This window comes from Miniimonas arenae (assembly GCF_006351005.1).
Taxonomy (GTDB): Bacteria; Actinomycetota; Actinomycetes; order Actinomycetales; family Beutenbergiaceae; genus Miniimonas; species Miniimonas arenae.
The window spans coordinates 1-48,414 of record NZ_VENP01000023.1; the positions used below are offsets into that span (position 1 = coordinate 1).

General features: G+C 72.8%; 55 protein-coding genes and 2 pseudogenes. 37 read left to right on the top strand and 20 right to left on the bottom strand.

Annotated elements, in window-relative coordinates; translation table 11 throughout:
* Positions 1–384: 384 nt before the first annotated feature.
* The gene (locus FH969_RS07565; RefSeq protein WP_139986728.1) at positions 385–1,011 is read right to left on the bottom strand and encodes a response regulator; all 627 of its coding nucleotides are present in this window, start codon (positions 1,009–1,011) and stop codon (positions 385–387) included.
* Entirely contained in the window at positions 1,008–2,189 is a 1,182-nt protein-coding gene (locus FH969_RS07570; protein ID WP_108717374.1) for a sensor histidine kinase, read from the bottom strand. The genes FH969_RS07565 and FH969_RS07570 overlap by 4 nt, the downstream gene beginning before the upstream one ends.
* Positions 2,190–2,352: 163 nt before the next feature.
* On the opposite strand from FH969_RS07570, the gene FH969_RS07575 reads away from it, so the two are divergent.
* Together FH969_RS07575 and FH969_RS07580 are read left to right on the top strand one after the other, a co-directional pair.
* A complete protein-coding gene (locus tag FH969_RS07575; RefSeq protein WP_108717375.1) occupies positions 2,353–3,423 on the top strand; it encodes an ABC transporter permease in 1,071 nt (356 codons plus the stop codon).
* The gene (locus FH969_RS07580) at positions 3,420–4,115 is read left to right on the top strand and encodes an ABC transporter ATP-binding protein (protein WP_108717376.1); all 696 of its coding nucleotides are present in this window, start codon (positions 3,420–3,422) and stop codon (positions 4,113–4,115) included. Before FH969_RS07575 ends, FH969_RS07580 begins: the two co-directional genes overlap by 4 nt.
* Before the next feature lie 70 nt (positions 4,116–4,185).
* Here the strand turns inward: FH969_RS07580 and FH969_RS15695 are convergent.
* A pseudogene (locus tag FH969_RS15695) lies at positions 4,186–4,365 on the bottom strand (IS3 family transposase); the annotation flags it as partial.
* Between the two features lie 554 nt (positions 4,366–4,919).
* Between FH969_RS15695 and FH969_RS07590 the strand changes: the two are divergent.
* From FH969_RS07590 to FH969_RS15705, 5 genes are all read left to right on the top strand, one after another.
* Positions 4,920–5,837 (top strand): hypothetical protein, encoded by a 918-nt coding sequence (locus FH969_RS07590; RefSeq protein WP_139986732.1) that lies wholly within the window; start codon positions 4,920–4,922, stop codon positions 5,835–5,837.
* On the top strand, positions 5,825–6,265 hold the full coding sequence (locus tag FH969_RS15700) for a hypothetical protein (protein ID WP_234417607.1): 441 nt from the start codon (positions 5,825–5,827) through the stop codon (positions 6,263–6,265). The genes FH969_RS07590 and FH969_RS15700 overlap by 13 nt, the downstream gene beginning before the upstream one ends.
* 5 nt (positions 6,266–6,270) lie before the next feature.
* Positions 6,271–7,311: a glycosyltransferase family 2 protein gene (locus tag FH969_RS07595; RefSeq protein ID WP_234417609.1), complete on the top strand. Its 1,041-nt coding sequence runs from the start codon at positions 6,271–6,273 to the stop codon at positions 7,309–7,311.
* Positions 7,312–7,610: 299 nt separating this feature from the next.
* On the top strand, positions 7,611–7,742 hold the full coding sequence (locus FH969_RS15960) for a hypothetical protein (RefSeq protein WP_281285351.1): 132 nt from the start codon (positions 7,611–7,613) through the stop codon (positions 7,740–7,742).
* Positions 7,739–7,861 (top strand): hypothetical protein, encoded by a 123-nt coding sequence (locus tag FH969_RS15705; RefSeq protein WP_246071764.1) that lies wholly within the window; start codon positions 7,739–7,741, stop codon positions 7,859–7,861. The genes FH969_RS15960 and FH969_RS15705 overlap by 4 nt, the downstream gene beginning before the upstream one ends.
* A gap of 4 nt (positions 7,862–7,865) precedes the next feature.
* On the opposite strand, the gene FH969_RS07600 is transcribed toward FH969_RS15705, so the two are convergent.
* Positions 7,866–10,217, bottom strand: coding sequence for an ATP-binding cassette domain-containing protein (locus tag FH969_RS07600; RefSeq protein WP_246071771.1), 2,352 nt, complete (start codon positions 10,215–10,217; stop codon positions 7,866–7,868).
* 143 nt (positions 10,218–10,360) lie between these two features.
* Here FH969_RS07600 and FH969_RS07605 point away from each other — a divergent pair, with 143 nt between their 5' ends.
* The 3 genes from FH969_RS07605 to FH969_RS07615 all read left to right on the top strand — a co-directional run bounded on the left by FH969_RS07605 (position 10,361) and on the right by FH969_RS07615 (position 12,619).
* Positions 10,361–11,155, top strand: a complete 795-nt coding sequence (locus FH969_RS07605) for a hypothetical protein (protein ID WP_139986735.1) — start codon at positions 10,361–10,363, stop codon at positions 11,153–11,155.
* Between the two features lie 128 nt (positions 11,156–11,283).
* The gene (locus FH969_RS07610; RefSeq protein WP_139986737.1) at positions 11,284–11,907 is read left to right on the top strand and encodes a thymidine kinase; all 624 of its coding nucleotides are present in this window, start codon (positions 11,284–11,286) and stop codon (positions 11,905–11,907) included.
* Between the two features lie 4 nt (positions 11,908–11,911).
* Complete coding sequence (locus tag FH969_RS07615; protein ID WP_139986739.1) at positions 11,912–12,619, top strand: DUF1361 domain-containing protein; 708 nt, start codon at positions 11,912–11,914, stop codon at positions 12,617–12,619.
* A 69-nt stretch (positions 12,620–12,688) separates the two neighbouring features.
* On the opposite strand, the gene FH969_RS07620 is transcribed toward FH969_RS07615, so the two are convergent.
* Complete coding sequence (locus FH969_RS07620; protein WP_180359716.1) at positions 12,689–13,993, bottom strand: glutamyl-tRNA reductase; 1,305 nt, start codon at positions 13,991–13,993, stop codon at positions 12,689–12,691.
* Between the two features lie 220 nt (positions 13,994–14,213).
* On the opposite strand from FH969_RS07620, the gene hemE reads away from it, so the two are divergent.
* From hemE to FH969_RS07660, 8 genes are all read left to right on the top strand, one after another.
* Complete coding sequence (hemE, locus tag FH969_RS07625) at positions 14,214–15,302, top strand: uroporphyrinogen decarboxylase (RefSeq protein WP_139986742.1); 1,089 nt, start codon at positions 14,214–14,216, stop codon at positions 15,300–15,302.
* Entirely contained in the window at positions 15,299–16,642 is a 1,344-nt protein-coding gene (locus FH969_RS07630; RefSeq protein WP_139986744.1) for a protoporphyrinogen/coproporphyrinogen oxidase, read from the top strand. The genes hemE and FH969_RS07630 overlap by 4 nt, the downstream gene beginning before the upstream one ends.
* Positions 16,643–16,713: 71 nt before the next feature.
* On the top strand, positions 16,714–17,400 hold the full coding sequence (gene hemQ / locus FH969_RS07635) for a hydrogen peroxide-dependent heme synthase (protein WP_139986792.1): 687 nt from the start codon (positions 16,714–16,716) through the stop codon (positions 17,398–17,400).
* Complete coding sequence (locus FH969_RS07640; RefSeq protein WP_139986746.1) at positions 17,397–18,641, top strand: ferrochelatase; 1,245 nt, start codon at positions 17,397–17,399, stop codon at positions 18,639–18,641. Before hemQ ends, FH969_RS07640 begins: the two co-directional genes overlap by 4 nt.
* Positions 18,638–19,576: a hydroxymethylbilane synthase gene (gene hemC, locus FH969_RS07645; RefSeq protein WP_139986748.1), complete on the top strand. Its 939-nt coding sequence runs from the start codon at positions 18,638–18,640 to the stop codon at positions 19,574–19,576. Before FH969_RS07640 ends, hemC begins: the two co-directional genes overlap by 4 nt.
* Entirely contained in the window at positions 19,573–20,487 is a 915-nt protein-coding gene (locus FH969_RS07650; RefSeq protein WP_139986750.1) for a uroporphyrinogen-III synthase, read from the top strand. The genes hemC and FH969_RS07650 overlap by 4 nt, the downstream gene beginning before the upstream one ends.
* Positions 20,484–21,452 carry a porphobilinogen synthase gene (gene hemB, locus FH969_RS07655; RefSeq protein ID WP_139986752.1) on the top strand — a complete coding sequence of 323 codons (969 nt, stop codon included), beginning with the start codon at positions 20,484–20,486 and terminating at the stop codon, positions 21,450–21,452. Before FH969_RS07650 ends, hemB begins: the two co-directional genes overlap by 4 nt.
* Positions 21,449–22,765, top strand: coding sequence for a glutamate-1-semialdehyde 2,1-aminomutase (locus FH969_RS07660; RefSeq protein ID WP_139986754.1), 1,317 nt, complete (start codon positions 21,449–21,451; stop codon positions 22,763–22,765). Before hemB ends, FH969_RS07660 begins: the two co-directional genes overlap by 4 nt.
* A gap of 53 nt (positions 22,766–22,818) precedes the next feature.
* Here the strand turns inward: FH969_RS07660 and FH969_RS07665 are convergent, their stop codons facing one another.
* The gene (locus FH969_RS07665; RefSeq protein WP_139986756.1) at positions 22,819–23,628 is read right to left on the bottom strand and encodes a siderophore-interacting protein; all 810 of its coding nucleotides are present in this window, start codon (positions 23,626–23,628) and stop codon (positions 22,819–22,821) included.
* A 70-nt stretch (positions 23,629–23,698) separates the two neighbouring features.
* Between FH969_RS07665 and FH969_RS07670 the strand changes: the two genes are divergently transcribed.
* The 3 genes from FH969_RS07670 to FH969_RS07680 are packed head-to-tail and all read left to right on the top strand — an operon-like array spanning position 23,699 to position 25,963.
* Positions 23,699–24,808, top strand: a complete 1,110-nt coding sequence (locus tag FH969_RS07670) for a zinc-binding metallopeptidase family protein (protein WP_139986757.1) — start codon at positions 23,699–23,701, stop codon at positions 24,806–24,808.
* The gene (locus FH969_RS07675; RefSeq protein WP_139986759.1) at positions 24,805–25,434 is read left to right on the top strand and encodes a class I SAM-dependent methyltransferase; all 630 of its coding nucleotides are present in this window, start codon (positions 24,805–24,807) and stop codon (positions 25,432–25,434) included. Before FH969_RS07670 ends, FH969_RS07675 begins: the two co-directional genes overlap by 4 nt.
* Before the next feature lie 10 nt (positions 25,435–25,444).
* On the top strand, positions 25,445–25,963 hold the full coding sequence (locus FH969_RS07680; RefSeq protein ID WP_139986761.1) for a PH domain-containing protein: 519 nt from the start codon (positions 25,445–25,447) through the stop codon (positions 25,961–25,963).
* On the opposite strand, the gene FH969_RS07685 is transcribed toward FH969_RS07680, so the two are convergent.
* The 3 genes from FH969_RS07685 to rnhA are packed head-to-tail and all read right to left on the bottom strand — an operon-like array spanning position 25,927 to position 28,822.
* Positions 25,927–27,108 (bottom strand): bifunctional glycosyltransferase family 2/GtrA family protein, encoded by a 1,182-nt coding sequence (locus FH969_RS07685; RefSeq protein ID WP_139986762.1) that lies wholly within the window; start codon positions 27,106–27,108, stop codon positions 25,927–25,929. The genes FH969_RS07680 and FH969_RS07685 overlap by 37 nt on opposite strands.
* 1 nt (position 27,109) lies before the next feature.
* On the bottom strand, positions 27,110–28,288 hold the full coding sequence (locus FH969_RS07690) for a phosphodiester glycosidase family protein (protein WP_180359717.1): 1,179 nt from the start codon (positions 28,286–28,288) through the stop codon (positions 27,110–27,112).
* Between the two features lie 36 nt (positions 28,289–28,324).
* Complete coding sequence (gene rnhA, locus FH969_RS07695; RefSeq protein WP_108717397.1) at positions 28,325–28,822, bottom strand: ribonuclease HI; 498 nt, start codon at positions 28,820–28,822, stop codon at positions 28,325–28,327.
* 44 nt (positions 28,823–28,866) lie between these two features.
* Between rnhA and FH969_RS07700 the strand changes: the two genes are divergently transcribed.
* Both FH969_RS07700 and FH969_RS07705 read left to right on the top strand, forming a co-directional pair.
* The gene (locus tag FH969_RS07700) at positions 28,867–30,258 is read left to right on the top strand and encodes a UTP--glucose-1-phosphate uridylyltransferase (RefSeq protein ID WP_139986764.1); all 1,392 of its coding nucleotides are present in this window, start codon (positions 28,867–28,869) and stop codon (positions 30,256–30,258) included.
* A 31-nt stretch (positions 30,259–30,289) separates the two neighbouring features.
* A complete protein-coding gene (locus FH969_RS07705) occupies positions 30,290–30,724 on the top strand; it encodes an NUDIX hydrolase (RefSeq protein ID WP_139986765.1) in 435 nt (144 codons plus the stop codon).
* Positions 30,725–30,773: 49 nt separating this feature from the next.
* On the opposite strand, the gene FH969_RS07710 is transcribed toward FH969_RS07705, so the two are convergent.
* Entirely contained in the window at positions 30,774–31,862 is a 1,089-nt protein-coding gene (locus FH969_RS07710; protein ID WP_139986795.1) for a TIGR03560 family F420-dependent LLM class oxidoreductase, read from the bottom strand.
* Positions 31,863–31,961: 99 nt separating this feature from the next.
* On the opposite strand from FH969_RS07710, the gene FH969_RS07715 reads away from it, so the two are divergent.
* The 7 genes from FH969_RS07715 (at position 31,962) to FH969_RS07745 (ending at position 36,779) form a co-directional block, all read left to right on the top strand.
* A complete protein-coding gene (locus FH969_RS07715) occupies positions 31,962–32,888 on the top strand; it encodes a DUF881 domain-containing protein (protein ID WP_108717400.1) in 927 nt (308 codons plus the stop codon).
* Positions 32,885–33,217: a small basic family protein gene (locus tag FH969_RS07720; RefSeq protein ID WP_108717401.1), complete on the top strand. Its 333-nt coding sequence runs from the start codon at positions 32,885–32,887 to the stop codon at positions 33,215–33,217. Before FH969_RS07715 ends, FH969_RS07720 begins: the two co-directional genes overlap by 4 nt.
* A gap of 4 nt (positions 33,218–33,221) precedes the next feature.
* Positions 33,222–34,148 carry a DUF881 domain-containing protein gene (locus tag FH969_RS07725; protein WP_139986767.1) on the top strand — a complete coding sequence of 309 codons (927 nt, stop codon included), beginning with the start codon at positions 33,222–33,224 and terminating at the stop codon, positions 34,146–34,148.
* A 40-nt stretch (positions 34,149–34,188) separates the two neighbouring features.
* Positions 34,189–34,647 (top strand): FHA domain-containing protein, encoded by a 459-nt coding sequence (locus tag FH969_RS07730; RefSeq protein ID WP_139986769.1) that lies wholly within the window; start codon positions 34,189–34,191, stop codon positions 34,645–34,647.
* Complete coding sequence (ftsR, locus tag FH969_RS07735) at positions 34,644–35,447, top strand: transcriptional regulator FtsR (RefSeq protein WP_246071766.1); 804 nt, start codon at positions 34,644–34,646, stop codon at positions 35,445–35,447. The genes FH969_RS07730 and ftsR overlap by 4 nt, the downstream gene beginning before the upstream one ends.
* Before the next feature lie 8 nt (positions 35,448–35,455).
* Positions 35,456–35,974, top strand: a complete 519-nt coding sequence (locus FH969_RS07740) for a bifunctional nuclease family protein (protein ID WP_246071767.1) — start codon at positions 35,456–35,458, stop codon at positions 35,972–35,974.
* 217 nt (positions 35,975–36,191) lie between these two features.
* Positions 36,192–36,779: a MerR family transcriptional regulator gene (locus FH969_RS07745; protein WP_108717404.1), complete on the top strand. Its 588-nt coding sequence runs from the start codon at positions 36,192–36,194 to the stop codon at positions 36,777–36,779.
* Between the two features lie 30 nt (positions 36,780–36,809).
* Here the strand turns inward: FH969_RS07745 and FH969_RS07750 are convergent, their stop codons facing one another.
* The 4 genes from FH969_RS07750 to FH969_RS07765 all read right to left on the bottom strand — a co-directional run bounded on the left by FH969_RS07750 (position 36,810) and on the right by FH969_RS07765 (position 39,641).
* The gene (locus FH969_RS07750; RefSeq protein WP_139986773.1) at positions 36,810–37,361 is read right to left on the bottom strand and encodes a DUF1697 domain-containing protein; all 552 of its coding nucleotides are present in this window, start codon (positions 37,359–37,361) and stop codon (positions 36,810–36,812) included.
* 73 nt (positions 37,362–37,434) lie between these two features.
* On the bottom strand, positions 37,435–38,148 hold the full coding sequence (locus FH969_RS07755) for an alpha/beta fold hydrolase (RefSeq protein ID WP_139986775.1): 714 nt from the start codon (positions 38,146–38,148) through the stop codon (positions 37,435–37,437).
* Positions 38,149–38,364: 216 nt separating this feature from the next.
* Entirely contained in the window at positions 38,365–39,072 is a 708-nt protein-coding gene (locus tag FH969_RS07760; protein WP_139986777.1) for a histidine phosphatase family protein, read from the bottom strand.
* Between the two features lie 71 nt (positions 39,073–39,143).
* Positions 39,144–39,641 carry a P-loop nucleotide/nucleoside kinase family protein gene (locus FH969_RS07765; RefSeq protein WP_246071768.1) on the bottom strand — a complete coding sequence of 166 codons (498 nt, stop codon included), beginning with the start codon at positions 39,639–39,641 and terminating at the stop codon, positions 39,144–39,146.
* A 39-nt stretch (positions 39,642–39,680) separates the two neighbouring features.
* Here FH969_RS07765 and FH969_RS07770 point away from each other — a divergent pair, with 39 nt between their 5' ends.
* The 3 genes from FH969_RS07770 (at position 39,681) to FH969_RS07780 (ending at position 41,940) form a co-directional block, all read left to right on the top strand.
* On the top strand, positions 39,681–40,196 hold the full coding sequence (locus FH969_RS07770) for a DUF4304 domain-containing protein (protein WP_139986779.1): 516 nt from the start codon (positions 39,681–39,683) through the stop codon (positions 40,194–40,196).
* A 173-nt stretch (positions 40,197–40,369) separates the two neighbouring features.
* Entirely contained in the window at positions 40,370–40,777 is a 408-nt protein-coding gene (locus tag FH969_RS07775; RefSeq protein ID WP_139986781.1) for a YciI family protein, read from the top strand.
* A gap of 5 nt (positions 40,778–40,782) precedes the next feature.
* The gene (locus tag FH969_RS07780; protein ID WP_139986798.1) at positions 40,783–41,940 is read left to right on the top strand and encodes an RNA polymerase sigma factor; all 1,158 of its coding nucleotides are present in this window, start codon (positions 40,783–40,785) and stop codon (positions 41,938–41,940) included.
* On the opposite strand, the gene FH969_RS07785 is transcribed toward FH969_RS07780, so the two are convergent.
* Positions 41,906–42,739 carry a phosphotransferase gene (locus tag FH969_RS07785; protein ID WP_139986783.1) on the bottom strand — a complete coding sequence of 278 codons (834 nt, stop codon included), beginning with the start codon at positions 42,737–42,739 and terminating at the stop codon, positions 41,906–41,908. The two genes, FH969_RS07780 and FH969_RS07785, sit on opposite strands and share 35 nt — an antisense overlap.
* Complete coding sequence (locus FH969_RS07790; RefSeq protein WP_246071769.1) at positions 42,714–44,042, bottom strand: MFS transporter; 1,329 nt, start codon at positions 44,040–44,042, stop codon at positions 42,714–42,716. The genes FH969_RS07785 and FH969_RS07790 overlap by 26 nt, the downstream gene beginning before the upstream one ends.
* Before the next feature lie 60 nt (positions 44,043–44,102).
* Between FH969_RS07790 and FH969_RS07795 the strand changes: the two genes are divergently transcribed.
* Complete coding sequence (locus FH969_RS07795) at positions 44,103–44,771, top strand: TetR/AcrR family transcriptional regulator (protein ID WP_139986802.1); 669 nt, start codon at positions 44,103–44,105, stop codon at positions 44,769–44,771.
* 136 nt (positions 44,772–44,907) lie between these two features.
* Positions 44,908–45,744, top strand: a pseudogene (locus FH969_RS07800) (phosphotransferase).
* 67 nt (positions 45,745–45,811) lie between these two features.
* On the opposite strand, the gene FH969_RS15230 reads toward FH969_RS07800, so the two are convergent.
* Positions 45,812–45,973 carry a hypothetical protein gene (locus tag FH969_RS15230; protein WP_180359718.1) on the bottom strand — a complete coding sequence of 54 codons (162 nt, stop codon included), beginning with the start codon at positions 45,971–45,973 and terminating at the stop codon, positions 45,812–45,814.
* 4 nt (positions 45,974–45,977) lie between these two features.
* Here FH969_RS15230 and FH969_RS07805 point away from each other — a divergent pair, with 4 nt between their 5' ends.
* Entirely contained in the window at positions 45,978–46,496 is a 519-nt protein-coding gene (locus FH969_RS07805) for a hypothetical protein (protein ID WP_139986784.1), read from the top strand.
* A 25-nt stretch (positions 46,497–46,521) separates the two neighbouring features.
* Here FH969_RS07805 and FH969_RS07810 read toward each other — a convergent pair whose 3' ends face one another.
* The 3 genes from FH969_RS07810 to FH969_RS15965 form a co-directional block, all read right to left on the bottom strand.
* Positions 46,522–46,905: a hypothetical protein gene (locus FH969_RS07810; protein ID WP_139986786.1), complete on the bottom strand. Its 384-nt coding sequence runs from the start codon at positions 46,903–46,905 to the stop codon at positions 46,522–46,524.
* Between the two features lie 106 nt (positions 46,906–47,011).
* Positions 47,012–47,362: a hypothetical protein gene (locus FH969_RS07815; protein ID WP_139986788.1), complete on the bottom strand. Its 351-nt coding sequence runs from the start codon at positions 47,360–47,362 to the stop codon at positions 47,012–47,014.
* A 21-nt stretch (positions 47,363–47,383) separates the two neighbouring features.
* Positions 47,384–47,506 carry a hypothetical protein gene (locus FH969_RS15965; RefSeq protein WP_281285352.1) on the bottom strand — a complete coding sequence of 41 codons (123 nt, stop codon included), beginning with the start codon at positions 47,504–47,506 and terminating at the stop codon, positions 47,384–47,386.
* A gap of 103 nt (positions 47,507–47,609) precedes the next feature.
* Between FH969_RS15965 and FH969_RS07825 the strand changes: the two genes are divergently transcribed.
* Positions 47,610–48,167, top strand: coding sequence for a hypothetical protein (locus FH969_RS07825; protein WP_139986790.1), 558 nt, complete (start codon positions 47,610–47,612; stop codon positions 48,165–48,167).
* The last annotated feature ends 247 nt before the right edge of the window (positions 48,168–48,414 follow it).

Genomic DNA, 48,414 nt, shown 5'->3' on the forward strand with positions numbered 1-48,414 from the left:
TCGCTACCGATCATCGAGGACCTCGACCCCTACCCAGCCCCGATCACACCCCGACCCCCACTCCCCACCAGATGTCCGAAGAGCCCCATTGAGGTGTGGCCAGCGGCCAGGCGGCGCGAGGAGCGGGCGGCGCGTCGGTGGCCGGGTAGCGGTCGAGGTCTACCCAGGATGGAAGTTCTCTCGCCGCCATCCAGGAAGACCTCGACGTGCTTGACGCCACCCCCGCGACCCCTGATGTGACGACGTTCTGCCGTCTCGACGAGCTGGGCCTTGTCGTGGTCGGCCAGCTCCTGGAGCCGGACCGGGCAGTGTGAGCGCCCTGGGTCTGTTGGAGGCCTCCTGACCTCGGAAACGAGGCGCTTCAGACCTCCGGTGGGTCCATAGTCAGCGCAGGATGCCCGTGCGGCGGGCGGCGGCCACGGCTGCTGTGCGCGATGCGACTCCGAGTTTTGAGTAGATGTGGGCGAGATGCGACTTCACGGTGGTCTCGCTGACGAAGAGGCTGGTGGCGACGTCGGTGTTGGATTGCCCAGCGGCGACGCGCTCGAGCACCTCGATCTCGCGGCTGCTGAGGCTGACCCGCGGTGCCCGCATTCTGCTCATCAGCCGTGAGGCGATGACGGGTGCGAGGGCGCTCTCGCCTACTGCGGCGGCTCGAACGGCAGCGATGAGCTCGTGGGGCGGCGCGTCCTTGAGGAGGTAGCCGCTCGCGCCTGCCTCGACAGCTCCGAGGATGTCGGCGTCAGAGTCGTAGTTGGTGAGCACGAGGACGTATGGGGGCGCGTCCAGCGCTCGGATGCGACGCGTGGCATCGGCGCCAGTTGACGTTGCGGCAGCTCCGAACTGGAGGTCCATCAGCACCATGTCGGGGTTCTCCCGTTCGGCCGCCTCTGCTGCTTCGTCGGGCGTTGCCGCTTCGGCGACGACCTCGATGTCCTCCTCCAGGCTGAAGACTGCGCGCAGTCCTGCTCGCACGACGGGGTGGTCGTCGGCGATGACGATGCGGATCATGAGGCGGGTTCGCGCGCGAGGTCGACCATGAGCGTGGTGCCCCTTCCCGGTGCAGAGTCGATGGTGACGGTTCCGCCGAGCTGTTCCACGCGCTCTCTGGTCGCGCGGATGCCGAAGGAGTCAGAGCGACCAGGTGGTGTGGCGGCCTCCGACGGGTCTTCGAACCCGCGACCGTCGTCGGTGATCTCGAATGACAGCCGATCGTGATGCACGGTGAGGGTGATTGTCGCCCTGCTGGCATCGGCATGCTGGATCACGTTGGCGATCGCGCCTTGTGCGATCCGGAGCAGTGCGGTTTGCAGGTGCATGGGCAGCTCGACGGTGTCTGAGACGCGGACGTCGACCTTCAGGCCTTGCGATGGCCACTGGGAGGCTGCGAGCCGGCGCAGCGCCCCGCCGAGACCTTCGTCATCGAGGTTGGGCGGGGTGAGCTCTCGGATGAACCGGCGTGCCTCGGCGAGGTTGGCCGCGGCCGTCTCGCGCGCCAAGCGGATGTGCTCGACGCCTGGCCGCTCGGGGTCCGCTCGCTCGGCGGCGTGCAGCAGCATCTGGATGCTGGACAGCCCTTGCGCGAGGGTGTCGTGGATCTCGCGAGCGAGTCGGGACCGCTCTGCGACGACACCGGCTTCGCGCTCCGTCGCCGCGAGCTGTCCCTGGGTGGCGAGAAGCTCCTGCATGAGCTTCTCTCGTTGCGCGGCTTCGCGTGCGAGCGCTTGATAGCCGAGTCCGATGAGCAGGGCGACACCCGCGCCCACGATCGGCCCCACGACACCCGCCAAGCTCCACCCGTCATGGATGCCGAGCGCTGCCACGGCTACCGCCGTCGCCCCAGCGATCGCGACCGATCCCCACGCCCGGCCAAGCAGATGCAAGAACAGGAAGAAGAGTGGGAAGACCAGGTAGGCCGCCTCGGACGCCAGCCACAGCAGCAACACCCACTCCGTCGTGAGCGTGCCGAGCCAGAGCATCCGCAGCGTCGGCGTACCACGCGTCACGACGATGAGACCACCGAGCGCGTACGTGCCGAGCAGAAGGGCCGCCAACGCGATGATCGCGACGCTGGAGGCTGTGGGTTCGAACACGGCACGCGCCATGACCAGGACCGTCAGAGCGACGAGCAGGACGTGCAACCCCGTGCGCAGCCCGGCGAACACAGGGGTCAGCGCGGAATGGGCCACCCATCGGACCCTACGCGTCAGTAGCTAGCGGTCATCGTCCGAAAGTACGACTCCTCGACCCACCATTCCGCCGTCCAGCGCCGTTCGACCGGCCGATGACCGGGTCGCCCCTGCGCACGAGAGTGGACACGTCACCGCTCCGGAGACACGGAAGGACTTCTCCATGTTCGTCGCGCTGCGCGATCTTCGATTCGCTCGAGGCCGCTTCATCCTGATCGGCTCCGTCGTCGCCCTCATCACGATCCTCGTCGGGTTCCTCAGCGGACTCACCGGCGGGCTCGCCACCCAGAACATCTCCGGGGTCCTCGCGATCCCCGGGGACCGCATCGTCTTTTCAGCCCCCACCGACGGCACCTCGGCCGCCAGCTATACCGACTCCACCGTCACCCACCAGCAGAGCGAGACATGGTCAGCTGCGGACGGGGTCACGTCGGTCGAGCCGATCGGCATCAGCCAGACCCGCGCGGAAGCAGCCGGCAACCGGATCGCCGTCGCCGTGTTCGGCGTGCAGCCCAGCTTCGCCGCCACCGCTCCCACCCAGGACGGGTCCGTCACCCTCTCCAACCCTGCAGCGGCGGACCTGGACGTCGCGGTCGGTGAGCAGATCCAGATCGCCGGCACCACCTACACCGTCGAGAACATCGCCGGAGACGGCTGGTACAGCCACACGCCTGTCATCCAGATGACGCTGGCTGACTGGCAGAGGTACTCTGCCGCGACCGGGGCGCCCGACGCCTACGCCACCGTCCTCGCAGTCACCGGCACACCCGACTGGGACACCGCCGACGCCGAGGCGGCCACGGTGTCAGAGACCATTCTCGGGTCTCTCACCGCACTCAGCGCCTTTCGGTCCGAGATCGGCTCGCTGCTGCTGATGGTGGGCATGCTGTTCGGCATCTCCGGCCTCGTCATCGGCGCCTTCTTCACCGTCTGGACGATGCAGCGCAAGAGCGACATCGCCGTCCTCAAGGCCCTCGGCGCAAGCACCCCCTCGCTCGTGCGCGACGCACTCGGACAAGCGCTCATCGTGCTGCTGGTCGGCATCGGAGGAGGGCTGGCCATCGTCACAGGCCTCGGCGCCCTCGTCGGCAACGCCCTGCCGTTCATGCTCAGCCCCATCACGACCCTCCTGCCCGGCGCGATCATGATCGCGCTCGGGCTCGCGGGAGCCGCCTTCGCGCTCCGCTCAGTCACCTCCGCAGACCCCCTCACCGCCCTTGGGAGCAACCGATGATCCGCCTCGACGACATCACCCTCACGTTCCCTGATGGGGACAGCCGCCTCACCGCGGTCGACCACGTCGCCCTCACCGCACGACCCGGAACCGTCACCGGCATCACCGGCCCCAGCGGATCCGGCAAGTCCAGCCTGCTGGCCGTCGCAGCCACCCTCATCCACCCCGACTCGGGCCGTGTCCTTATCGACGACATCGACGCCACCCAGCTCGACCCCACCGAAGCGACCAGCCTTCGGCGGGAGAAGATCGGCATCGTCTTCCAACAGCCCAACCTCATCCCCTCCCTGACCGCCACCGAACAGCTGGCCCTCATGAACGAGCTCGGCGGCAGCCACTCCCGCCGAAACCGCCGCACCGCCACCGCACGAGCCGAAGCGCTACTCGAATCCGTCGGCCTTGCCGACAGCAAAGACAAGCGACCTCACCAGCTCTCCGGCGGACAACGCCAACGCATCAACATCGCACGAGCGCTCATGAACGACCCCAGCGTCCTGCTCGTCGACGAACCCACCAGCGCACTCGATCAGGCACGAGGCGCGAGCATCATCGACCTCATCCTCCGCCTCACCGACGAACTGAACACGTCTACGCTCCTCGTCACGCACGACCTCGTCCACCTTCCCCGTATGCACGCAGTGGTGAGAATCGTCGATGGACGCCTAGTACCGGCAGTGGCTGATGCAGCATGAATCTCAGGTGGCCATAGCCGGTCGTCTCGCGGGCCCCTTTCATGGACTCATGGGTGGCCTGGGCGGGGTGGGTGGTGCGGACCGTCTTCTCCCGCGACGTCCCCCGCAGCCCGGCGGCCCGCATGAGGCGTTGCACGCTGCAGCGCGCCACTGGCCCACCACCGCTCTTGACCCGTTCCCGGTTCACCTGCGCGTGGACCTTCCTAGCGCCGTAGACACCGAGGTTGAGGATGTGGACCGTCTCGATCTCTCCAGGACGAGCAGGGTGTGAGCCTCCTCGGCGTCGATAGCGTTGCCGGCGAGCAGTGCCGCCGTCGGCGTGATCCAAGACACGAGGTCGAGGCGCAGGCCTCACGCACGCGCTGGCTCTCGGCGTCCATCTCGAGTGTGACCACGGAGACGGGGCAGTCCAAGCGGAAGCCGCTCTCACCGACGAGGGTGACGAGGGTCTAGATCGCGATGCGGGCGGCGCCCGCCGTTCGACAGATCTTGCCAGGATATCCAAACCCTAGTGTGCCTCACCTACAGTGTGGCAGTGACTACGGCGGTGTCCCGATCCTCGTTGCGCAGCTCCCTGAAAAGCCGTCCACGTCGCCGCGAAGGGGAGAACCGGGCACGTCCCGAAGTTCCCCGCGTCCTCCTGGCAACGGTGGCTGCTTCGGGGAGCCCTCGCGCTGCCCTTCATCCTGCTCGTTCTGCTTCGCCGCCGGCGGCGGCTACCTCCAGAACTCCACGGCGAACGCCGTCCTGGTGACGACCGCCCATGAGGTCCTCACCCGACCTGTCTCGATCGAGACGGTCGGGATGCTCTACCCACCGATCGCAACGCTTCTGGCGGTCATCGTGCCGGGGGGCGCGGTCGGACTGGGGATCGTCGGCGCGCTGACGGCGGGCTTTCTGCTGCAGCGGCTCGCCGAGTGGTCGCTGCGTCAGGGTCGCTCCGGTGCCGACCCGGTCCTGCTCGCCATCGTGGTAGGAGGCACTCCTCTGTTCGCGTTCCTCGCGACGACGAACGTCGAGGTCTTCCTGGGCCTGACCCTGTTTACGATGGGGTTGATCGATCTCGTCCGGTTCGTCGTGTTCGCGAACACCCAGGCCGGGTTCCGCGCGGGTCTGCTGTTCGCCGCGGCCGCTCTGACGGCGCCTACATTCGCGTTCTCCATCCTGATCGCCGCGTGCGTCGGCCCGTTCCTGCCGCACTCGCGGCACGGCTCACGTGTCGGCACGGCGCTGACGATGGCCTTTCCGACCGTCGCCGCGTTCGCCTCGGTCGCGCTGCTCGGTGAGATCTTCCTGGCCGATCCCCTCCTCGCCGTCGATGGTCTCCACGTCGGCTTCGCGCCGGAGAGGGTCGAGCGCACACGGACGTTCTTCGCGCAGCCCTGGGCCTGGCTCTACTACGTTCCTGCGGTGGTCGGTGTGGCGCTCGCTCTCGTGCGCCGCCACCCCGTGGCCGCTGTCGCGCCGGTTCTGCTGATGGGATCGATCGTCCTCATGTTCGTCGTCGGCGTCCTGCCCGCCGAGTCGTCGGGTGCCGCGTTCCTGCTTGTGCTTCTGTGCATTGTCGTCATCGCGTCGGTGCGAGGCCGCGGCTTCCGCACCCGATGGACCCTGCGGCTTGGTGCCGTGGTCCTGCTCGTGACAGGATGGACGTCGGCGCTACTCATCTACCGGCCGGTGGATGAGTGGATGCAGGCGCTGCTGACGGGATGGCCGTTCTGATGCCGGTCCGCTCCATCGAGGTCCCGGAGCACATCGCGCATGAGGCCTCTATGGGCCTGTGGGAGCGTGACCCGCTGCTGTCTGCCCGCACCGTGCTGACCCGTCCCCAGGGGATCGGTCTCGTCGTCGCGGCGGTGCTGTACGTGATCGCGCTGGTGGCGGCGTGGCGCCCGACCGTCATCGTGACGCTGCTGGTGGTGAGTGTGCTGTTCCTCATCGCGACGGCGTTCAAGTTCCATGTGTCCCTCGCGGGAGCGCGATACGACCTGGCTGATCGCATCGATCCGGCAGAGCTCGCGGCGCTGACCGACGAGGAACTGCCCACCTACACGGTGCTGGTGCCCGTGTTCCGCGAGGCGAACATCGTCCATCAGCTCGTCACCAATCTCGGCGCCCTCGACTACCGGCCCACAAGCTCGAGATCCTGATCCTGGTGGAAGAGGAGGACGACGAGACGCGCGCCGCGATCGAGGCCTCGCCGACCCCGGACAACTTCACCGTGGTGGTGGTCCCGAAGGGGCACCCGCAGACCAAGCCGCGCGCCTGCAACGTGGGCCTAGCGATCGCGACGGGCGAGTATCTCGTGATCTACGACGCGGAGGACGCCCCGGATCCGCTGCAGCTCAAGAAGGTGATCGTCGCGTTCCGCAACGCCTCCGAGGACACCGTGGTCATGCAGGCCTCGCTCAACTACTTCAACGTGCGTGAGAACCTGCTGACCCGCATGTTCACGCTCGAGTACTCGTACTGGTTCGACTACATGCTCACGGGGCTCGACGTAAACTCGCTGCCGATCCCGCTCGGCGGCACCTCGAACCACTTCCGCACGGATGCGCTGCGCACCCTCGGCGGATGGGACCCGTTCAACGTCACCGAGGACGCCGACCTCGGCATCCGCGCAAGCGCCCAGGGCTATCAGGTGGGCATCGTCGACTCGGTCACGATGGAGGAGGCGAACACCTCGATCCCGAACTTCGTGCGTCAGCGCAGCCGCTGGATCAAGGGCTACATGCAGACGACGCTCGTTCACGCGCGCTCGCCGCTGCAGCTGATCCGGCGCATCGGGGTCAAGCGGTTCCTGGGCTTCCTGATGCTGATCGCCGGAACACCGCTGACGTTCCTCGGCGTGCTGCCCCTGGTTCTGCTGACGGTGTTCACCTGGGCGCTGCCGACGGACATCGTCGAGCCGCTGTTCCCGACACCCGTGTTGGCGCTTGTTCTGCTGAACTTCCTCGTCGGCAGCGGTCTGATTGTTTACCTGAACATGCTCGGCCCCTGGAAGCGCGGGGACTTCTCGCTCATCTGGTGGGCGATGCTGAACCCGCTCTACTGGGTGCTGCACTCGGTGGCGTCGTACAAGGCGCTGGGGCAGCTCATCGTGCGGCCGCACTACTGGGAGAAGACCGCACACGGCCTCACCACGCACGAGACGCCGGATCCGGCCGTGACCGCGACCATCACCATCATCCGGTGACGTCGTCGGCCCCGGGCGATCGCGCCCGGGGCCGGCGATGTGGCGGCCTCAGACCCACAGCCGGTTGTCGGCGGCGGCGAGGTGGTCGGGCGTGCGCAGCATCTCGAGGGGGTGTCGCCGGCGGACGCCCATATTGCCGCCGACGTGAACCGGGAAGCGGAGCACCTCGCGAAGGAGCGCCCGACCTCGATGCGCGTCTTGATGTCGGACAGCATGTATCCCGACTGCGGCGGTGACGGTCGTTCCTCGGGGCGCTGATCAGCGGCCTCGCCGTCGCGTTCGTCGCCGCCACGGTGATCATGGTGCTCGGCGCGCTCACCCACATCGAGGCGCCGCTCTGGCTCGCGCTGACGGCGGCGCTCGCCCTCGTCGTCATCATCGTGCAGGCGCCGTTGTGGGCGTCGTCGTCCCGCTCGTGCCCACCCGGATGAGACTCGACCCTGCCGCGGGCTCGGGCGTCTTCATCACGACCATCAACGACTTCGCGGGAATCACGGTGGTGTTCCTGTTCGCGACGGTGCTCTACCTCCCGCACCTCCCGCACGTCTGATCGCTCACCCCCCGACGTAGGCCGCCAGGTGCACCCCGGTGAGCGTCGACCGCGCGGCCACGAGCTCGGCCGGCGGTCCCTCGAAAACGACGCGTCCGCCGTCGTGCCCCGCCCCGGGGCCCAGGTCGATGATCCAGTCCGCGTGCGCCATCACGGCCTGGTGGTGCTCGATCACGATCACGGAGCGCCCGCCGTCGACGAGGCGGTCCAGCAGCGCGAGCAGCTGCTCGACGTCGGCGAGGTGCAGGCCGGTCGTGGGCTCGTCGAGGACGAGCACGCCGCCCGTCTCACCCATGTGCGTCGCGAGCTTGAGGCGCTGACGCTCGCCGCCCGAGAGCGTGGTGAGCGGCTGACCGAGCGTGAGGTATCCCAGGCCGACGTCGGCCAGCCGGGTGAGGATCGCGTGCGCGCTCGGAACACGGGCCTCACCAGCCGCGAAGTACTGCGCTGCCCCCGTCACCGACATCTCGAAGACGTCGCCGATCGAGCGCCCGCCGAGCTGATAAGACAGGACTGCCGCCTGGAAGCGTCGGCCCTCGCAGTCCTCGCACGGGCTGGAGACGGTGCCCATCGTGGGCAGGTCGGTGAAGGTGACCCCGGCGCCGTTGCACGTGGGGCACGCACCCTCCGAGTTCGGGCTGAACAGCGCCGGCTTCACCCCGTTCGACTTCGCGAACGCCTTCCGGACCGGCTCGAGCAGGCCCGTGTAGGTCGCGGGGTTGGAGCGCCGGGAGCCGCGGATCGCGCCCTGGTCCACCACCACGACGCCCTCGCGCCGCGCGAGCGACCCGTGCACGAGCGAGCTCTTGCCCGACCCCGCGACGCCGGTCACCACGACCAGCGCGCCGAGCGGGACGTCGACGTCGACGTCGCGCAGGTTGTGCGTGCGCGCACCGCGGATCTCCAGCCGGCCCGACGGCGAGCGCACCTGCGCCTTCAGCCTCGCCCGGTCGTCGAGGTGCCGCCCGGTCAGCGTGCCGCTGACGCGCAGACCGTCGAGCGTTCCCTGGAACACGACCTCGCCCCCGGCGGACCCCGCGAGCGGGCCGAGGTCGATCACGTGGTCGGCGATTGCGATCGTCTCCGGCTTGTGCTCGACGACGAGCACCGTGTTGCCCTTGTCGCGCAGCTGGAGCAGCAGGTCGTTCATGCGCTGCACGTCGTGCGGGTGCAGCCCGATCGAGGGCTCGTCGAAGACGTAGGTCACGTCGGTGAGCGAGGAGCCCAGGTGCCGGATCATCTTGGTGCGCTGCGCCTCGCCGCCGGACAGCGTGCCCGCGGCCCGGTCCAGCGAGAGGTAGCCGAGGCCGATCGACACGAACGCGTCGAGCGTGTCCCGCAGCGACTCCAGCAGGGGCGCGACGTTCGGCGCCTCGAGCGTGCGCACCCAGGCCGCGAGGTCGCTGATCTGCATCGCGCACACGTCGGCGATGCTGCGGCCGTCGATGAGCGAGGACCGCGCAGTCTCGTTGAGTCGGGTGCCGTGGCAGGCGGGACAGGCCGTGAACGTGACGGCCCGCTCCACGAAGGCGCGGACGTGCGGCTGCATCGCGTCCACGTCCTTGCTGAGGAACGACTTGCGGATCTGCGGGATGAGGCCGACGTAGGTGAGGTTGATCCCGTCGACCTTGATCTTGGTGGCCTCGCGGTGGAGGAGGTCGTGCAGCTCGCGCTCGCCGTAGTCGCGCAGCTTCTTGTCGGGGTCGAAGTAGCCGACGCCGCGGTAGATGCGCCCGTACCAGCCCTCCATCGAGTAGCCCGGGATCGTGAGCGCGCCCTCGTTGAGCGACCTGTCGGCGTCGAACAGCGCGGTGAGGTCGATGTCGCTCACGCTGCCGCGACCCTCGCACGGCGCGCACATGCCGCCCTGGATACTGAAGCGGCGCACCTCCTTCACGGTCGTCTCGCCCTTCTCGACCGTGACGGCCCCCTGGCCGGAGATGCTGGCGACGTTGAAGGAGAACGCGTTCGGGGCCCCGATGTGCGGCTGACCGAGCCGGGAGTACAGGATCCGCAGCAGCGCGTTGACGTCGGTCGCGGTGCCGAGCGTGGAGCGCGGGTTCGCGCCCATCCGCTCCTGGTCGACGATGATCGCGGTGGTGAGGCCGTCGAGCACGTCGACGTCCGGCCGCGACTGGGAGGACATGAAGCCCTGCAGGAACGCGGGGTAGGTCTCGTTGATGAGGCGCTGCGACTCCGCGGCGATCGTGTCGAACACGAGCGAGCTCTTGCCCGAGCCCGAGACCCCGGTGAACACCGTGAGGCGGCGCTTCGGGATCTCGACGTCGACGTTCTTGAGGTTGTTCTCGCGCGCGCCGAGCACGCGGATGGTGTGGTGGCCGTCGGCGGGGTGCATCGGTGCGGCGGGACGGGTCGGGTTGGCCGCGTCGATCGGGCTCGTGGGGGACATCGCGCTCTCCTGGTGTCGATCTGGCGCCCTCGCCGACCGCGCCGGGTGCGGTCCGGCCGAGCGTACGGCGTCGGTGCGACACTGACGCCATGGTGATGCCACCGTTCTCGATCGACGACGGCCGCGCCGTCGGACCGTCCTACGGCCTGGTCCTGACGCGGGGCGCCCGCGACGCCGTGCTGGAGTCCCTCTCGGTCGCGCGGTTCAGCGGCTGGGTGTCCCCGGCGCCCACCGGCGAGGAGCCCTGGACCGTCGCGGTCGCCGAGGACCCGCTCGGGCACGTCGCCTCCGAGCGACGGACGCTGTCCGAGCTCGCGCGCGACCTCGCCCGGGACCTCGCGCCGGGGTCCGGCTCGCCGGACGACGCCTCGCCCGAGCACGTGCCCGACGGCGAGCGCGAGTCCGCCGAGACCCTCGCCCCGGAGGGGGCGAGCGGTCGGCCCGAGGTGATCTGCGCCGTCGTGCGCGCCGAGACCCTGCTCACGATCGCGGCCTTCGACGGCGAGCAGCAGCTGGTCGACTACCTCTCCGACGCGCACGCGGCGCGGCCGGGCGACGAGTTCGCGTGGGGGCCGGAGGGCGCGCACGGCGGGCGGGCGCTCGCGCGGCTCAGCGGGCGACCCGACGCCGGCGAGGACGCGGTCGAGCTGCTGGGGGAGGAGCTCGGAGAGAGCGAGAACGAGTCCGAGCGGATCATGGCGCTCGCGCGGCTGCTCGGCTGGCCGGAGTGGCTGGTGGCGGTCGTCGGGCTGCCGAAGCGGGTCGCCGGCGGCCCGCCGGTCGAGGACTGGCAGCGCCTGCGGGCGGGTCGGAGCGGCCTGACCGGGCGGCTCGCGGCGCGGGCGGCGCGCACCGTGCGCCGGCGGGACCTCACGGAGAGCTGAGGCTCGCCGTCGGGCGTCGGGCGTCGGGCGTCGGCGATCTCCCTCGGTGGCTCCCGCACGGACCTCCTCGGCGTCCGGCCACGGCCCGGCGCCGCCGAGGCGGGGCCCGGTCTTCGTACACTCGCCCGGTGGCGAAGCTCTACTTCCGGTACGGGGCGATGAACTCCGGCAAGTCCACGGCCCTGCTCCAGGCCGCGTACAACTACGAGGAGCGCGGTCAGCGCGTGCTGCTCGCCAAGCCGGGCGTGGACACGAAGGGCGCCGACCACATCGAGAGCCGCCTCGGCGTCAGCCGACGGGTCGACCTCGTGGTCCCCGAGGACGCGTCGCTCCGGGCGGAGTTCCAGCGGGCCGCCGGTCCGCACCCGGTGGCCTGCTTCCTCGTCGACGAGGCCCAGTTCCTCACCGCCGAGCAGGTCGAGGACCTCCTGCGGATCGCGGTGCTCGATGGCATCCCCGTGATCGCCTACGGCATTCGGACGGACTTCCGCACCGAGGCCTTCCCCGGCTCGCGCCGGCTCCTGGAGATCGCGCACAGCCTCGAGGAGCTCAAGACCATCTGCCGCTGCGGGCGCAAGGCGCTGTTCAACGGGCGTCTCGTGGACGGACGCTTCGTCTTCGCGGGCAGCCAGGTGGCGATCGACGCCGGACCCGCGGCCCACGGGGGCGAGGTGACGTACGAGTCGCTGTGCGCCGAGTGCTACCTGCGCGAGTCCGACGGCGTGCTCGCCGCCGCCCCGGCGAAGGGTTAGCCCGGTGCTGCTGAGCGCGACGATCTACGGCGTCGTGGGGATGAACCTCCTCGCACTGGCGCTGGTGCTGGGCCGCGCGCGCTACTTCCACACCGAGCTGTACCGGCCGATGCTGCTCAACATCGGGCTGTCGATCGCACCGGTGCTGGTGCTCGGCCTCGGGCTCCTGCCGGTGCTCGTGATGGTGAGCACGGGCGCGCCGACCGTGCTCATCGTCTCCCTCGTCGCGCTCGTCCTGCTCGCGTGGCTCCTGCTGCTGCCGAACGCGGGCTACCTCATCACCGAGCTCAACCTGTCCCACCGTCGCCCGGGCGACGGCGTGCCCGAGTGGTACGACGTCCTCCTCGTCCTCACGCTCGCGATGTCGGGCGTGCTCAACACCGTGGTCAACGTGTTCCTCGTGGTGCTCGCGTGGGTCGTGTTCCGGTACGACGCGCTCGAGCCGCTGCAGTACGCCGAGGCCCGGCTGGCGATCGCCGGGGTGCTCCTGCTCGTGGCGTTCGGCATCTACCTCGGGCGCAACCTGCGCCTCAACAGCTGGGACGTGCGCAAGCCGTGGCGCCTCGTGGCGAAGGTGTGGCGGCACCTGCGGGTGCGCGCGAACCTCGGCAACGCGATCGGGTTCACGCTGATCGCGGCGCTCTTCCTCGGGCTGATGTTCCTCGTGGTGATCGGGCCGATCGTCAGCGCCGTCATCGCGCTCTCGGGCTGAGTCCGTGCGGGGTGGACGTGGCGGTCGCGGCGTCCACGTGGTGAGCGGCCGGCTGGGCGCACGACGGCCTCAGCCGCGCGCCTGCTCCTCGCCCTCGGACGTGCCCCCGTGCTCGCCGTCGCCCTCGGCAGGCCTCGCGCCGTCGCCGTCGCGCACCGCACCCAGCCCGAACACCGCCTCGACGCCCGCCGCGAACGCCCCCAGCTCGCCGTCCGCCGCGAGCTCGCGCGCGCGGATCGACGGCGTGTGCAGCAGCACGCCGACGAGGTGGCGCAGCGCCGCCTCGGTGCGTGCGGCCTCGTGCTCGTCGTGCGCCCGACGCCGCGCGCGCACGAGCTCGGACTCCAGCAGCTCCTCCACGTGCCGTCGCAGCGCGACGACGGCCGGCGCCGCGTCCACGTCCGCGACGTAGCGCACGACGGCGTCGCGCACGTTGGCGAGCTCCTCGCCGTCGCGCTCCACGCCGCCGCCGAGGCCGGGCACATCCGCGTGCCGCGCGATGGTGGCCAGGTCCAGCAGCTCGACGCCGGGCAGCTCGCCCACCGCGGGGTCGACGTTGCGCGGCAGGCCCAGGTCGATCACGAGCAGCCGGTGAGCCGTGACGTCGCACAGGCCGAGCGCTGTGCGCGACGTGCAGGTGAGGACGAGGTCGGCCTCGGCCACGGCGTCGGCCAGCGCACCCGCAGCGGGGGTCAGCCCGTGGCGCAGCGCGAACGCCTCGGCCCGGCCGGTGCCCGACCACACCGCGACCCGTCGCGCGCCGCGCTCGCCGAGCGCGCGCACGGCGGTGCGGGCGTGCGCCCCCGTCCCGACGAGCAGGACGCGGGTGGCGCGCCAGTCGGCGATCCGGCTCGCCGCGAGGTCAAGCGCGAGGTGGACCACGGACGCGTCCGGTTGCGCGGGGGCGTGGCTGCGGCCCTCGCGCGAGGTCCGGATCGCGCGTTGGAACACCTGGTCCAGCGCCGGGGTGGTGGCGCCGAGTCGGCGCGCCTCGTCGTACGCGCGGGAGACCTGGCCGGTGATCTCGCTCTCGCCCAGGACGAGCGAGTCGAGCCCGGAGGCGACGGCGAAGAGGTGGTGCACGGCGTCGCCGTCGGTGCGGGCGCGCACGCCGTGGCCGAGGTCGGGCAGGCCCGAGCGCTGGGCGAGGGCGCGCACGATGTGGGTCGCGGCCTCGTCGGCGTGCTCCGCGGGGACGTCGAGGTAGGCCTCGAGCCGATTGCACGTGGAGACGACGACGGCGCCGCTCACCTCGTCGCGCGCCAGCGTGCTCTCCACGAGCTCGCGGCGGGACAGACCCGCGACGGCCGCCGTCGCCCGCTCGAGGACGTCGAACCCCGCCGAGGCATGGGTGAGCGACAGAGCCAGGAGCACGGGCGTCATGCTACGACCGCTTCGACGGCCGCCCCACCGAGGGTGACCTCACCTGGCGGCGACGTGACGGGGAGCGAACGTGCAGGTCACGGCGATATGACGAGGCGTCAGCACGCCGCCCGCGCCCCCCCGGGTCGCGTGCACGCGGCACCGGCACCCCACGTCACGACAGCCCGTCAGCACGTCCTGACACGCGTCCGGGGAGTGTCAGGATGATCAGGTGACCCTGCCTCCCACGCACCCGCTGGTCGACGGCCGCACCAGCGACGCGGCCCTGGTCCGCGCGTACCGAGGCAGCCTGACGCCGCACGTCCCGGTCTGGTTCATGCGGCAGGCCGGCCGCTCCTTGCCGGAGTACCGCGAGCTGCGCGCTGGCGGGGACATGCTCGCCGCATGCCTCGACCCGGCAACGGCGAGCGAGATCACGCTGCAGCCGGTGCGTCGCCACGGCGTGGACGCCGCCATCTTCTTCTCCGACATCGTCGTGCCGGTACTGCTCGCCGGCGTCGACGTGCGCATCGTGCCCGGCCGCGGCCCGGTCCTGGGCACGCCCGTCCGGACGGCGCGTGACATCGCCGACCTGCCCGAGCTGGACCCAGCCGACCTCGCCCCGGTGCGCGACGCCGTCGAGCGCACCGTCGACGCGCTGGGTGCCACGCCGCTCGTCGCGTTCGCGGGCGCGCCGTTCACGCTCGCGTCCTACCTCGTGGAGGGCGGGCCGTCCAAGGACCAGCTGCGCGCCCGCGCGCTCGCCGTCGCCGACCCCGACGCGTTCGCGGCGCTGCTCGCCTGGTGCGCCCGCACCTCCGGCGCGTTCCTGCGCGCCCAGGTCGAGGCCGGTGCCTCGGCGGCGCAGGTCTTCGACTCGTGGGCCGGGTCGCTCTCACGCGAGTCCTGGCGCACCCAGGTCGCCCGGCACACCGCCCGCACGTTCGCCGCGCTCGACGGCCTGGACGTGCCCACCGTCCACTTCGGCACCGGGACCGGCCCGATCCTCGACCTCCTGCCGCACTTCGGAGCCGGTGTGGTGGGCGTGGACTGGCGGACCCCGCTGGACGAGGCCGCGCGGGCCGTCCCCGGCTGGCCGCTGCAGGGCAACGTCGACCCCGCGGTGCTCGGCGCCCCCTGGCCGGTGATCGAGGCTCACGTCCTCGACGTGCTGGAGCGCGGCCGCGCCGCGTCTGCCCACGTGCTCAACCTCGGCCACGGCGTGCCGCCCGAGACCGACCCGGAGGTCCTGACCCGGATCGTCCGCCTCGTCCACGAGGTCACGGCCACGGGGGCGAGCACCGGCGAGGACGCGCGATGACCGCAGAGGTCGTCACGGTCGTCGGCGGGGGGATCGCCGGCCTCGTCGTGGCGCGCGACCTCGCCGTGGCCGGTGTGCCGGTCATCCTGCGCGAGGCCTCGCCGCGCCTGGGCGGGCAGATCGAGCAGGTCGAGCTCGCGGGCCGCCTGCTCGACATTGGTGCCGAGTCGTTCGCCACCCGCGGCGGCACGGTCGCGGCGCTCCTGGCCGACCTCGGGCTCGACGGCGAGGTCACCCCGCCGCTGGACTCCCCGGCGTGGGTGCACCGCGCCGACGGCACGGCGTGCGCCCTGCCCGCCACGGCCGTCCTCGGCATCCCGAGTCGGCCGCTCGCGCGCGACGTCGTGCGCGCCATCGGCCCGGTCGCCGCGGTCCGCGCGGCGTGCGACGCCGTCCTCCCGCGCAGGAGCCGCCGCCTGCCCGACCCCACGCTCGGCGAGGTGGTCCGCGCCCGGATGGGCGACGCCGTCGTGCGCGGTCTGGTCGACCCGGTGGTCCGCGGGGTGTACTCCACCGGCGCCGACGACCTCGCGCTGGCGACCGCCTCGCCGCCGCTCGCGTCCGCCCTCACCCGCACCCGGCGGCTCGCCGTGGCCGCTCGTCAGGTGCGCGCGGCCGCCCCAGCCGGCTCGCAGGTCGCCTGCGTGCGGGGTGGCCTGGGCGCGGTCGTGGCCGCGCTCGCCGCCGACGCGCGCGCCCACGGCGCCGCGCTGCGCACCGACGACCCGGTCACCGCCGGTGAGCTCGCCGAGATCCGCGTGGCCGGTCCCGTGGTCGTGGCCGCCGTGGGCCTCGCCTCGACCGCGACGACGAGCCGCACGCTCACCGTCGTCGCGGCGGCCGTCGAGGGCCTCACGGGCGCCCCCCGCGGCACCGGCGTGCTCGTCGCGCCGGACGCGCCCGGGGTCACCGCCCGCGCGCTCACGCACTCCAGCGTCAAGTGGCCCTGGCTCGCGGGCGACGCCGCGCTGGTCCGGCTGTCCTACGACGCCCCGCCCACGGACGGCGACGTCGAGCGTGACGTCCGGCTGCTCTCCGGCGCGCCCGAGGCGCGCGTGCTCGCCGTCGTGCGTCGCACGTGGACACGCACGATCGCCGTGGAGGCGCCACCCGAGCAGGCGCACGACGGCGCCGCTCACCTCGTCGGGGAGGCCTCGGGCCGCACGGGTCTCGCCGCGATCGTGGCTCACGCGCGCAGCGTCGCCGCGAGCCTCGCCGGCACCACGACGGACACGGCGAGCGGCCCGACGACCGCCACCACGAGCGGCACCACGAGCGGCACCACGTGCGGCACCACACCCAGCCTTGTCACCAGTCCCCACCAGGAAGGACGGTCATGACGGAGTCGACCCTCCCCGAACCGACCACCCCCGGCAGCTCGGCCCGCGACACCGCCGCGCCCGCCGACCCGATGCCGACGTACGGCGACGGCCCCGGCACCGCCGTCGAGTCCGGCGCCCCGGACCGCCTCGGCTACGCGCTGTGGGCCGTGTTCGGCCGACGCGGCAGCCACGGCGTGCACGCTGCGCTCGCCGACGTCGCCCTGCCCGACGGCGTCACGCTGCGCGGCACCTACGACGTCTCGGGCCTGCGCGCCGACGCCGACCTGCTCGTGTGGCTGACCGGAGCGGACGCCGCGGACCTGCAGGCCGCGCTGCGCGTGCTGCGCCGGCTCGAGCCGTTCGCGTCCATGGCCCCGGTCTGGAACGCCCTCGGCGTGCACCGCGACGCCGAGTTCATGCGCAACCACTCCCCGGCCTACATGCGCGGCCTGCCGCCCAAGGAGTGGCTCACCGTCTACCCGTTCGTGCGCAGCTACGAGTGGTACGTGCTGCCCGAGGAGGAGCGCCGCGGCATGCTCGCGCAGCACGGCCGCAAGGGCTCGGAGTACCCGCAGGTGCAGACCAACACGGTCGCGAGCTTCGCGCTCGGCGACTACGAGTGGCTCCTCGCCCTCGAGGCCGAGGACCCCGTGCACCTCGTGGACCTCATGCGCCACCTGCGCGCCACCGAGGCGCGGCGCCACGTGCGCGAGGAGGTCCCGTTCTTCACCGGTCGGCTCCTGCGGGTCGACGAGATCGAGGAGGTCGTCTCATGACCACGGTCACCCACGCCGACGGCGCCGGCCCGGCCGGAGGCCGGGACGACGCGGCCCGGCCCGCCGTCGTGCCGTACGCCTCGCCCGCGGCCGCCGCCGGTCCGGAGCACGTCGAGGAGCCCGTCGCCTACGACGCGATCCTGCTCGCCGGGTTCGGCGGGCCCGAGGGTCAGGACGACGTCATCCCCTTCCTGCGCAACGTCACGCGCGGGCGCGGGATCCCGGACGAGCGCCTCGAGGAGGTGGCCCACCACTACCGCCACTTCGGCGGGGTGAGCCCGATCAACGAGCACAACCGCCAGCTGCGTGCCGCGCTGCAGGCCGAGCTCGACGCCCGCGGCCTGGACCTGCCCGTCTACTGGGGCAACCGGAACTGGGCGCCCTACCTCGAGGAGGCCGTGCGCGAGGCCGCCGACGCGGGGGACACCCGCCTCATCGCGATCGCGACGAGCGCGTACTCGAGCTTCTCCTCCTGCCGCCAGTACCGCGAGGACTTCGCGCGCGTGCTCGAGGCGACCGGCCTGGGCGAGAGCGTCACCATCGACAAGGTGCGCCCGTTCTTCGACCACCCCGGCTTCGTGCATGCGTTCGTCGCCGGCGTGCGTGACGCGGTGCTCGACCTCACCACGGGCGAGGACGCCGTGCCGGTCGACGCGGTGCGGGTGCTGTTCGCGACCCACTCGATCCCGACGGCGGACGCCCGCCGGTCCGGACCCGCCGACCTCAACGAGCGGCTCGGCCACGGCGACGGCGGCTCCTACGCCGCGCAGCACCGCGCGGTCGCGGCGTACGTGGTGGAGCAGGTCACCGCGGCGACCGGGCTGGAGCCGGGGTGGGACCTCGTCTACCAGTCCCGCTCCGGGCCCCCGAGCCAGCCGTGGCTCGAGCCCGACGTCAACGACCGGATCGCCGAGCTGCCCGGCGAGGGCGTGCGCGCCGTCGTCATCGTGCCGCTCGGGTTCGTCTCGGACCACATGGAGGTCATGTGGGACCTGGACGAGGAGGCCATGGAGACGGCCGCCGAGCACGGCCTGCGGGCCGTGCGCACGCCGACCCCGGGCGTCGACCCGGTCTACGTGAGCGGCCTGGTCGACCTCGTCCTCGAGCGCGTGCACGGCACGCCGACGGCCGAGCGGCCCGCGGTGACCGAGCTCGGGCCGTGGTTCGACGTGTGCCGGCCGGGGTGCTGCGAGAACGTGCGGGCGGGGTTCAAGCCGGCCGCCGCCGGGCTGGCCCCGTGACGCTGCGCGTCGGCACCCGGGGGAGCGCGCTCGCGCTCGCCCAGACCCGAGCGCTCCTGGCGGACGTGCCCGACGTCGAGCTCGTCACCGTGACCAGTCACGGCGACCGCTCGACGGCGAGCCTCGCCTCCCTCGGCGGCACCGGCGTGTTCGTCACCGCGCTGCGCGACGCGCTGCTCGCGGGCGACGTCGACGCCGTCGTGCACTCCTGCAAGGACCTGCCGACGGCGCCGCACGAGGAGGTCGAGCTCCTCGCGCTGCCCGCGCGGGCGGACGCCCGCGACGTCCTCGTCGGCGCGGGTGGCGCCCGGCTGGCGGACCTGCCGGTCGGCGCGCGCGTGGGCACCGGCTCCCCGCGGCGTCGGGCCCAGCTGCTGCGCGCGCGGCCGGACCTGGACGTCGCCGACATCCGCGGCAACGTCGACACCCGGTTGCGCCGCGTGCAGGACCCGGGCACCCCGGAGGAGCGCCTGGACGCCGTCGTGCTCGCGGCAGCCGGGCTGGACCGCCTCGGCCGCCTCGGCGAGGCGAGCGAGCTGCTCGACCTCGTGGCGTGGCCGACGGCGCCCGCCCAGGGCGCGCTCGCCGTCGAGGTCCGCCGCGACGCGCCGCCCGCGGTGCGCGACGCCGTCGCGGCCCTCGACGACCCGGCGACCCGGCGCGCGGCCACGGCCGAGCGCATCGTGCTGCGGCTCCTCGAGGCCGGGTGCGCCGCACCCCTCGGCGTCTCGGTCACGGGCGGCGAGCTCGTCGCCGAGGCGTACGCGCTCGACGGAGCACGCGCGGTCCGCGCGACGGCGCCACTGGGCGCGGCGGGCGCGGGGAATGCGCCGGCGGCTGACGGCGTCGCCGTCGGGGAGGCCGACCCCGAGTCCGTGGCGCGCGACGTCGTCGCGGCGCTCCTGCGCGACGGTGCGGCGGGGCTGCTCTCGTGACCGGCGCCACGCCCGGCGGCGAGCTCGCGGACGAGCCCGACGGCCGGCCCGACGACGAGCCGACGGGCGACGGCGTGTGGGGCCGGACCGTGCTGCTCACGCGCGACGCCGAGCGTGGTCGCGCGTTCGCGACCCAGGTGCGGGCGCGCGGGGGCTACCCGCTGCTCGACCCGCTGCAGACCTACGGACCACCGGCGAGCCCGCAGGCGCTCGCCGTCGCCGTCGCCCGCCTCGCCGCGGGCGAGCTGGACTGGCTCGTGCTCACCAGCGCCCGCGCGGTCGACGCCCTCGTCGAGGCCGCCGGCTCGGCCAGTGTGGACGTGGGCGGGGCGCGCGTTGCCGCGGTGGGGGCGGCAACGGCGGCCCGGGCGACGGCGGCGGGGATGGCGGTCGAGCTCGTGCCCGAGCGCGCCTCCGCCGCCGGCCTGCTCGCCGCGTGGCCCGTGGGCGGGGAGGGTGAGCGCGTGCTCCTGCCGCTGTCGGCACTCGCACCCGACACGCTCGTGGCCGGCCTGTCGGCGTTCGGGCTCGTGCCCGAGCGCGTCGAGGCCTACTCCGTGCAGCCGCAGGAGCCGTGCGTCGCGCTCGAGGCCGCACTCGCGAGCGGCCCGCTCCTGGGCGCCGTCGTGACGTCCGGGTCGACCGCGCGTCGCCTCGCCGACATCACCCTCGGCCGCGACCGCGCGCCCGTCCCGGTCGTCGTCGCGATCGGCGACACGACGGCGCAGCACGCGCGCGACGCGGGGCTGACCGTCGCCGCGGTCGCCCCGCAGCCCGACGCGTTCACGCTCGTGATGACGCTCGCCGACGCGCTCGACGAAGTGCTCGAGGGCATCCCCGCGCCGGCGCACCCCGACACCGCGCACCCCGACACCGCGCACCCCGACACCCCCTCACCGGAGGCCTCGTGACCACCGTCCGACCCCGGCGCCTGCGCGCCACCCCCGCGCTGCGCGCGCTCGTCGCCGAGACCCGGCTGCACCCCGAGCGGCTCGTGCTCCCGCTGTTCGTGCGCGAGGGTCTCACCCAGCCGCACCCCATCGCGTCCATGCCCGGCGTGCAGCAGCACACCCTCGACTCGCTCCGGGCGGCGGCGGCCGAGGCCGCGGAAGCGGGCGTCGGCGGCGTCATGCTCTTCGGCGTGCCCGCGCACCGCGACGCCGTCGGCTCCGCGGCCGACGCCGCGGACGGAATCCTCAACGTCGCCACGGCCGCGGTGGCCGCCGAGGTCGGGGACGCGCTCGTCGTGCAGACCGACCTGTGCCTGGACGAGTTCACCGACCACGGGCACTGCGGCGTGCTCGACGGCGCGGGCCGGGTGGACAACGACGCCACCCTGGAGCGCTACACCGCGATGGCGCTGGCTCAGGCCGAGGCGGGATCGGCCCTGCTCGGCCTGAGCGGCATGATGGACGGCCAGGTCGCGGCCGTGCGCGCCGCGCTCGACGACGCGGGCCGCTCCGACGTCGCGCTGCTGGCCTACTCCGCGAAGTACGCGTCCGCGTTCTACGGACCGTTCCGCGACGCCGTCGACTCCGCCCTCACCGGCGACCGGCGCACCTACCAGCTCGACCCGGGCAACGGGCGAGAGGGGCTGCGCGAGGCCGCGCTCGACGTCGCCGAGGGTGCCGACGTCGTCATGGTGAAGCCCGCGTCGCACTACCTCGACGTGCTCGCGGCGGTCGCCGCCGCGAGCCCGGTGCCGGTCTGGGCGTACCAGGTGAGCGGCGAGTACGCGATGGTCGAGGCCGCGGCGGCGCACGGCTGGCTCGACCGCGAACGCGCGGTCACCGAGTCGCTCGTCGCGATCCACCGCGCGGGCGCCGACGTCGTGCTCACCTACTGGGCGACCGAGGTCGCCCGGTGGCTGCGATGACGCGCGGGAGGAGCAACGAGGCCGAGTTCGCGCGGGCGCGCCACGCGATCCCGGGCGGCGTGGACTCCCCGGTCCGGGCCTACGGCTCGGTCGGGGGCACGCCCCGGTTCCTCGTGCGTGCCCGCGGTGCCTCGGTCTGGGACGTCGAGGGCCGCGAGTACACCGACCTGGTCTGCTCCTGGGGACCGGCGCTGCTCGGCCACGCGCACCCCGAGGTGGTCGCCGCCGTCCAGCAGGCGGCCGCGGACGGGCTCTCGTTCGGGGCGCCGACACCGGGGGAGACGCTGCTCGCGGAGGAGATCCGCGCCCGCGTCCCGGGCGCGGAGAAGGTGCGTCTCGTGTCCACCGGTACCGAGGCGACGATGACCGCGCTGCGGCTGGCCCGCGGTGCGACCGGGCGGCCGCTGGTCGTGAAGTTCGCCGGTCACTACCACGGGCACTCCGACGGCCTCCTCGCGCAGGCCGGCTCCGGCGTCGCGACCCAGGGCCTGCCGGGCTCGGCGGGCGTGCCGGAGCCGATCGCCGCGCAGACCCTCGTGCTGCCCTACAACGACCTCGCCGCCCTGGCGACGGCGTTCGCGGCGCACCCGGGCCGGATCGCGGCCGTCATCACCGAGGCCGCCGGCGCGAACGCCGGCGTGCTGCGGCCCGATCCCGGCTTCAACGCCGCGCTGGCCCGGATCTGTCACGAGAACGGCACGCTGCTCGTGCTCGACGAGGTGCTCACCGGGTTCCGCGTCGGACCGGCCGGCTGGTGGGGCCTCGACGAGACGCCGTTCACGCCGGACCTCGTGACGTTCGGCAAGGTCGTCGGCGGCGGGATGCCGCTGGCCGCGCTCGGCGGCCGGCCCGAGCTCATGGACCTGCTCGCCCCGCTCGGGCCCGTCTACCAGGCGGGCACCCTGAGCGGGAACCCGCTCGCGGTGGCCGCCGGGCTCGCGACCCTGCGCCTGGCCGACGCCACGGTGTACGCCCACGTCGATCGCGCTGCCGGCGTCGTGGCCGACGCCGTGGAGCGCGAGCTCGCCGCGGCCGGCGTCGCCGCGGTGGTCCCGAGGGCGGGCAACCTGTTCTCGATCGCGTTCCGGACCGGCACGGTGCGGGACTACGACGACGCCCGCGACCAGGAGGACTGGCGCTACCCGCCGTTCTTCGCCGCGATGCTCGAGCAGGGCGTCAGCCTGCCGCCGAGCGTGTACGAGGCCTGGTTCCTCTCTTCAGCGCACGACGACGCGGCGCTGGACCGCATCCTGCGCGCGCTGCCCGCAGCGGCAGGTGCGGCGGCCGCGGCCACGCCGCCGCCGCAGCACTGAGCGCGCACCGTCCTCGGTGCACGGTGGTGCCCGGCGGTGCACGCGGATGCACCTCACCGCGAGGCGCGCGCCCCGAACTTCCAGTATCCGCAGAACGACACGTGCTCCTTCGGCACGCCCCGGGCCACCACGTCTCGTCGCGCGCCGGTCGCCAGCGCCTGCTCGCCGATCGCGAACACGTACGGCACGCCGTCGGGCAGGGTCGCCGCGCCGAGCGCCGCGAGCGCCGCGACGCCCGGCCGCGCGTGCGCGTCGGTGCGCACCACGAGCTGCACGGTGACGCCGTCGGGCGCCTCGAGGTCCTGGGCGTCCTCGGCGCTCGGCAGCTCGAGGATCACCGTGCCGCGTACGTCCCGGGGCAGGTCGCGGCAGATCCCGGCGACGGCCGGCAGCCCGGACTCGTCGCTCACCACGAGGACGGAGTCGGTGTCCGCGGGCGGGTTCCAGATCCGGCCCTCGTCGAGCACGGCCGCGGGATCGCCGGGCTTGACGTGCACGGCCCACGAGGCGAACGAGGCCTCGGTGGGGGAGACCTCGCCGTGCACCACGACGTCGACGTCGAGCTCGTCGCCGCGCAGCTCGCGCACCGTGTAGTTGCGCAGGAGCGGCCGCACGGTCTCCGGGAGCGTCACGTACCGGACGTAGGACACGAGGCCGACGTCCTTGAGCAGGTGCAGCTCGGTCTGGCCCGGGCGGCGCACGAGGGCCCGGAACCACTGGTCGAAGCCGAGCGGGGCGATCTCACCCGCCCCGCCGAGCGTCACGCGCTGCACGTGCGGGCTGATCCGTTCGCTGCCCGTCACGGTGAGGGGGACGACGCGCGCGGTGTCGGGCTTGACCGGGTCGATGCGAAGGCGAGTCATGAAGGTGAGCCTAACCTCATCCCTGGGCCGATGCGGCGGCTCCCGTCGTGAACGGACCTAGCATCTCCCCGTGCACCACTACCGCTGTCCGCAGTGCTCCGGTCTCCTCTACTCCGACTCGCTCGCCTGCCGGTCGTGCGGCACGGAGATCGGCGTCCACCCGCCCTCGCAGCGGTTCCTGTCCGTGCAGCCCGACGGCGTGGAGCGGGACGGGACGCGCTGGTTCGCGTGCGGCAACCGGGACCAGCGGTGCAACTGGCTCGTCGACGTCGCCTCCGGGGACGAGCGGTGCACCGCCTGCCGGATGACCCGACGCATCCCCGAGCCCGACGACACCCTCGCGATCGCCAAGCTCGCCAAGGTGGCCAAGGACAAGCGCCGCCTGCTGCTCCACCTCGCCAGCCTCGGCCTGCCGATCACGCCGTGGTACGAGCAGCCCGGCGGCCTCGGCTTCGACCTCCTGTCCTCCCGGTCGGGGAACGGCCCGGTGCGCATCGGGCACGCGGGCGGGATCATCACGATCGACCTCGCCGAGTCTCTTGACGACCACCGCGAGCGGCTGCGGGTCTCCCTCGGCGAGCCGTACCGCACGATGCTGGGGCACTTCCGGCACGAGTCGGGGCACTACTACCAGCGCGTGCTCGTGGAGACGACCGACTGGATCGGGGAGTGCCGTGAGCTGTTCGGCGACGAGCGCGCCTCCTACGCCGACGCGATCTCGCGGCACTACAGCGAGGGAGCGCCGCAGGGCTGGATCCAGGGCTACATCTCCGAGTACGCGACGATGCACCCGTGGGAGGACTTCGCGGAGACGTGGGCCCACTACCTGCACATCACGGACACCCTCGGCGTGCTCGCAGAGGCGGGCGTCGAGCTGCTCGCCGACCGGCACCCCGACCTCCTGCCGCGGGACATCACGCCGCGCACGAGCTATCACGGCCGCGAGACGCGGGAGATGCTCCAGGACTGGTACTGGTGCTCCAAGCTGCTCAACCGCGCGAACCAGGCGATGGGCAAGGGCGACCTCTACCCGTTCGGGATCGTCGCCGCCGTCGCACGCAAGCTCGACTTCGTCCACCGCGTCGTCCAGGACGCCTCCGCCGGTTCTGCTCCCGAGTCCGGGCCCGACGGCGAGCACGAGTCGTCCGTGACGCCCGCCCCCGCGGGGGGTGCGGCATGACGCGGCAGCCGTCGAGGTGGGAGGCGATCATCGCCGCCAACCCGGCGCACTCGACGTGGTACGTCGAGCGGTTCCGCGCCATGCGGGAGCAGGGCGCGGATCTCGACGGCGAGGCGCGCCTCGTGGACGCGATGCTCGCCCGTGGCTCGCGGGTGCTCGACGCGGGTGCGGGCACCGGTCGGGTGGGCGGCGCGCTGCACGCCCGTGGGCACACCGTCGTCGGCGTCGACGTCGACCCGGTGCTCGTCGCCGAGGCCGAGGCGGTCTACCCCGGCCCGACGTGGCTGCAGGGCGACCTGACGACCCTCGACCTGCCGGCGCGGGGGATCGCGGAGCCGTTCGACGCCGTCGTGCTCGCCGGGAACGTCCTGACGTTCCTCGCCCCGGGCAGCCACGCCGAGACCCTGGCGACGCTTGCGCGTCACCTCGCGCCCGAGGGCCGGATCGTGCTGGGGTTCGGCACGGCACGCGACTACGACGTCGCCCAGCTCGCCGACGACGTCACGACCGCCGGGCTCGTGGAGGACCTCCGACTCGGGACCTGGGACCTGCGGCCGTGGACGCCAGACTCCTCGTTCGTCGTGGCCGTGCTGCGGGCGGCGCGGCGGACGGGCGCGACCGCCTAGCCTGGGCGGCATGGGCTACCCGCAGGACGTCTTGGCGCCGGACGAGAACGTCGTGGTCCACGAGCACCCGCACTGGAAGGCGCTGCTGCTGCCGGCACTGGCCGCCGTGCTCGTCACCGTCGTCGGGGTCGGGTCGTGGTGGGCCGTGCTCCGCGCCGACCCGGGCGAGCCGTGGCCCACGGTGACGGGCGTCGCCGTCGGGGTGATCTGGACGAGCCTGTTCGTCTGGCTCTTCGTCGCGCCGCTCGTGCGCTGGGGCAGCACGCACTTCGTGATCACCGATCGCCGCGTGATGTACCGCACCGGGGTGCTCACCCGCAGCGGAATCGACATCCCGCTCAGCAGGATCAACAGCGTGCAGTTCCGGCACGGGTTCGTCGACCGGATGCTGCGCACCGGCACGCTCGTCATCGAGTCCGCGTCCGACGACCCGCTGGAGTTCGACGACATCCCCCGCGTGGAGCGCGTGCACGCGCTGCTGTACCACGAGGTCTACGACACCCTCGGGGAGGAGGAGGCCGGGCGCTGAGCCGCACCCGCCCCCACCACCCGCGCACGGTCTGTGCTTGCCTCAGCCCCCTCGTCGAGCCTCGGCTCGACCCCCGAGGGAGCCCGGCGCCCGGGCGCGAAGACCACGCGTCGCTGCACCACGAACGACGCCACCCAGAGCGCCAGGTCGGTCGCCGGCTTCGCCACCACGAGCGGCAGCCCGATGTGCTCGAGCGTCCGGATGCCCACGTAGCCCGCGGCCAGCAGCACGACGGCGAGGCCCACGTACCGCAGCACCTGACCGCCCAGCGCCGCTCGCCCGCGCGCGGCGCCGGGGAACACGGCCCGCCGGTTGAGCGCGAAGTTCACCGACGCGCTCGCGAGCCGCGCTCCCACGACGGCGAGCGCGAGGCTCCCGGTGAGCGCCTCGAGCAGCAGCACGCCCGCCAGGTCGACCGCCGCGGCCAGGAGCGAGGACGCCGCGAACAGCAGCAGCGGCGCCAGGACGTGCGCCGAGTCGACGAGCGGGCGGAAGTGCGAGGAGGCGTTGTGGTCGAGGTACACCGTGGCGATCGGCACCTCGACGACCGGGCCGCCCCGGTCCGCCGCCTCGAGCAGCACGCGCAGCTCGTAGGCGAACCGCTCGCCCGGCACCCGCAGCAGCCACGGCACCGAACAGGCGCCGAACCCCCGCAGGCCGGTCTGCGTGTCGCCGATCCGTCGCCCGGTCGCGAGCGCGACGAGCCCGGTCATCGCGCGGTTGCCGATCCGGGAGCGCAGCGGCACCCGCCCGGTGAAGGCGCGCGAGCCGAGCACGAGCACGTCCCGCTCGCCCTCGGCCAGTCGGCGGGCGACCTCGTCGGCGACGGCGGCGACGTCGCCCGGGCGGTGCTGGCCGTCGCAGTCGGCGCACACCACGACGACGTCGTCCCGGCCACGGGTCAGCTCGGCAATCCACGCCATGCCGGTGCGCAGCGCCGCCGCCTTGCCGCGGTTGCGGGGGTGGTGCAGCACGCTCGCGCCGAGGCGCGCCGCGGCGTCGAAGACGCGCTGGTACCGCTCGCCCGAGCCGTCGTCGACCACCGCGAGTCCCGCGCTGGGCAGGTCCCGGCGCAGGGCACCGAGCAGCTCCACGAGCCGGTGGTCGGGCTGGTAGGCGGGGACGAGCACCCACGTCGTGGCCATCTCACTCGTCCGATCCGGAGGTCGTGGCCGCGACGTAGAGGATGTCCGACGTCGCGCGCTCGCCGTCGTTCGACGGCGTGTTGACCACGTCGTAGTCGGAGTCCACGAGGGTGGAGGACCCGCCGCCGTCGAGGTTGTAGGCCACGGTGGCGCCCAGGCTCTGCATGATCTCGGCGAGCTCGGTGAGCGTCACCCCGGCGCTGGTGTCCGAGCGCCCGTCGACCACCACGAGCACGTAGTGGTCGGCCGAGATCATGCCGATCGCCGTGCGCGGCTGGTCGCCCTGGATGGAGTGGTTGCCGACGTTCGTGTCGACCTCGACCTGGTCGATGCCCGAGACGATCTCGCCGTCGTCCACGAGCGCGGGACCGAAGGACAGCGTCTGCCACGCACCGTCGGCGATCAGCTCCGCACCGCTCGTGGTCGTCTCGTCGTAGATCGCCATCGTGCCGTCGGAGTAGATGACGGCTCCGGTGCGGGCGGGGGAGTCGCGGTAGAGCACGCCGTTCCGGATGACGATCCCGGTGTCCCGGAAGCCGTAGTAGTCGCCGTTGATCGCGACGAGCGCACCGACGTCGCTCGCGATGTCGGAGGGGTCCTCGGTGATGTTCTCGCCGAACGCGTTCTGCGCGAACGCCGCCCGCAGCTGCGTGATGTCGGAGACGACCACGTCGGCCACGTAGTACGTGGCGGCGTCGTCGCCGGAGCCGTACGTGCCCTGGGTGATGGTGATCTGTGGCTCGCTCGCCGTGTCGGCGTCGCTCGCCGTCGTGCCGTCGTCCGCGGCGGTGCCCGACGTCGAGCTCGCCGTCGCGTCGGACGTCGCCTCCGTGGTGGCGTCCGCCGCCGCATCAGCGTCGCTGGTGGCGTCGCTGCTCGCGCGCTGCGCCTCCTCGTACGCGGCGACGTCGGAGATCTCGACGTGCTCGATGACGAACCGGTTGAGCGCCCACGCGGTCGCGCCGCCGAGGCTGAGCGCGACGGTGAGGCTCGCGGCGAGGACCGCGCGGCGCACCCGACGGCGTCGGGCGAGGCTGCGGCGCGGCGCGCGGGCCGGCGCCTGCTCGGCTGCGGTGGTCTCGGCCGGCTCGGCCGGCTCGGCGGGCTGGGCCGGCTCGGCCGGCTCGGGCTCGGAGCGGTCCGGCGGGACGTCGTCGGGGGAGCGGAGGTCGGGGTTCATGCCTCCGAGTTCTACGGACCGCCTCCGTGCCCGCCGTCAGGTGGTGCTGTGGCTGCCCTGTGGGTCGAGCACCCCGCGGTTGGCGAGCGCGTCGGCGCGCGTGTTGCCGGGGTCGCCGGCGTGCCCCTTGACCCAGACCCAGCGCACGTCGTGCCGCGCGACCTCCACGTCGAGCGCCTGCCACAGGTCGGCGTTCTTCACCGGCTGCTTGGCCGCGGTGCGCCAGCCGTTGCGCTTCCAGCCGACGATCCAGCTGGACATCCCCTGCATGACGTAGGTCGAGTCCACGTGCAGCACCACGCGGCACGGTCGGCGCAGCGCCCGCAGCGCCTCGATGACCGCGGTGAGCTCCATGCGGTTGTTCGTGGTCGGGTTCTCCCCGCCCCACAGCTCCTTCTCGTGCGACCCCGCGCGCAGCAGCGCACCCCACCCGCCGGGGCCCGGGTTGCCCTTGCACGCCCCGTCGGTCCAGGCCTCGACGAGGTCGCCCTCGTCGGTCGCGTCGGCGCGGTCGGGAGGTGCGGCGTCGGTCACGTTCCCACTCTAGGTGAGGGCCGGCGGCCCCTAGGCTTGCAGCCATGAGCGACCACGGTCTCGGCCTTGCCACCGCCCGCATGCGTGACGCCGAGGTCCCCGACCTCGCCATCGCCACCTTCGCCCGCCTGTACCGCCAGCTCGAGTCGGGCGCCACGGGCCTCATCCGCGAGGCCGACGTCGAGCCCCTGCGCGACATCGACCGCCAGGCCGACCTCGCGTCCGACCCCGAGGCGGAGGCCGCCGCTCTCGCCCAGACCGTCGTCATCAAGCTGAACGGCGGGCTCGGCACGTCGATGGGCCTCGAGGCCGCGAAGTCCCTCCTGCCCGTGCGCGACGGCGCAACCTTCCTCGACCTCATCGCTCGCCAGGTCCTCGCGGCCCGCGAGCAGCACGGCGCGCGCCTGCCGCTCGTGCTCATGAACTCGTTCCGTACCCGCGAGGACTCCCTGGCGGCGCTCGCCGCCTACCCCGACCTCGCCGTCGACGGCGTGCCCGCCGACTTCCTGCAGAACCGCGAGCCGAAGCTCGTGGCCGACACGCTCGAGCCCGTCACGTGGGAGAAGGACCCGAGCCTGGAGTGGTGCCCGCCCGGGCACGGCGACATCTACACGGCGCTGCAGACCTCCGGCGTGCTGGACACGCTCCTGGAGCAGGGCCTCCGGTACGCGACCGTGTCGAACGCGGACAACCTCGGTGCCGTCCCGGACGCCGCGATCGCCGCGTGGTTCGCGGGCTCGGGTGCGCCGTACGCGGCCGAGCTGGTCGCGAAGTCGGACGCCGACGTCAAGGGCGGCCAGCTCGTGGTGCGCAAGGCGGACGGCCAGATCATCCAGCGCGAGACCGCGCAGACCTACCCCGAGGAGCTGGAGGTGGCCAACGACCGGCACGTGCACCCGTACTTCCACGCCAACAACCTGTGGTTCGACCTCGTCCAGGTGAAGGCGCTGCTCGCCGAGCACGACGGCGTGATGCCCCTCCCGCTCATCCGCAACCTCAAGACGGTCGACCCGAGCGACAAGACCTCCACCAAGGTCGTGCAGCTCGAGACCGCGATGGGTGCGGCCGTGAACGTGTTCCCGGGCGCGAAGGTCATCGAGGTCGAGCGCGCGCGGTTCCTGCCGGTCAAGACCACGAACGACCTGCTGCTGCTGCGCTCGGACGCCTACGAGCTGACCGACGCCTCGCACCTCGTGGCGCGCCGGCCGGCTCCGCTCATCTCGCTGGACGACCACTACAAGCTCATCGCAGACTTCGAGGCGCGCCTGGGCGACGGCGTGCCCTCGATCCTCGAGGCCGACTCGCTCACGGTGCGGGGTGACTGGACGTTCGAGGCGGGCGTGCGCGCCGTCGGGGACGCCGTGCTGGCGGCCGACGACGACGCGCCGCACACCGTGCCGAGCGGCTCGACGATCACCGCGGACGGGCTCGCCTGACGGGCGGGCGGTCCGGGACGACGGGGGCGCCGTGACGCACGCGCCGGACCATCCGCGCGTCTCGGGCTACGCCGTCGTGGTGCACGACGGCGCGGTGCTGCTCGCCGGGCTCACCGGCGAGCAGCGCTGGACGTTGCCCGGGGGCGGCGTCGACTTCGGCGAGCACCCCGCGCAGGCGGCCGTGCGTGAGGTGCGCGAGGAGACCGGGCTCGACATCGAGCTCGGCGAGCTCCTCGGGATCGACTCGCTCGTGGTACGCGTGGCCGGCGGCGACGAGTCGGGCGTCGAGCTGCTGCACGGGCTCCGCATCGTGTACCGCGGCCGACTGCTCGGCGGGACGCTGCACGACGAGGTCCAGGGCTCGACCGACCGCGCCGCGTGGCACCCGCTCGAGACGGTGGGCTCGCTCCCGCTCGTCGAGCTCGTCCGGACGGCGCTCGGCTGGACGGGCGACCTGCGGCCCTGACTCGGCGCTCACCCGGCCCAGCACCTGCGCCCGGGTGCTGGTGCGCTGCTCAGTGCGGGTCGGGGGCGCTCCGCAGCACGTCGGCGATGTCCTCCTCCGGCCGCGGCGGGATCGTCTCGTCGTCCTCGAGGACGTGCAGGTCCAGCTCCGGCACCTGCAGGTGCGGCAGCACCTCGTGCTCGAACAGCTCGATGCCCGACGTGTCGTACGCGGCCTCGGGGAAGTAGAAGATGCCGTAGGTCATGCCGCGCTGGACCATGCCCTGCAGGCGCTCGACGATCTGCTCGGGCGTCCCGAACGCGAGCGAGCCGCGGTACCCGGCGATCTGGTCGGCGGTCCGCTCCGCGCCGAGGTGGGGCAGCAGCCGCTCCTCGAGCACGCGCAGCCGCTCCTCCGCCTCGTCCTGCGTGGCGCCGATCGCCACGTTGTAGTTGGCGCTGCGGGTGATCGCGCCGAAGTCGGTGCCGAGCTCGCGGCAGTGCTCGGCGAGCACCTCGGACTTGTGCGTGAACCCGTCGGGGGAGCCGTCGAAGTTGGTGTACTGCGCGTACTGGGCCGCGATCCGCAGCGTGACCTTCTCCCCGCCGCCGGCGATCCACAGCGGGATGCCGCCCTCCTGCAGGGGGAGGGGGCGGACGATCGCGCCGTCGACCTGGTAGTGCTCCCCGGCGAGCGTCGCCACCCCGGTGCGCCACGCCTGGGACATGATCTCCACGCCCTCGCGCAGCATGCCGAGCCGCACGCCAGCGCGCGGGAAGCCGTACCCGTAGGCGCGCCACTCGTGCTCGTACCAGCCGCCGCCGATGCCCATCTCGACCCGACCGCCGCTCACGGCGTCGACCGTCGCGGCGACCTTCGCGAGGTAGGCGGGGTTGCGGTAAGCCATGCACGTGCACATCTGGCCGAGCCGCACGCGGTCGGTCGCCGCGGCCAGGGCCGCCATGAGCGTCCACGCCTCGTGCGTGGCCTCCTCGCTCGGCACCGGGGTGGTGTGGAAGTGGTCGTAGACCCACACCGACTCCCACGCGCCGGCGTCGGCACGCCGGGCCAGGTCGCGGATGGTGCGCCAGTGCTCCGCCGGCGGGATCCCCACCAGGTCGAAGCGCCAGCCCTGGGGAACGAACAGTCCTGCCCTCATCGCCATACGCACGGACCCTACGCCTGACGTCCACGCGTTGCCGACCCCGTCTCGCGTCCCGCCGGCGGGGACGAGGTCAGCCCCGGGTAACCTGCACGAGTGAGCGAGAGCGGGACGGTGTGGCAGCGCCCCGACGCCTCCATGACCCTCCTGCGCGAGGTGACCGACCACCCGCTGGACCCGGCCTACGAGGAGGCGGCTCGCCGTCGGGAGATCTCCGGGGCCCCGCACCGGACCTGGCTGACCCAGGCCGTGGTGTTCCTGCTCGCCGTCGCGCTCGGGCTCGGCCTCGTCGCCGCGACGCAGGTGCTGCGTGCGCCGCAGTCCGTCCGCAACCAGGCGCGCGACGTGCTGATCGAGCAGATCACCGACCGGCAGACCCGGCAGACCGAGCTGATGGCCGCCAACGCCGACCTCTCCCAGCAGGTGCGGGACCTCACGGCGGAGCAGCTGACGGCGTCCGACCCCGCCATGACCGAGCAGCTCCAGCGGCTCGCGCTGGCCTCCGGCGTCGAGGCCGTCTCCGGTCCCGCCTACGTGGTCACCCTCTCCGACTCCGCGCAGGCGCAGGAGGACCCGACGACCTACCCCGAGGAGCTCGTGCAGGCGCTCGACCTCCAGGTGGTCGTGAACGCGTTGTGGCAGGCCGGGGCGGAGGCCGTCGGCGTGAACGGGGTCCGGGTGAGCGCGTCGGGGGCGATTCGCGGCGCGGGCTCGGCGCTGTTCGTCGACCTCGTCCCGGTGAGCTCGCCCTACGAGGTGGTCGCCATCGGCCCGGTCGACGCGATGCGCAGCGCGATGGCCCGCTCCTCGGCCTCGACGCACCTCGCGCTGCTGCGCGACCGGTACCACATCGGCGTCGGTACCGGCACGCGCCAGGAGGAGTGGCTGCCAGGCGTGCGCACCACGCAGCCCCGGTTCGCCACGGTCGTGCCCGATCCGGCCGACGACACCGGCGACACGGGGCAGACTGGGCAGACTGGAACGTCGGGCGGCACGCCCACCACCGAAGGGGGAGCGCAGTGATTGCGGTCATCGGCCTGGCGCTCGGCATCGTCGTGGGCCTCGTGGTCTCCCCGGACGTGCCTCCCGCCCTGCAGCCCTACCTCCCGATCGCCGTCGTGGCCGCGCTCGACGCCCTCTTCGGCGGCGTGCGCGCCCAGCTCGAGGGGAAGTTCAACGACCGGGTGTTCATCACGTCGTTCCTGTCGAACGTCCTCGTCGCCGCGCTGCTCGTCTTCCTCGGTGACCAGCTCGGCGTCGGCTCGCAGCTGAGCACGGCGGTCATCGTGGTGCTCGGTATCCGCATCTTCTCCAACGCCGCCTCCATCCGGCGCCTCATCTTCAAGGCGTAGCGGCATGACGGACGAGCGCCACGGGCGTCATCGCCAGAGCGCCGAGGGTGAGCCGGAGTCGGACGTCGCGCCCGACGGCGAACCCACCCGCGCGGCCGCGTCGCCTGCCGCGTCGGCCGCCTCCGCCGGGGTGCCCGACGGCGAACCGGCCGAGGCGACGTCGCTCGCCGAGGCGAGCTCGCCGTCGTCCACCGCGCCCGACGGCGAACCCGCCACCGCGTCCACGTCGCCGTCCGCCCGCCCGCCGTGGGGTGCCCGGTCGCACCTCCTGGTCGCCGTGCTGTGCGCGGCGCTCGGTTTCGCGCTCGTGGTGCAGGTCCGTCAGACGCACTCGGACTCGCTCGCGCTGCTGCGCCAGGACGACCTGGTGCGCCTCCTGGACGAGATCACCGAGCGCAACGACCAGCTCGAGCAGGAGCAGGCGCAGCTGGTGCTCGACCGGAACGACCTGGAGTCCGGCGTCAGCGCCGCCGAGGTGGCCGCGCGCAACGCCGAGGTCCAGGCGATCCTCGCGGGCACGGTGCCGGTGCAGGGTCCCGGCGTCGAGATCACGGTGCGGGTGGACGAGGGGACCCGCGTGCCGGCGTCGTCGTGGGTCAACCTCATCGAGGAGCTGCGCAACGCGGGTGCCGAGGCGATCGAGATCGACGACGTGCGAGTGGGTGCCTCGACGTGGGTCGGCGACACCGACGAGGGCACCGTGGTCGACGGGCAGCTCATCGACTCACCCGTGCTCGTGCGGGCGATCGGAGACCCGCAGACGCTCGAGGTCGCGCTGGAGATTCCCGGCGGCGCCCTCCCGACGCTGCGGTCCAACGACGCTCGCACCGACGTCAGGCGCGAGGACGAGCTGGAGATCCTGTCGGTGCGGACCCTGCGAGATCCCCAGGTGGCCACGCCGGCCCCTGACCCGTCGCCCAGTTCGGGATAGGGTTGACCCCCTCAGGACGTGCAGGAGAAGGGGACCGGGGATGAGCGGCGACGAGGGGCTGTACCCGCCCGCCGAGGACGGCAGCACGACGGCGCACCTTCCGCCGGTCTCCGACGGCACGGAGCCGCCGGTCGTCTCCTCCGCGCTGCCCACGCCCCAGGCCGCGATCGACGCCCTCCCGCCCTCGAGCGCGCTGCTCGTCGTGCAGCACGGCCCCAACACCGGGGCGCGGTTCCTCCTCGACGCGGACGTGACGTCCGCCGGGCGGGACACGCGCTCGGAGATCTTCCTCGACGACGTCACGGTCTCCCGCCGGCACGCGGAGTTTCGTCGCACGCCCGACGGCTTCGACGTGCGCGACGTGGGCTCGCTGAACGGCACGTACGTCAACCGGGTGCGGATCGAGTCGCTCGACCTGCGCGCGGGCGACGAGGTCCAGATCGGGAAGTACCGGCTCACCTTCCACCCGAGCCCCAACCGCGCGCCGGGCGCTTCGTGACGCGCGCGGCACGCTCGCAGGCCGACCAGGTGCACGCCGAACCCGCCCGCCCGCAGCAGCGGTCGAGTGCCGAGGTCGAGGCGCCGCGCCACCTGGCCGCGCTCGCCACGGAGCCCTGGCCGCGCGGGGTGTCGCGTCGGGCCACGATGAGCATCGGCGCGGTGCTGGGCATCCTGAAGAACGAGTTCCCGGCCGTCAGCCTCTCGAAGATCCGCTTCCTGGAGAACCAGGGCCTCGTCCAGCCCCAGCGCACCCCGGCCGGCTACCGGATGTTCTCCGACGCCGACGTGGAGCGCCTGCGGTTCGCCCTCGCGGCCCAGCGTGACTCGTTCATGCCGCTGCGCGTGATCGGCGAGCGCCTCGCCGAGCTCGACGCCGGCCTCGAAGAGGCGTCCGTGACCGCCGCGCACGCGACCACGACGAGCGCACGCCTGCGCCCCGCGGAGCTCGCCGAGCTCGCGGGCGTCAGCACCGAGCACCTCGCCGAGCTCACCTCCGCCGGGCTCGTCGGCCTGGACGCCGGGGGGCGCTACCCGGCGCACAGCGTGGCCGTGGTCCAGCTCGCCGCCGAGCTCGGCCGCCAGGGCGTGGACCTGCGCCACCTGCGCCAGATGCGCAGCGCCGCGGACCGGCAGGTCGACGTCGTCGCCCAGCTCACCGCGCCGCTGCGCGGCCGGCCGAACAGCCCGCAGGACTCCCGGCAGCGCGAGCGTGCACTCGAGGCCGCCGACGAGCTCTCCGGCCTGCTGAGCCGCCTGCACAGCGCGCTCGTGTCCTCGGGCGTCGAGCGGCTCTTCTAGGCCCGCCGGTGGACGCCGAGCTGCGCCGGATGGCCGTCTTCGGGGTGCACGTGGACTCCGAGGTCGGCGAGGTCATGCTGCTGCTCGTGCTCGATGAGCCGAGCACGGGCGAGGAGGAGCTCGTCGTCCCCGTGTCGATCGGACCACGCGAGGGCGCGGCGATCGCCTCGGTCCAGGCCGGTATCGTGCCTCCGCGGCCGCAGACCCACGATCTCGCGCTAGACCTCCTGCACGCGGCGGGTGGCAGCCTGCTGCAGGTCGAGATCGTCAAGCTGCTCGGCGGCGTGTTCTTCGCCGAGCTCGTGCTCGGCAGCGGCAGACGGGTCGATGCGCGCACCTCGGACGCCGTCGCCCTGGCGCTGCGCGCGAGCGTGCCGATCCTGTGCCACCCGGGCGTGCTCGACGCGGCCGGCGTGCAGGGCGGACCGTGGATCGCTGCGCGCGTGGACAGCGAGGGCGAGCTGGCGGAGTTCCGCGAGTTCCTCGAGAGCGTCGAGCCCGAGGACTTCGACGACCAGGACTCCTGACGTGCGGGACCGGCTGGTTCGGCCGGGCCCGGCGGCGAGTGGTTCGACGAATGTCTCACCCTGTGCTTGAGGGTGAGACATGCCGTAGCGAAACCCGCTCCGGCGTGTCGGGGCGACGTGCGTTGACCCGGCCCCGACCCGTCCCTAGGTTGACTACGATGGATCGACGGCCACCGGGCGAACGCCCGTGAGGTGGCACGACCGGGAGGAGCCTCGGGTGGCGAGCAGCAAGGCGGGTGCGGTCCCGTCGCACCAGATCTCGCAGGGCCTGCTGTTCGGCGAGGAGCTTCCTGACCTCGACGCCAACACCGGCTACCGCGGCCACACGGCGTGCCGTGCCGCCGGCATCACTTACCGCCAGCTCGACTACTGGGCCCGCACCGGGCTCGTCGAGCCGAGCGTGCGCCCCGCCACCGGCTCGGGCACGCAGCGGCTGTACTCCTTCCGCGACATCCTCGTGCTCAAGGTCGTCAAGCGGCTGCTCGACACGGGCGTCTCGCTCCAGCAGATCCGCCAGGCGGTCGAGCACCTGCGCGAGCGCGGGGTCGAGGACCTCGCCCGGATCACGCTGATGAGCGACGGCGCCTCGGTGTACGAGTGCACCTCCGCGGACGAGGTGTTCGACCTCGTCCAGGGCGGCCAGGGGGTCTTCGGCATCGCCGTCGGCCGCGTGTGGCGCGAGGTCGAGGCGACCATCGCCACCTTCCCCGTCGAGGCGGCGGAGGAGAACCAGGTGGCCGAGCCCGAGGTGCACCCCGGCGACGAGCTCGCGCACCGTCGCGCGGCGAAGCGCCAGGTCGGCTGAGCCCGAGGCGTCTCTCGGCACTCTCGTCTCTCAGTCCTCGCAGAGCTTGCGCATGGTGCGCACGTTGCGCGTGGTCGTGACCAGCCTCGTCTTCGCCGTCACCTTCGACACGGGCGTGACCAGCGACGACCCCTTCGGGCACCACCAGTAGACGAGCCGGGCGCCGAGCTCGACCGCCTCCTGCGCGGGGTCGTCCCCGACGACGGCGGCCATCGCCTCGTGCAGCGCCCGCGCCGCGGGTTCGTCCTCGGTGAGCACGAGGTAGGCGTGGTGCGTGGTCGCGTCCGCGAGGTACGGGCAGCGCTCGACGGCGTCGCGCACCTCCTCCTGGGTCCGCACGAGGAGCGGCACGTCCCTCCCGAACCGCTCGCCGACCGCCGCCTCGGCACGGGTACGCACCGTCGATGCCGCGGACGCGGACGCCCCGCCGGTCGTGGTGACGAGGGCGTTGCCGCTCGCGAGCACCGTGCGGACGTCGTCGAAGCCCGCGTCGGCCAGGCAGGCCTTGAGATCGGCTGACCGGATCGTCACGCCGCCGACATTGACACCGCGCAGCAGCAGTGCCCAGCGCGTGCTCGTCATCCTTGCTCCTCCCTCGTAACCCGCGCTCGACGGGCCGAAGCTCGTCCCGTCGAGCTCGTCGCGTCGACCCGCGTCAGGCCGGTCCGACCGCGTCCGCGAGGGCAGCGGCGAGATCGGCCGGCCGGGTCAGCTGGGGCCAGTGCCCGGTGGGCAGGTCGATCCAGGTCACATCGCGGACGAGGGAGACCTCGTGGACGTAGCCGTGCCACGGGTGGTCGTCGTCCTGCGCCATCGCCTGGAGGTCGGCCGAGGGGAACTCGCACGTGATCACCGTGATCGGGACGTCGTAGCGGCGTTCGTCGGTGAGGACCTGCTTGTCCTGGGCGACGTGCGCGGGCACGTCGATCGCGATCCGTCGGAACGTGTCGCGGATCTGGGGCGTCATGCCCACGAGATCGGCGTCGTCGAACACCGACCAGTCCGGCAGCGGGATCACGCCGTCCACGACCGGGAGCTCGTCGTTGATGCACTTGCCCTCCGCCAGGGGAAGGCTGTCCACGTAGATCGCGCGAGTGACCGCCTCGGGCCGCGCATCCACCACGGCATGAATGACCGCCCCGCCGCCGGAGTGCCCGACGAGTACGACCGGCTCGACGCTCGCGTCCACGCGGGCGACGACGTCGTCGACCTGGTCGGCTAGCGTCACCTCGGCGCGGTGGTCGTTCTCCCGCTCGACGCCGGGCAGCGTGACCGGCTCGACCGTGTGCCCCGCCTCGACGAGCGGGGGAGTGATGTCGTCCCAGGACGATCCGTCGAGCCAGAACCCCGGTACCAGGATGATGCGCATGCCGGCCACGCTAGACCGGCCCTCCGACAACACGGAACCTCGGGGTGCGCCGCGTCTGAGGTGGACGTGGCGATGGCAGCATCCACGTCGACCGCGCCGAGGACAGCGCAGCCGCGTCTGAGGTGGACGTGGCGACGGCAGCGTCCACGTGAGACGCGTCGGGAACAGCGCAGCCGCGTCTGAGGTGGACAAGGCGACCGCGGCGAGCCCAACGACTCACCGAGCGGGTGGAGCTGCTTCCTCGGTGACAGCCTCACCTTGCGGCGGCTCGACCACCTCGGCGGCCGCGCCGTCGGACGTGGGATCGGCGAGCTCCGGACCGCCGAGCGCCGGCTCGTGCCAGCGCTCGAGGTGCCACTCACCCGGCTCGCCGACGAGGACGGCGGCACCGGTGTTCGACACCGGCGCGTAGGCGACGTCGCGGGCGTGGGCGTTGCGCGCGCGGGCCGCGACCCACACGCGGATCATCGCGCCGTGCGTGACGAGCGCCGCGACCTCGGCGCCGGACTCGGCCGCCTCGGCGACCACCCCGTCGAACCGGGCGAGGGTCTGCGCGCCGTCCTCCTCGCCGTCGGGCATGCGCGTGCTGAGGTCCCCGTCGATCCAGCCGAGGGCGATGCGCAGGTACGTCTGGACGTCCTCGTGGTGGTTGGACATCTCCAGCGAGCCGGCGCCGATCTCGCGGATCTCTCGGCGCACCTGGACGGGCAGCTCGAGCGCCCGGGCGAGGGGCGCGGCGGTCTGCTGCGTCCGGACGAGGGTCGAGGCGTAGAGCGCGCCGATCCCGGCGTCGCCGAGCGTCTCGACGAGGGCATCGGCCTGGGCGCGCCCGAGGTCGGTGAGGTCGGCTCCGGGTTCGGCGGTGTCGAGGTGGTGGCCGACGTTGGAGTGGGTCTGGCCGTGCCGGACGAGGATCAGGCGCACCACGCCACCCTACGTCGCGGCGCGTGAGGCAGGACCGGCTGACGGATGTGTGCGGCCCTGCACCGCGAGGGCTACGCGCCGGTGAGGATGCGCAGCGGACCCTCGTCCGCCGTCGGGACCTCGAACCCGTCGAGGTACCGCACGGCCAGGTCGGCCGGGACGATCACGTCGTGCGGCCCGTTGCCCTCGCGCCCGCGCAGCCGCTCGAGCACGACGGCGCGCGGCGTCGCGAGGTAGTAGACGACAGGCTCGACGGCGAGCGGCCGCAGCACCACGCGGTAGGACTCGCGCGAGGCTCGCGACCAGAACGAGGTGTCGACCGCGACTCGCGCGCCGTCGCGGACGAGCGCGACGAGGCGCCGCTGCAGCTCGGCGTGGATCGAGCGCGCGGCGTCGTCCGGCAGGGGGTGGACGCGGTGGCCGCGGGCCCACGCCTCCTCGTCGAAGGAGAGCACGACGGCGCCGCCGGCGGCGAGCCGGCCGGCGAGCGTCGACTTTCCGGAGCCCGCGGGCCCGCAGATGAGGACCACCCGGTCCTCGGGTCCGGGCGCGGGCGCGGGTGACGTCACGACGGTCACGGTACTGGCGGGACGTGCGATGCTCGGCGGATGGACGCGGCGACGCGGGTCGAGGGCGTGTGCGCGGAGGTGTTCGGGCAGCGCGGCTTCCGCAAACGCGCCCGGAGCTGGTATCGGACCACCTCCGCGGGCGAGTACCAGGTGGTCAACCTGCAGCGCTCGCCGTGGGGGAGCGGGAGCTGCTACCTCAACCTCGGGTGGGACGTGGACGCGTCGTCGTTCCGGTCGGAGAACCGGTGTCTCCTCCGGCTCCGCGCGCAGGAGACGGGCGTGGTCGAGCCGACCCGCCTGGTGCGAGGCGACGGGGTGACCGAGGTCGAGGTCCCCGGGACCGCACTGCTGGACGAGGAGGTGAGCAGCACGATGCCCGAGGCCGCGTTCGCCGCGGAGGTGCGCCGCGCCGTCGTCCTTCCGGTGGCGGACCTGCTCGAACGCACGCCGTCGATCGTCGACCTCGTGCCGTTCCTCACCGCCAAGCCGTGGTTCGCGCTCCGTGACGCTCGCGCGGAGCTCGCCCGACGGGGCCACGAGCTCCCGGCGGGGTGACTCGGGCAGCTCGGGGTGACTTCGGCGTGATGTCGAGGAGACGCTGACACGCCGCGCCGACCCGGGAAGAACCTCTCGTACGCAGTGGCGCCGGAGATGTCGAGATCCGCCGCGCTGCTTCGTCCCCCGGATGAGCGCGGCCAGAATGGCCGCATCGATCGAAGGAGCCGACGATGGCCAAGTACCTCCTGCTCAAGCACTACCGCGGCGCCCCGGCCGCCGAGAACGACGTGCCGATGGACCGCTGGACGCCCGAGGAGGTCGCGGCGCACATCCAGTTCATGCAGGACTTCGCGTCGCGGCTGGAGGAGTCGGGGGAGTTCGTCGACGCGCAGGCGCTCGCGCCCGAAGGCACGTGGGTGCGGTTCGACGGCGAGGGTCGCCCGCCGGTCACCGACGGCCCCTTCGCCGAGACGAAGGACCTGATCGCGGGCTGGATGGCGATCGACGTCGACTCCCGCGAGCGCGCCCTCGAGCTCGCCGCGGAGCTGTCCTCCGCACCCGGGGCGGGCGGCCGGCCGATCCACGAGTGGCTCGAGCTGCGGCCCTTCCTCAGCGAGCCGCCGACCGTCACGGAGTGACTGCGGTGGACGAGGGCCTCGTCCGGTCGCTCACGCCGTCGGTGATCGGGGCCCTCGTCCGCCGCGGCGCGGACTTCGCCGCCGCCGAGGACGCGACGCAGGAGGCGCTCGTCGAGGCGCTGCGCCGCTGGCCGAGCGATCCGCCGCGGGACCCGACGGCGTGGCTCGTCACGGTCGCGTGGCGCAAGTTCCTCGACGCCACCAGGGCCCAGACGTCGCGGCGCGAGCGGGAGCTGCGCGTGGAGCGCGAGCCCGCGGCGCCCGTCGGGTCCGCCCACGACGACACGCTCACGCTGTACTTCCTGTGCACCCACCCGAGCCTCACGTCCGCGTCGGCCGTCGCGCTGACGCTGCGCGCGGTCGCGGGACTCAGCACGCGGCAGATCGCCGAGGCGTACCTCGTCCCCGAGGCGACGATGGCGCAGCGCATCAGCCGCGCCAAGCGGACGGTCGCGGGCGTGCGACTCGACGAGCCCGGCGACGTCGGGACGGTCCTACGGGTGCTCTACCTCGTCTTCAACGAGGGGTTCTCGGGCGACGTCGACCTCGCGGCGGAGGCCATCCGCCTCACGCGGCAGCTCGCGGCGCTCGTCGACCACGAGGAGGTGCTCGGCCTGCTCGCCCTCATGCTGCTGCACCACGCGAGGCGAGAGGCTCGGCGAACGGCGGACGGCGCCGTCGTGCCGCTCGCCGAGCAGGACCGCACCCGCTGGGACACCGCCGCGATCGCGGAGGGCGTCGCACTGCTGCAGTCGGCGCTCGCCCGCGACCGCCTCGGGGAGTACCAGGCGCAGGCGGCGATCGCCGCCCTGCACGCGGACGCCCGCACGACGGCGGAGACCGACTGGGTGCAGATCGTCGAGTGGTACGACGAACTGGTAAGCCTCACGCCCAACCCCGTCGCCCGACTCAACCGCGCGGTCGCGGTCGGGGAGGCGGACGGGGCCCGCGCCGGGCTCGCCGCGCTCGACGAGCTGGACCCCGGGCTGCCGCGGTACGCCGCGGTGGCCGCGCACCTGCACGAGCGCGACGGCGACCTCGTCACCGCGGCCGCGCTGTACGCCGAGGCGGCGCGGGCGGCGACCAGTGCGGCGGAGCGCGACCACCTCGTGCTGCAGGCGGCACGGCTCAACCAGCGCGCGGCGGCATCCCCGGCGCCGTAGGCGCACCAGGCGCGGCAGGCGCACCAGACGAGCCGGGTTCGACGGCGAGCGCGTCCGCCCAGGCGGCCGAGTGCCGCTCGACGTACCCTGCGGCGCCCGCCCAGTGCGCGCCGTGACCGCTGGTGTACATCGAGCCCCACGGCTCGACGCCCGACTCGTGGGAGCGCCGCAGCAGGTCGTACATGGCCCGACAGCGCTGGGTCATCGCGTCGGGCAGGGCGCGGCGCAGCGCGGTGTCGGCCCCGTACCCGTCGACGAACGCGGCAAGGCGGCGTGCGGCGTGGGCCGGGCGCTCGCCGTCGACCAGGTGCGCGAAGGACTGCGCGGCGTAGGCGAGGTCCCACAGGCGTGAGCTCGGTCCTGCGCCGTCCCAGTCGATGAAGACGAGGCGCTCGCCGTCGAGCACGAGGTTCCAGGGCGCGAGGTCCTGGTGGCACATGAGGTCCGGCTCCGCCGCGGGCAGCAGCACGGGGTGCTCGCGAGGCAGGGCGAAGCCCACGCTCGCGTCGTGGATCGACCGCACGAGGCCACCGACGCGTCGCAGGAGCGCGTCGTCCAGCGGCTGCCGTGCCATCGCGAGCTCGCCCGGCACGTACTCGAGCACGAGGCGTCCGCGCTCGTCCCGGCCGAGGGGGCGCGGCGCGTCGACGCCGCGTCCGCGCAGGTGGTGCAGGTAGGCCAGCACCGTCGGAGTGGCCTCGGTCCACGGCTTGCGGACCGTGTCACCCACGCGCACGACGGCGCCGCTCGCGTTCCCGCCGGCGAGCGGCTCCTCAGGGGGTTCGGGAGGCGGCGGCATCGCTCGACGGTACCGACGTCGAGGCACGACGAGCGACCAGCCCGCTGAGCCGCTCGGACATGACCAGGCCGAGGACCGCGAGGACGCCGACGAACAGCGGGAAGATCCACAGGCCCACCCAGCCCGACAGGACGCCGAACAGCGGCGGCATGAAGGTCGAGCCGCTGTAGGCCGCGGCCATCTGGATACCGATGATGGCCTGGGAGCTGTTGCGGCCGAAGTTCACCGGGGTGGAGTGGATGATCGCGGGATAGATCGGCGCGCTGCCGAGGCCGGCGACGACGAGTCCCGCGAGTGCGAGGACCGGCGTCGGCAGCGGCAGGGCGATGAGCACGACGCCGAGCGCGACCGTGAGGAAACCGCCGCGGATGAGGGCGCGATCGCCGACGCGGTCGGCCACGAAGCCCGCGAGGAAGCGACCGCCGGTGATGCCGAGCAGGTACAGCGAGGCGAAGGCGGCCGCGGTCGCGGGCGTCACGCCGCGATCGGTGACGAGGTAGGTCGACGCCCACAGGATCGAGGTGCTCTCGAGTGCGCAGTACGCGAAGAAGGCGAGCAGCACCAGGGGGACGCCGGGGATCCGCAGGGCGGTCGCCAGGGGGACGTGACCACCGCGCGTGGTGGGCTCGTGCGCGGGGGCGGGCTCGCCGTCGTGCGTGAAGGTGGGCTCGCCGTCGTGCGTGGAGGGCTCGGCGTCGTGCGCGGGAACGCGCGGATGCACCTTGCCCCACAGCGGGAGGCTCGCGAGGAGGAGGCCGGTGAGCACGACCTGCACCACGCCGATGATGCGGTAGGCGCCGGACCAGCCCAGGCCGGACGTGATCGCGTGGCTCATGACGAAGGGGCTGATCGAGGCGCCGACGCCCCAGAAGCTGTGCAGCCAGTTCATGTGGCGTGCGGCGTAGTGCAGGGCGACGTAGTTGTTGAGCGCGGCGTCGACGGCACCGGCGCCGAGCCCGTACGGGATCGCCCACAGGCAGAGCACCCAGAACGATCCGGTGACCGAGAAGCCGAGCAGCGCCGCGGCGGTCATGCCGACGCTGACCGCCGTGACGAGGCCGGCGCCGAACCGGCGGGTGAGCCGCTCCGACAGGAGGCTGGAGGCGATGGTGCCGCCCGCGATGAGCATCGTGATGATGCCTGCGTAGGCGAGCGGGACGGCGAGGTCCTCGTGCATTACGGGCCAGCCGGAGCCGACGAGGGAGTCCGGCAGCCCGAGGCTGACGAAGGCGACGTAGATGATCGCCAGGAGGAGGGAGTACATCGAGCGGGGCCTCTCGAGGGCGTCGTGCGGTCGGTCCATCGTACGCACGTTTATGGACGTACGTACACACTCCGGGTAGCGTCACGTCTTGTGACGACCATGCACGACGGCGAGCCCGCCCTGGGAGAGGAGCGCTCGCCGTCGGCGTCGCGTGGGGGAGAGGAGCGCTCGCCGTCGGGGTCGGCTTCACGTGGTCCGGGCGAGACGTCACGCCGGGGTTCCCGCCAGGGCAGGCGCAACGACCCCGGCCGACGCGACCGCATCGTCGACGCGTGCCTCAAGGTCATCGCACGCGACGGCGTCGCGGGGACGTCCCACCGCAGGGTCGCGGCGGAGGCCGACGTGCCGCTCGGCGCCATGACGTACTACTTCGACGGCATGGGGGAGCTGCTGCACGAGGCGTTCGCGCGGTTCGCGACCACGGTCAGCGATCGGTTCGAGGCGCGGATGGCGCAGGCGAGGTCGCGCGAGGAGGCGCGCGACGCCGTCGTGGCCCTCATCCTCGAGGACGTGTTCACCAGCCAGCGCGAGCTCGTGCTGTCCCACGAGCTCTACACGCTCGCGGCGCGCGACGCCGCGTACCGCGACCTCACGACGGCGTGGATGGCTCGCAGCCGGGCGGCGCTCGAGCGCCACTTCGATCCGGAGACCGCGCGCATGCTGGACGCGCTGATCGAGGGGCTCACGATCCATCGTGCGCTCGACGCGCAGGCGCGGGATGCGCGGGAGGTGGAGCTCGCCGTCGGGCGCCTCACCGCGTCGAAATAGACACGGCGTCGGCGGGCGACTCCGCCAACATCGCGAGGTGAGCGCACCCACTGCTCGGCCGGCGGACGCCGTTCCGGACCCGAATCTCGTCTCCGCACTGCTGCGGGAGCAGGTCCCTGAGCTGGCCGACCTGCCCGTGCGGGCGAGCGAGACCCAGGGGAGCAGCAACTGGGTGTTCCGGGTCGGGGACGCGCTGGCCGTGCGCCTGCCGCGGTCCGACCGCTACGTCTGGGACCTGGAGAACGAGCTGCACTGGCTGCCGCGCCTCGCGCCTCACCTGCCCGTGGCCGTGCCCGAGGTGGTCGCCGTGGGCGGGCCGAGCGTGCTCTTCGCCCGGCCGTGGACGGTGGTGACCTGGGTGCCGGGCGAGCTGCCGCTGCCGACTTCGCTGGACGGGCCGCGGTAGGCGCGCCTGGCCCGGTCGCTGGGCGCGTTCGTCCGGAGCCTGCACCTCGTCGACCCACCCGACGTGCCCGCCGGGTCCGAGCACTGGGGCTACCGCTGCGGAGAGCCGGTCACCGACGCGATCGACAGGTGGGCCGAGGACGCGGCCGACGCGCTGGCCGATCTGTTCGACCCGTCCGGGGTCCGCGAGGCGTGGCGTCGGGTGCGCGAGCTCCCGGGAGGGTCGGGGGCGGCGTGTGTCGTGCACACCGACCTCTCGGAGGAGAACCTTCTCGTCGGGCCCGACGGCGAGCTCGCCGGCGTCGTCGACTTCGGCGGCACTGGTGTGGGAGACAGGTCCGTGGACCTGCTCTACGCGTGGAGCATCTTCGACGACCCTGCTCGAGAGGTCTTCCGGGACGCCGCCGGGGCGGACGAGGCGACGTGGACCCGTGCCCGGGCGTGGGCGTTCGTCGGTCCCGGCCTGCTCACGATCGCGAGCTATCGCCACACCATGCCCGCTCGGGTCGAGCGACTCACCGTGATGGTGGAGAGGATCGCAGCGGAGGTCGGCGTGCGGCTGCGGTGAGGGCGCGCGGTCCTGCGCACCTCTGCCGCAAGATGGGGTCCAGGCCCGCGACGAGGCGGGGTGGAGCTCAGGAGAGGGTGTCGAGGATGAGGCGGGGGTCGCTCCCACTGACCGTGGCGATGGTGGCGTGGGGGTTGTCGGCGTGCGCGGTCGCGACGGGAGGGACGGCGGAGAGCGCTGAGTCGCCCTCGCCCGCGTCGGCACCGACGACATCGGCGGCTACCGTCACAAGCGTGCCTACGTTGAGCGCGGCGAGCATCGGCTGGCTCGAGGAGCTGAGGACCAACCTCCGCGAGGCCAGGGAGCAGTCGGCGCAGGAGCGCGCAGAAGCCGAGCCGATCCTCCCGATGCCTCCCGGCTCCACGTGGGGGCTGAACGAGGCGTTCCCGGAGCTGGAGTCACAGATCTCCGCGCTGGAGTCGGGCGACGATCTCCCCGACGGTGCGTCACAGCCGACAAAGGTCTGGTACGAGGAGGGCTACTTCAAGGCGAAGATGGCGCTCGACTGGCAGTGTGCCTGGTTGTCGGAGGCGGTGAGCCAGTACGACCTGGGGAACGTCGAGGACGCCGAGTACGCCGTCGCGCAGCTCCGGTCGTTCGAGGACAACCCGCTCGTCTCCCACTTCCCCGACTACGGGTTCTACCTGGCCACCTACGTGGACCCGTTGGGTCCGGGGGACACGTCGGTCGCGGCGGACACGCTGCGGTACTGCTCCACCGCGTCACTGGTGCCCGCGTACCGCGAGCAGTGACGGTCGACGTCCTCGGAGGACGTGTTCACTGAGGGTAAGGGCTGAGCCAGTTGTGCTGGTGGAGGACGACCACCGCGGTCCACAGCAACACGGAGAAGAGCGCAAGGGAGACGCCGAACCACGTCAGCGTGACGCGCTTGGCCGCAGCGAGGCATGCGAAGACCGGAGCCGCCAGAGCGACCGCGGCCCTGAGCCAGGGCCTCGCGTCCGGAATCTCCCCGACCAGCACCATCAGCAGGAGCAGAACTGCTGTCGCCGAGGCCGCGAAGCCCCAGAACGCGCACGTGCGTACGACTGACGAGGAGTCAGCGCGCGACGCTCCGGCACGCCACATCACCGCCGAGATGAATGACAGCGACACGCTGATGAGGAGCGCGACGATCGTGCTGGTGTCGGGGAAGGGGAGCATGTCCCAGAGACTCCAGGCTGCTCCCGCAGCCAAGATGCTCGCGACGCCAGCGAGCGCGGCCGCGACCTCCCGCGCGGCTCGAACTGGACTTCGGCTTCGGCCTTCTTCAGCGAGCTGCCGGGTCATCGTGTAATCGAGTCGAGCCGGTGAAAGAGACGGGCTTACCGTTGGCGCGGGCGTAGGCGATCTCACGGCTGGTGGACTCGCCGATGTAGCCGCCCGGATTGACCACCAGGACACGGTCGGCGAGGTCGATCTTTCGCAGGTGCAGGGCGTCCAGAGCGGCCTTCTGCTCGGCTGTGATCGGCTCGCCCCCGCCGAGGCCGTCAGCTCGACTGAACACACCTGGCGCGACGACGATCGCGCCGGCGAACGTGAGATCGCGGTTCGCGGCGGCCATCTCCTCGACGAAACGCGTCGACCCGCAGAGGCACACGATCTCGGAACGGTCGGGCACGTCAGGCGCCCACGATGGTGTTCACCGACGACCCGAGTCGATGAGTGCGAACACGTCGTCGTCGGTCACCACGGTGGTGCTCGTCGCTACGAGTCGGCCGTCGGCGTCACGCTCGAGCCGGGCCAAATCGATCGGGGCCTTCATGAGATCAAACTACCCGTCGCACCCCATTTGCTGCTGTCGCGAGCGTGCAGACAGGCCTTGCGGTGGGCGACGGCGAGCTCGGGCATGCAGCACACTGCTGGCCATGCGAGTGCGCCCGTCACGCTGTGCGGCACTGACCGCCGGGGCCCTGGTGGCAGGGCTGGTCTCTTCATGCGGCACCTCGTCGACTTCTGCGTCTCGACACGAGCTGTTCGCGAGCCTCAACGAGATCTCGCAGGCGAGCGATCTGGTGATCGTGGGACGTACCGACCCGCAGGACGTCGACTCTCCAGCACGGGACTGGCCGGACCTCACCGTCTCAACGGCGGAAGTTCTGGAGGTGTTGGCGCACGGCAGCACCGACGATGCCAACGTCACGACGTCCGGCTCGCTCGTCCGTGTGTGGCAGACGGGGAGGAACGACAACGCCGACGCGCCGATGCTTACCCTCGAGCCGGGCGGTGTCTATCTGCTGTACCTGACTCATATGGGGCTCGAGGGAGCCGACGACAGCGACTACTACATCACGGGCGCGACGGCCGGCGTCTATGTCCTGTCCGGCGGCATGGAGCTGAGCGAGACCGCCGTCTTCGTTCGTGCTGACCCGACGTCGGACGATACGTTGCCCAGAGAGGTCACGCTCGGGGAGGCCCGCGACTGAGTTCGGGTGCGTCGCCGCGGTGGCTTCAGGGGAGACGCGGGGGGTGTCACCCCGGACGTCAGATCTTGGAACTGACATAATGCACATTATCGGCGTCTTGCACAGCAATGGGCTGAGCAGCGCCTTGGCCCACACTCGCCGAGGCCTTGCGGTTCGCCCCATATCCGGCTCTTCCCAGTTGAGGGTGTAGCCGGCTGCCGGGCAGGCGCGGGGTCGGTCGGCGCGTCGGTGCCTGGGTAGAGGTCGA

Coding starts and splice junctions, on each gene's coding strand:
- FH969_RS07750 (WP_139986773.1), bottom strand. CDS start 37,361: ATGACGAGCACGCGCTGGGCACTGCTGCTGCGCGGTGTCAATGTCGGC.
- FH969_RS07700 (WP_139986764.1), top strand. CDS start 28,867: ATGAGCGACCACGGTCTCGGCCTTGCCACCGCCCGCATGCGTGACGCC.
- FH969_RS07580 (WP_108717376.1), top strand. CDS start 3,420: ATGATCCGCCTCGACGACATCACCCTCACGTTCCCTGATGGGGACAGC.
- FH969_RS07725 (WP_139986767.1), top strand. CDS start 33,222: ATGACGGACGAGCGCCACGGGCGTCATCGCCAGAGCGCCGAGGGTGAG.
- FH969_RS07825 (WP_139986790.1), top strand. CDS start 47,610: ATGCGAGTGCGCCCGTCACGCTGTGCGGCACTGACCGCCGGGGCCCTG.
- FH969_RS07730 (WP_139986769.1), top strand. CDS start 34,189: ATGAGCGGCGACGAGGGGCTGTACCCGCCCGCCGAGGACGGCAGCACG.
- FH969_RS07685 (WP_139986762.1), bottom strand. CDS start 27,108: ATGGCCACGACGTGGGTGCTCGTCCCCGCCTACCAGCCCGACCACCGG.
- hemQ (WP_139986792.1), top strand. CDS start 16,714: ATGCCGACGTACGGCGACGGCCCCGGCACCGCCGTCGAGTCCGGCGCC.
- FH969_RS07710 (WP_139986795.1), bottom strand. CDS start 31,862: ATGAGGGCAGGACTGTTCGTTCCCCAGGGCTGGCGCTTCGACCTGGTG.
- FH969_RS07605 (WP_139986735.1), top strand. CDS start 10,361: ATGGTGATGCCACCGTTCTCGATCGACGACGGCCGCGCCGTCGGACCG.
- FH969_RS07640 (WP_139986746.1), top strand. CDS start 17,397: ATGACCACGGTCACCCACGCCGACGGCGCCGGCCCGGCCGGAGGCCGG.
- FH969_RS07675 (WP_139986759.1), top strand. CDS start 24,805: ATGACGCGGCAGCCGTCGAGGTGGGAGGCGATCATCGCCGCCAACCCG.
- FH969_RS07600 (WP_246071771.1), bottom strand. CDS start 10,217: ATGCACCCCGCCGACGGCCACCACACCATCCGCGTGCTCGGCGCGCGC.
- FH969_RS07790 (WP_246071769.1), bottom strand. CDS start 44,042: ATGGACCGACCGCACGACGCCCTCGAGAGGCCCCGCTCGATGTACTCC.
- FH969_RS07665 (WP_139986756.1), bottom strand. CDS start 23,628: ATGACTCGCCTTCGCATCGACCCGGTCAAGCCCGACACCGCGCGCGTC.
- FH969_RS07775 (WP_139986781.1), top strand. CDS start 40,370: ATGGCCAAGTACCTCCTGCTCAAGCACTACCGCGGCGCCCCGGCCGCC.
- FH969_RS07795 (WP_139986802.1), top strand. CDS start 44,103: ATGCACGACGGCGAGCCCGCCCTGGGAGAGGAGCGCTCGCCGTCGGCG.
- FH969_RS07630 (WP_139986744.1), top strand. CDS start 15,299: ATGACCGCAGAGGTCGTCACGGTCGTCGGCGGGGGGATCGCCGGCCTC.
- FH969_RS07680 (WP_139986761.1), top strand. CDS start 25,445: ATGGGCTACCCGCAGGACGTCTTGGCGCCGGACGAGAACGTCGTGGTC.
- FH969_RS07755 (WP_139986775.1), bottom strand. CDS start 38,148: ATGCGCATCATCCTGGTACCGGGGTTCTGGCTCGACGGATCGTCCTGG.
- FH969_RS15965 (WP_281285352.1), bottom strand. CDS start 47,506: ATGAAGGCCCCGATCGATTTGGCCCGGCTCGAGCGTGACGCCGACGGC.
- FH969_RS07590 (WP_139986732.1), top strand. CDS start 4,920: ATGCTCTACCCACCGATCGCAACGCTTCTGGCGGTCATCGTGCCGGGG.
- FH969_RS15700 (WP_234417607.1), top strand. CDS start 5,825: ATGGCCGTTCTGATGCCGGTCCGCTCCATCGAGGTCCCGGAGCACATC.
- FH969_RS07660 (WP_139986754.1), top strand. CDS start 21,449: ATGACGCGCGGGAGGAGCAACGAGGCCGAGTTCGCGCGGGCGCGCCAC.
- FH969_RS07565 (WP_139986728.1), bottom strand. CDS start 1,011: ATGATCCGCATCGTCATCGCCGACGACCACCCCGTCGTGCGAGCAGGA.
- FH969_RS15960 (WP_281285351.1), top strand. CDS start 7,611: ATGGTGCTCGGCGCGCTCACCCACATCGAGGCGCCGCTCTGGCTCGCG.
- FH969_RS07575 (WP_108717375.1), top strand. CDS start 2,353: ATGTTCGTCGCGCTGCGCGATCTTCGATTCGCTCGAGGCCGCTTCATC.
- FH969_RS07690 (WP_180359717.1), bottom strand. CDS start 28,288: ATGAACCCCGACCTCCGCTCCCCCGACGACGTCCCGCCGGACCGCTCC.
- FH969_RS07810 (WP_139986786.1), bottom strand. CDS start 46,905: ATGCTCCCCTTCCCCGACACCAGCACGATCGTCGCGCTCCTCATCAGC.
- FH969_RS07770 (WP_139986779.1), top strand. CDS start 39,681: ATGGACGCGGCGACGCGGGTCGAGGGCGTGTGCGCGGAGGTGTTCGGG.
- FH969_RS15705 (WP_246071764.1), top strand. CDS start 7,739: ATGAGACTCGACCCTGCCGCGGGCTCGGGCGTCTTCATCACGACCATC.
- FH969_RS07785 (WP_139986783.1), bottom strand. CDS start 42,739: ATGCCGCCGCCTCCCGAACCCCCTGAGGAGCCGCTCGCCGGCGGGAAC.